The organism is Eubacterium sp. AF17-7, from assembly GCF_003461285.1.
GTDB lineage: Bacteria > Bacillota > Clostridia > Lachnospirales > Lachnospiraceae > Eubacterium_U > Eubacterium_U album.
The window spans coordinates 57,672-115,342 of record NZ_QTWU01000005.1; the positions used below are offsets into that span (position 1 = coordinate 57,672).

The 57,671-nt window shown below is 32.8% G+C and carries 51 protein-coding genes (2 of these 51 cut by a window edge); 50 read left to right on the forward strand and 1 reads right to left on the reverse strand.

Annotated elements, in window-relative coordinates; translation table 11 throughout:
• From rpiA to thiI, 14 genes are all read left to right on the forward strand, one after another.
• On the forward strand, positions 1 to 401 hold the 3' portion of the coding sequence (gene rpiA / locus DWW96_RS06770; RefSeq protein WP_117909892.1) for a ribose 5-phosphate isomerase A. The gene continues 256 nt to the left of window position 1, outside the view; 401 of the gene's 657 nt are visible here — the last part of the coding sequence; its start codon lies beyond the left edge, outside the window; it ends in the stop codon at positions 399 to 401.
• A gap of 62 nt (positions 402 to 463) precedes the next feature.
• A complete protein-coding gene (locus DWW96_RS06775) occupies positions 464 to 1,435 on the forward strand; it encodes a Gfo/Idh/MocA family oxidoreductase (RefSeq protein WP_117909893.1) in 972 nt (323 codons plus the stop codon).
• Between the two features lie 412 nt (positions 1,436 to 1,847).
• On the forward strand, positions 1,848 to 3,662 hold the full coding sequence (gene lepA / locus DWW96_RS06780) for a translation elongation factor 4 (RefSeq protein WP_022089242.1): 1,815 nt from the start codon (positions 1,848 to 1,850) through the stop codon (positions 3,660 to 3,662).
• Between the two features lie 59 nt (positions 3,663 to 3,721).
• Positions 3,722 to 5,080, forward strand: a complete 1,359-nt coding sequence (hemW, locus tag DWW96_RS06785) for a radical SAM family heme chaperone HemW (protein WP_117909894.1) — start codon at positions 3,722 to 3,724, stop codon at positions 5,078 to 5,080.
• 111 nt (positions 5,081 to 5,191) lie between these two features.
• Positions 5,192 to 5,458 carry a hypothetical protein gene (locus DWW96_RS13830; RefSeq protein ID WP_147339815.1) on the forward strand — a complete coding sequence of 89 codons (267 nt, stop codon included), beginning with the start codon at positions 5,192 to 5,194 and terminating at the stop codon, positions 5,456 to 5,458.
• 45 nt (positions 5,459 to 5,503) lie between these two features.
• Positions 5,504 to 6,544 carry a heat-inducible transcriptional repressor HrcA gene (hrcA, locus tag DWW96_RS06790; RefSeq protein WP_022089240.1) on the forward strand — a complete coding sequence of 347 codons (1,041 nt, stop codon included), beginning with the start codon at positions 5,504 to 5,506 and terminating at the stop codon, positions 6,542 to 6,544.
• Between the two features lie 13 nt (positions 6,545 to 6,557).
• Positions 6,558 to 7,199, forward strand: a complete 642-nt coding sequence (grpE, locus tag DWW96_RS06795; protein WP_022089239.1) for a nucleotide exchange factor GrpE — start codon at positions 6,558 to 6,560, stop codon at positions 7,197 to 7,199.
• Between the two features lie 86 nt (positions 7,200 to 7,285).
• Positions 7,286 to 9,169, forward strand: coding sequence for a molecular chaperone DnaK (dnaK, locus tag DWW96_RS06800; RefSeq protein WP_022089238.1), 1,884 nt, complete (start codon positions 7,286 to 7,288; stop codon positions 9,167 to 9,169).
• Between the two features lie 182 nt (positions 9,170 to 9,351).
• Positions 9,352 to 10,503, forward strand: a complete 1,152-nt coding sequence (gene dnaJ, locus DWW96_RS06805; RefSeq protein ID WP_117909895.1) for a molecular chaperone DnaJ — start codon at positions 9,352 to 9,354, stop codon at positions 10,501 to 10,503.
• Positions 10,504 to 10,859: 356 nt separating this feature from the next.
• Positions 10,860 to 11,747, forward strand: a complete 888-nt coding sequence (locus tag DWW96_RS06810) for a fibronectin type III domain-containing protein (RefSeq protein WP_022089236.1) — start codon at positions 10,860 to 10,862, stop codon at positions 11,745 to 11,747.
• A 279-nt stretch (positions 11,748 to 12,026) separates the two neighbouring features.
• Entirely contained in the window at positions 12,027 to 12,989 is a 963-nt protein-coding gene (prmA, locus tag DWW96_RS06815; RefSeq protein ID WP_117909896.1) for a 50S ribosomal protein L11 methyltransferase, read from the forward strand.
• 14 nt (positions 12,990 to 13,003) lie between these two features.
• Positions 13,004 to 13,741 (forward strand): 16S rRNA (uracil(1498)-N(3))-methyltransferase, encoded by a 738-nt coding sequence (locus DWW96_RS06820; RefSeq protein ID WP_117909897.1) that lies wholly within the window; start codon positions 13,004 to 13,006, stop codon positions 13,739 to 13,741.
• Between the two features lie 9 nt (positions 13,742 to 13,750).
• Positions 13,751 to 14,905: a cysteine desulfurase family protein gene (locus DWW96_RS06825; protein ID WP_117909898.1), complete on the forward strand. Its 1,155-nt coding sequence runs from the start codon at positions 13,751 to 13,753 to the stop codon at positions 14,903 to 14,905.
• Positions 14,906 to 14,917: 12 nt separating this feature from the next.
• Positions 14,918 to 16,102, forward strand: coding sequence for a tRNA uracil 4-sulfurtransferase ThiI (gene thiI / locus DWW96_RS06830; RefSeq protein ID WP_117909899.1), 1,185 nt, complete (start codon positions 14,918 to 14,920; stop codon positions 16,100 to 16,102).
• Between the two features lie 62 nt (positions 16,103 to 16,164).
• On the opposite strand, the gene DWW96_RS06835 is transcribed toward thiI, so the two are convergent.
• Positions 16,165 to 16,395 (reverse strand): HPr family phosphocarrier protein, encoded by a 231-nt coding sequence (locus tag DWW96_RS06835; RefSeq protein ID WP_022089231.1) that lies wholly within the window; start codon positions 16,393 to 16,395, stop codon positions 16,165 to 16,167.
• A gap of 116 nt (positions 16,396 to 16,511) precedes the next feature.
• Here DWW96_RS06835 and mtaB point away from each other — a divergent pair, with 116 nt between their 5' ends.
• The 36 genes from mtaB to DWW96_RS07020 all read left to right on the forward strand — a co-directional run.
• Complete coding sequence (mtaB, locus tag DWW96_RS06840) at positions 16,512 to 17,852, forward strand: tRNA (N(6)-L-threonylcarbamoyladenosine(37)-C(2))-methylthiotransferase MtaB (RefSeq protein ID WP_117909900.1); 1,341 nt, start codon at positions 16,512 to 16,514, stop codon at positions 17,850 to 17,852.
• A 59-nt stretch (positions 17,853 to 17,911) separates the two neighbouring features.
• The gene (locus DWW96_RS06845) at positions 17,912 to 18,172 is read left to right on the forward strand and encodes an IreB family regulatory phosphoprotein (RefSeq protein WP_022089229.1); all 261 of its coding nucleotides are present in this window, start codon (positions 17,912 to 17,914) and stop codon (positions 18,170 to 18,172) included.
• Positions 18,173 to 18,527: 355 nt separating this feature from the next.
• Positions 18,528 to 18,947, forward strand: a complete 420-nt coding sequence (ruvX, locus tag DWW96_RS06850; RefSeq protein ID WP_022089228.1) for a Holliday junction resolvase RuvX — start codon at positions 18,528 to 18,530, stop codon at positions 18,945 to 18,947.
• Between the two features lie 338 nt (positions 18,948 to 19,285).
• On the forward strand, positions 19,286 to 19,537 hold the full coding sequence (locus DWW96_RS06855; RefSeq protein ID WP_022089227.1) for a DUF1292 domain-containing protein: 252 nt from the start codon (positions 19,286 to 19,288) through the stop codon (positions 19,535 to 19,537).
• Between the two features lie 38 nt (positions 19,538 to 19,575).
• A complete protein-coding gene (locus DWW96_RS06860) occupies positions 19,576 to 21,237 on the forward strand; it encodes a ribonuclease J (protein WP_022089226.1) in 1,662 nt (553 codons plus the stop codon).
• 14 nt (positions 21,238 to 21,251) lie between these two features.
• Positions 21,252 to 21,644: a hypothetical protein gene (locus tag DWW96_RS06865; RefSeq protein ID WP_117909901.1), complete on the forward strand. Its 393-nt coding sequence runs from the start codon at positions 21,252 to 21,254 to the stop codon at positions 21,642 to 21,644.
• Between the two features lie 11 nt (positions 21,645 to 21,655).
• Positions 21,656 to 22,303, forward strand: coding sequence for an O-methyltransferase (locus DWW96_RS06870; RefSeq protein ID WP_022089224.1), 648 nt, complete (start codon positions 21,656 to 21,658; stop codon positions 22,301 to 22,303).
• Between the two features lie 2 nt (positions 22,304 to 22,305).
• Positions 22,306 to 23,541, forward strand: a complete 1,236-nt coding sequence (locus DWW96_RS06875) for a U32 family peptidase (RefSeq protein WP_117909902.1) — start codon at positions 22,306 to 22,308, stop codon at positions 23,539 to 23,541.
• 76 nt (positions 23,542 to 23,617) lie between these two features.
• Positions 23,618 to 24,250, forward strand: coding sequence for an RNA polymerase sporulation sigma factor SigK (gene sigK, locus DWW96_RS06880; protein WP_117909903.1), 633 nt, complete (start codon positions 23,618 to 23,620; stop codon positions 24,248 to 24,250).
• Positions 24,251 to 24,291: 41 nt separating this feature from the next.
• Positions 24,292 to 25,818 (forward strand): YifB family Mg chelatase-like AAA ATPase, encoded by a 1,527-nt coding sequence (locus DWW96_RS06885; protein WP_117909904.1) that lies wholly within the window; start codon positions 24,292 to 24,294, stop codon positions 25,816 to 25,818.
• Positions 25,819 to 25,837: 19 nt separating this feature from the next.
• Positions 25,838 to 26,929 carry a DNA-processing protein DprA gene (gene dprA / locus DWW96_RS06890; RefSeq protein ID WP_117909905.1) on the forward strand — a complete coding sequence of 364 codons (1,092 nt, stop codon included), beginning with the start codon at positions 25,838 to 25,840 and terminating at the stop codon, positions 26,927 to 26,929.
• A gap of 27 nt (positions 26,930 to 26,956) precedes the next feature.
• The gene (gene topA, locus DWW96_RS06895) at positions 26,957 to 29,041 is read left to right on the forward strand and encodes a type I DNA topoisomerase (RefSeq protein ID WP_117909906.1); all 2,085 of its coding nucleotides are present in this window, start codon (positions 26,957 to 26,959) and stop codon (positions 29,039 to 29,041) included.
• The gene (locus DWW96_RS06900; protein ID WP_117909907.1) at positions 29,042 to 29,410 is read left to right on the forward strand and encodes a VOC family protein; all 369 of its coding nucleotides are present in this window, start codon (positions 29,042 to 29,044) and stop codon (positions 29,408 to 29,410) included.
• A gap of 10 nt (positions 29,411 to 29,420) precedes the next feature.
• Positions 29,421 to 30,113 carry an MBL fold metallo-hydrolase gene (locus DWW96_RS06905; RefSeq protein ID WP_117909908.1) on the forward strand — a complete coding sequence of 231 codons (693 nt, stop codon included), beginning with the start codon at positions 29,421 to 29,423 and terminating at the stop codon, positions 30,111 to 30,113.
• 145 nt (positions 30,114 to 30,258) lie between these two features.
• Complete coding sequence (gene rpsB / locus DWW96_RS06910; protein ID WP_117909909.1) at positions 30,259 to 30,984, forward strand: 30S ribosomal protein S2; 726 nt, start codon at positions 30,259 to 30,261, stop codon at positions 30,982 to 30,984.
• Positions 30,985 to 31,015: 31 nt separating this feature from the next.
• On the forward strand, positions 31,016 to 32,110 hold the full coding sequence (gene tsf / locus DWW96_RS06915) for a translation elongation factor Ts (RefSeq protein ID WP_117909910.1): 1,095 nt from the start codon (positions 31,016 to 31,018) through the stop codon (positions 32,108 to 32,110).
• Positions 32,111 to 32,945: 835 nt separating this feature from the next.
• Complete coding sequence (locus DWW96_RS06920; RefSeq protein ID WP_243003035.1) at positions 32,946 to 33,206, forward strand: hypothetical protein; 261 nt, start codon at positions 32,946 to 32,948, stop codon at positions 33,204 to 33,206.
• Positions 33,207 to 33,253: 47 nt separating this feature from the next.
• Positions 33,254 to 34,183 (forward strand): ParM/StbA family protein, encoded by a 930-nt coding sequence (locus tag DWW96_RS06925; protein WP_117909911.1) that lies wholly within the window; start codon positions 33,254 to 33,256, stop codon positions 34,181 to 34,183.
• Positions 34,184 to 34,597, forward strand: a complete 414-nt coding sequence (locus tag DWW96_RS06930) for a hypothetical protein (protein ID WP_117909912.1) — start codon at positions 34,184 to 34,186, stop codon at positions 34,595 to 34,597.
• Positions 34,598 to 34,604: 7 nt separating this feature from the next.
• Positions 34,605 to 34,784 carry a hypothetical protein gene (locus DWW96_RS06935; RefSeq protein ID WP_117909913.1) on the forward strand — a complete coding sequence of 60 codons (180 nt, stop codon included), beginning with the start codon at positions 34,605 to 34,607 and terminating at the stop codon, positions 34,782 to 34,784.
• Positions 34,785 to 34,949: 165 nt separating this feature from the next.
• Complete coding sequence (locus tag DWW96_RS06940) at positions 34,950 to 35,909, forward strand: CAP domain-containing protein (RefSeq protein WP_117909914.1); 960 nt, start codon at positions 34,950 to 34,952, stop codon at positions 35,907 to 35,909.
• Positions 35,910 to 35,980: 71 nt separating this feature from the next.
• Positions 35,981 to 40,177, forward strand: a complete 4,197-nt coding sequence (locus DWW96_RS06945) for a SpaA isopeptide-forming pilin-related protein (RefSeq protein ID WP_117909915.1) — start codon at positions 35,981 to 35,983, stop codon at positions 40,175 to 40,177.
• Positions 40,167 to 40,880, forward strand: coding sequence for a class B sortase (locus DWW96_RS06950; RefSeq protein WP_117909916.1), 714 nt, complete (start codon positions 40,167 to 40,169; stop codon positions 40,878 to 40,880). Before DWW96_RS06945 ends, DWW96_RS06950 begins: the two co-directional genes overlap by 11 nt.
• 88 nt (positions 40,881 to 40,968) lie before the next feature.
• The gene (locus DWW96_RS06955; RefSeq protein ID WP_117909917.1) at positions 40,969 to 45,066 is read left to right on the forward strand and encodes a hypothetical protein; all 4,098 of its coding nucleotides are present in this window, start codon (positions 40,969 to 40,971) and stop codon (positions 45,064 to 45,066) included.
• A 118-nt stretch (positions 45,067 to 45,184) separates the two neighbouring features.
• The gene (locus DWW96_RS06960) at positions 45,185 to 46,225 is read left to right on the forward strand and encodes a DUF5688 family protein (protein WP_117909918.1); all 1,041 of its coding nucleotides are present in this window, start codon (positions 45,185 to 45,187) and stop codon (positions 46,223 to 46,225) included.
• A gap of 111 nt (positions 46,226 to 46,336) precedes the next feature.
• Positions 46,337 to 46,888 (forward strand): JAB domain-containing protein, encoded by a 552-nt coding sequence (locus tag DWW96_RS06965; RefSeq protein ID WP_117909919.1) that lies wholly within the window; start codon positions 46,337 to 46,339, stop codon positions 46,886 to 46,888.
• Between the two features lies 1 nt (position 46,889).
• Positions 46,890 to 47,858, forward strand: coding sequence for a DUF3991 and TOPRIM domain-containing protein (locus DWW96_RS06970; RefSeq protein ID WP_117909920.1), 969 nt, complete (start codon positions 46,890 to 46,892; stop codon positions 47,856 to 47,858).
• 375 nt (positions 47,859 to 48,233) lie between these two features.
• Positions 48,234 to 48,575 (forward strand): plasmid mobilization relaxosome protein MobC, encoded by a 342-nt coding sequence (gene mobC, locus DWW96_RS06975; protein WP_117909921.1) that lies wholly within the window; start codon positions 48,234 to 48,236, stop codon positions 48,573 to 48,575.
• The gene (locus tag DWW96_RS06980; protein WP_243003036.1) at positions 48,553 to 49,995 is read left to right on the forward strand and encodes a relaxase/mobilization nuclease domain-containing protein; all 1,443 of its coding nucleotides are present in this window, start codon (positions 48,553 to 48,555) and stop codon (positions 49,993 to 49,995) included. The genes mobC and DWW96_RS06980 overlap by 23 nt, the downstream gene beginning before the upstream one ends.
• A gap of 31 nt (positions 49,996 to 50,026) precedes the next feature.
• A complete protein-coding gene (locus DWW96_RS06985) occupies positions 50,027 to 51,088 on the forward strand; it encodes a hypothetical protein (protein WP_117909922.1) in 1,062 nt (353 codons plus the stop codon).
• A gap of 13 nt (positions 51,089 to 51,101) precedes the next feature.
• The gene (locus tag DWW96_RS06990) at positions 51,102 to 52,217 is read left to right on the forward strand and encodes a PcfB family protein (protein WP_117909923.1); all 1,116 of its coding nucleotides are present in this window, start codon (positions 51,102 to 51,104) and stop codon (positions 52,215 to 52,217) included.
• A complete protein-coding gene (locus DWW96_RS06995; protein WP_117909924.1) occupies positions 52,217 to 52,786 on the forward strand; it encodes a type IV secretory system conjugative DNA transfer family protein in 570 nt (189 codons plus the stop codon). The genes DWW96_RS06990 and DWW96_RS06995 overlap by 1 nt, the downstream gene beginning before the upstream one ends.
• 685 nt (positions 52,787 to 53,471) lie before the next feature.
• Positions 53,472 to 55,295: a group II intron reverse transcriptase/maturase gene (gene ltrA, locus DWW96_RS07000; protein ID WP_117909925.1), complete on the forward strand. Its 1,824-nt coding sequence runs from the start codon at positions 53,472 to 53,474 to the stop codon at positions 55,293 to 55,295.
• A gap of 136 nt (positions 55,296 to 55,431) precedes the next feature.
• Positions 55,432 to 57,051: a VirD4-like conjugal transfer protein, CD1115 family gene (locus tag DWW96_RS07010; RefSeq protein WP_117909926.1), complete on the forward strand. Its 1,620-nt coding sequence runs from the start codon at positions 55,432 to 55,434 to the stop codon at positions 57,049 to 57,051.
• Positions 57,041 to 57,427 carry a hypothetical protein gene (locus tag DWW96_RS07015; RefSeq protein ID WP_347496336.1) on the forward strand — a complete coding sequence of 129 codons (387 nt, stop codon included), beginning with the start codon at positions 57,041 to 57,043 and terminating at the stop codon, positions 57,425 to 57,427. Before DWW96_RS07010 ends, DWW96_RS07015 begins: the two co-directional genes overlap by 11 nt.
• 33 nt (positions 57,428 to 57,460) lie before the next feature.
• A protein-coding gene (locus DWW96_RS07020) for a hypothetical protein (RefSeq protein WP_117909927.1) crosses the window boundary here: on the forward strand, positions 57,461 to 57,671 show its 5' end (the start). Its footprint extends 632 nt past the window's final position; only the first 211 of its 843 coding nucleotides appear in the window; the start codon lies at positions 57,461 to 57,463; its stop codon lies beyond the right edge, outside the window.

Genomic DNA, 57,671 nt, shown 5'->3' on the forward strand with positions numbered 1-57,671 from the left:
CGTTAAAGACTGATGGCGGAATTTTTACAAGAGAAAAAATAGTAGCTGTTATGGCAAAAGATTATGTGATATTAGCGGATGAAGAAAAATATTCAGATGAGTTAACATTTGAACATGCAGTTGCAGTGGAAGTAATAAAAAGTGCAAAAGAATATGTTAAATCTAAATTAGAAGAAATGGGAGCAAAAGTAGAAGAACGTTCAACAGAAATGAAAATGGGAACTTTATTAAGTGATGACGGAAACTATCTTATGAATGCGTACTTTGAAAAAGGGCAGGATGTAAAAGCATTAGATGAAAAATTAAAGCACATAACAGGCATAGTAGAAACATCATTATTTTATAATATAGTGTCAAAAGCATTAATTGCAGGAGAAAGTGGCATTCGTGTAATAGATTAAAAGATTGTGGTGTTATACAAAAGCAATTTGAAAAATGTGGATATTAAGTTAGGAGGATAATCATGAGTAATTTAAACTGGGGAATAGTTGGTACAGGATGGATTGGCAGTGAAATGGCAGAGGCTTTGTGGGCAGTACATGGAACTGTTTATGGAGTGTGTGGAAGTTCGCTTGAGAAGGCTGAAAATTTTGCCAAAGAATATAAAATAGAACATGCATATAATGATTTAGATGAAATGCTATCAGATAAGAATATTCATATAGTATACATTGCGACTCCACACAATATGCATTATGAAATGATGCTTAAATCATTAAAGGCAGGAAAGCATGTATTTTGTGAAAAGGCAATTACGGTAAACAGCAGACAGTTAGAAGAATGCGTCAAGGTGGCAAAGAAAAATAATTTAGTTATATGTGATGGCGTGACACTTCTTCACATGCCTTTATATAAGAAGATAAAGAAAATGATAGAAGATGGTGAAATTGGAAAGGTAAAAATGGTGCAGGTTAATTTTGGAAGCTGCAAGGAATATGATGTGAATAACAGATTTTTCTCAAAATCATTAGCAGGTGGGGCATTGCTTGATATAGGAGTATATGCAGTATCATTTGCCAGATATTTTATGGAAAGTAAGCCAAATGTTGTTCTTACCACTGCAAATTATTTTGAAACAGGAGTTGATGAAACAAGTGGAATTATTTTAAAAAATAATGATGGGCAAATGTCTGTTATTGCACTTACAATGAGAGCAAAACAACCAAAAAGAGGTGTTATTTCAGGAGAAAAGGGATATATACAGATAGATGAATATCCAAGAGCTCAAAAAGCAACAATTACATATACTGCTGACGGACATACTGAGGTTATAGACGAAGGTGATACGAAAAAAGCACTTCAATATGAAGTTATGGATATGGAAGAATATATTAATAATAATTCAGGACAGGAAAATCTTCAGATTGTAAGAGATGTAATGGAAACTCTTACTTCAGTTAGAAATCAGTGGGGAATGGTTTACGATTTTGAATAAGTAAAATTATGTAATGCCACAAGTTATAGATTAAAAGCCACTATATGCTTATGATAGTATATTTTTTTAGTAGATATTTGATTATTTACCTTTTCTACGTTAAAGAATACTATTGTTGCATGAGGTGGCTTTTAAATTATTGTAAGGTCTCGACATATAAAATTTATCAGGAATAAAAGTAATCCCGTTGTTCTGAGAAACTAAATGAAGAACAACATATTCGTCATGTGTTTCGTATATATATCTTGACTCAAAATTACCAACCTCATTACATAGTTTATCTGAAAGAACACGATGGAAAATAGTTTTATAATATGCTATAATGAGCGTTAGTGTGGAAAAGTATGCATTATATTTAAAATAGAACATAATTAAACAAGAAACCAATATAAAACAACATGGAGGAACAACAGTGGCTCACATTGATCAGAGTAAAATAAGAAACTTTTGCATTATTGCCCATATTGACCATGGAAAGTCAACTTTGGCAGATAGAATTATTGAAAAAACAGGATTGTTAACAAGCAGAGAAATGCAGGCACAGGTTCTTGATAATATGGAACTAGAGAGAGAACGTGGAATAACGATTAAGTCACAGGCAGTAAGAACGGTATATAAGGCAAAAGATGGAGAAGAATACATTTTTAACCTTATCGATACACCGGGACATGTCGATTTTAACTATGAAGTATCACGAAGCCTTGCAGCATGTGATGGTGCAATCCTTGTTGTCGATGCAGCACAGGGTGTAGAAGCACAGACTTTGGCAAATGTTTATATGGCACTTGATCATGACTTGGAAGTATTCCCTGTTATCAACAAGATAGATTTGCCTAGTGCAGATCCTGAAAGAGTTATAAATGAAATAGAAGATGTAATCGGACTTGAAGCTCATGATGCACCACTTATTTCAGCAAAAACAGGATTAAATATAGAAGAAGTATTAGAACAGATAGTGGAAAAAATACCGGCACCACAGGGAGATGTTGACGCACCACTTCAGGCATTAATATTTGACAGCTTATATGATGCGTATAAGGGAGTTATTGTTTTTTGCCGTTTAAAACATGGTGTTGTAAAAGCAGGTATGAATATAAAAATGATGGCTACGGGAGCAACAGCAAATGTAGTTGAAGTAGGATATTTTGGAGCAGGACAGTTTATTCCATGTGATGAACTTAGTGCAGGCATGGTTGGATATATTACAGCCAGCATCAAAAACGTAAAAGATACGCGAGTAGGTGACACTATTACTAATGCAGATAATCCTTGTGCAGAACCACTTCCCGGATACAAAAAAGTTAATCCTATGGTTTACTGTGGACTTTATCCGGCAGATGGAGCAAAATATCCTGATTTAAGAGATGCTCTTGAAAAATTACAGTTAAATGATGCAGCTTTGCAGTATGAACCTGAAACATCACTTGCATTAGGATTTGGCTTCAGATGCGGATTTTTAGGATTGCTTCATTTGGAAATTGTACAGGAAAGACTTGAGCGTGAGTACAATCTTGATTTAGTTACAACTGCACCTAGTGTTATTTACAAAATATATAAAAATGATGGAAGTGTTATAGAACTTACAAATCCTTCTAATTTGCCTGACCCAAGTGAAATTGAGCATATGGAAGAACCTATTGTTCATGCGGAAATAATGGTAACAACTGAATTTATCGGTGCTATTATGGAATTATGTCAGCAAAGAAGAGGAACATATATAGGAATGGAATATGTAGAAGGTTCAAGAGCATTACTCGAATACGATATTCCGTTAAATGAAATAATATATGATTTCTTTGATGCACTTAAATCCCGCTCAAGAGGATATGCGTCATTTGATTATGAATTGAAAGGATATGAAGCAGCTAAGTTAGTTAAACTTGATATTCTTATTAATAAGGAAGAAGTGGATGCACTTTCATTTATAGTTCCGGATGTTACAGCATATGAACGAGGCAGAAAAATGTGCGAGAAACTTAAAAATGAAATACCACGTCAGTTATTTGAAATTCCAATTCAGGCAGCAGTTGGAAGTAAAGTAATTGCGAGAGAAACAGTTAAGGCAATGCGAAAAGATGTTTTAGCTAAATGTTATGGTGGCGATATTTCACGTAAGAAAAAACTTCTTGAAAAACAGAAAGAAGGAAAGAAGAGAATGCGTCAGGTTGGTAACGTTGAAATACCACAGGAAGCATTTATGGCAGTACTCAAATTGGACGAAGATTAATATAAAAGGTCTCTTTGCAGCAGGCAGAGGGACCTTATTAGTTGAAAAGAGAGGTAAAAATGAGCAAACATTTAGAAATATATATCCATATTCCGTTTTGCGTAAAAAAATGTGATTATTGTGATTTTCTCTCCGACAGGGCAGATTGCAAAACTAAAGAGGAGTATGTGGATGCGTTAATAAAAGAAATTGAATTGTCAAAAAATGTTTTGAATGGATATGAAGTAGATTCAATCTTTTTTGGAGGAGGAACCCCTTCTATATTGGAATCACATTTATTTGAATGCATAATGAATGCAGTAAAAAAATATGCAAATATAAATGAAAATGCAGAAATAACAATAGAATGTAATCCGGGCACTTTGACAAGAGAAAAATTAGAAGTTTACAAGAAAACCGGAGTGAACAGATTAAGCATAGGACTTCAGTCGGCAAATGATGATGAATTAAAAAGCATCGGAAGAATACACACATGGCAGGAGTTTTTGGATAATTATCGAATATCAAGGGAATGTGGATTTGACAATATTAACATTGACTTAATGAGTGCACTTCCGGGACAAACGATTTCATCATATAATGAAACTCTAGAAAAGGTAGTTGCCTTGAATCCAGAGCACATATCGGCGTATAGCCTTATAGTAGAAGAGGGCACGATAATGTATGACAGAGTAAATGAAGCAGCACTGCAGGGAAAGGATATACTTCCTGATGAAGATACTGAGCGTGAAATGTATTACATGACAAAGAATATCTTAGAAGAAAATGGATATCACAGATATGAAATATCAAATTATAGTAAAGAAGGCATGGAATGCAGACATAACGTAGGATATTGGCAGAAAAAAAATTATATTGGCTTTGGAATAGGAGCAGCTTCTTTATTAGAAAATGAACGATATAATAATATTTCAGATTTAAATAAGTACATTGCTTTCATAAATGAAATATACAATTGCGAAGATAATATGGATGAAATGACAGCTTTTCAATATGGAAGTGAAGAAATGATGGATTATTTATTTGAAGATGAAGATGATTATGAATTTGAAAATAATAATCAACAATCAAGAGAAGATGAATCTGTATTCGAAGAAAAAATTTATCGAAAGAAAAGTGATAATGATACAGACTTTGATACTGATTATAATAGATTAGGTTCAATTCATAAAAACATTGAAAGACTCTCTAAAAATGATCAGATGGAAGAATTTATGTTTTTAGGCCTTAGAATGATGGAAGGAGTAAACAAAACTAAATTTGAAACACTTTTTAATAAGAAGATAGAAAACGTATACGGTAATGTCTTAGAAAAACTCACACAGGAGAAATTATTGAAAACCGAAAACGACAATATAAAACTTACCGAAAGAGGAATTGATGTAAGCAATGTAGTATTATCAGAGTTTTTATTATAATATGGAAAATATTCTATTTAATACTAATAAAAATCATAGCACAAACCGGATAAATGTATATAATAACGAAAGAGCATTTGCCACCGTCGGTTCAATGTTACATCATATGGAATGACTAGAACCGAAGGTTCTAATGTCAGACCATATGATGGAACATTAGAACTGCTACGAGTGGCAAGCAGCGAAAGCGTTCTTTCGATATTATATACATTTTTAATTGCAAGCAGCGAAAGCGTTCTTTCGATATTATATACATCCTTAAGGTTTGTGCTATTTTTCTATGTTCACAAATTATTTACAAAAGTTTCTATAATTTTTTTTGCAAAAATGTTGACAAATAATATGGTGGGTGCTATTTTAATTTATGAAAGATGTTAGCACTCAAAACTGACGAGTGCTAATAAAGTAGAAAGGAGATGGAATATGGAACTGACAGAGAGAAAAGTAAAAATATTACAGGCAGTCATTCGTAACTATTTGGAAACAGGCGAGCCCGTTGGTTCAAGAACCATTTCTAAGTATACAGATCTTAACTTAAGTTCAGCAACCATTCGTAATGAGATGGCTGACTTAGAAGAGATGGGATATATAGTTCAGCCTCATACATCAGCAGGACGAATTCCTACAGATAAAGGTTACAGACTTTATGTTGACGATTTAATGAAAGAAAAAGTTCAGGAATTAGACAACAGAGAAAAGAAAGTAACTGAAAGAGAAAACCTTTTATTTGAAAAGGTTGATAAGGTTGAAACCCTTCTTCAGAATATGGCGAAGATGCTTGCAACCAATACTAATTATGCAACAATGATTTCAACATCAAGGGATAACGAAGATAAGATAAAATTCATTCAGTTGTCACTTATGGATGACAATCAGATTTTATGTATTGTTGTTTCGGGAAGAAACAGAGTAGTAAACAAGATTATAAAAGTTAAAGACCAGATTAATGAAGAAATGGTTTTGAGACTTAATGTGGCACTCAATACAAGTCTTGCAGGATTAGCAGTTGAGCAGATTAACATAGCTGTTATTTCAACACTTACATCTAATGCAGGTGAACATAAAGAATTAGTAACAGATGTGTTACAGGCAATTACAGAAGCCATTGCATCAGAAGCACAGATGAAGATTTATACATCAGGTGCAACGAATATTTTGAAGTATCCTGAATTAAGCAGTAACGAGAATGCAAGTTTGTTGCTTTCAACATTTGAAGAAAAGAAGCCATTAACCAATTTGGTAAATGATAATGAAACAGGAATTCAGGTTTATATCGGTGAAGAAACTCCGGTAGAAGGAATGAAGGATTGTAGTGTTGTAACAGCAACTTATGAATTAGAAGATGGCATTAAAGGTACCATCGGAGTTATAGGTCCGAAGCGAATGGATTATGAGAAAGTTGTAGAGACATTAAGAACAGTTAAGGGCCAGTTAAGCGATGCTTTCAAGAAGGAAGACGAATAGAAAGGAAGGTCCAATGGAAAAGAATATTAACGATATGCCTGAAGAAGAAAAGGTAGAAAAATCTGAAACTGAAGAAGAAACAGTAGAAGATACAAATGAAACAGTAGAAACTGAAAAAGAAACAACAGAAGATACTAAAGAAGATAAAGACAAAAAAGAAGCAGAAGATAAAAATTCTTCAGACAAAAAAGAAAAGAAAAAAATATTTGGAAAGAAAGATAAGAAAGACCAGCAGATAGAAGAGTTAACTGATAAACATCAAAGACTTATGGCTGAATTCCAAAACTATAGAAACCGTAGCGAAAAAGAAAAATCAGCAATGTTTGAAGTTGGTGCAAGATCAATTATTGAAAAACTTCTTCCGATTGTAGATAACTTTGAAAGAGGTATCGCAGCATTATCAGAAGAAGAACAGAAATCACCAACAGGTCAGGGAATGAATTTAATATATAAGCAGTTGATGACAGCATTTGAAGAAATGGGAGTTACAGTCATTGAAGCTAAAGGCCAACAGTTTGATCCGGAATTACACAATGCAGTAATGCATGAAGACAATGACGAATTAGAAGAAAATGTTGTTGTTGAGGAATTCCAGAAAGGCTATAAATATAGAGACAGTGTTATAAGACATAGCATGGTTAAGGTAGCTAATTAATTTTACAAATAAGAAATTATTTAACATATATTTGAACTCGGAAAACCGAGAAATAAGAAAATTATCAATTTAGGAGGAAATATATCATGGGAAAGATTATTGGTATTGACTTAGGAACTACAAATTCATGTGTAGCAGTTATGGAAGGTGGAAAACCTACAGTTATTACAAATGCAGAAGGTGTTAGAACAACTCCATCAGTAGTAGCATTTGCAAAATCAGGTGAAAGATTAGTTGGTGAAACAGCTAAACGTCAGGCAGTTACAAACGCTGACAAGACAATCTCTTCAATTAAGAGACATATGGGAACAGATTACAAAGTAGCAATTGATGATAAGAAATATACACCACAGGAAATTTCAGCAATGATTCTTCAGAAGTTAAAAGGTGATGCTGAAGCTTACTTAGGTGAAAAGGTATCAGAAGCTGTTATTACAGTACCTGCTTACTTCAATGATGCACAGAGACAGGCAACAAAAGATGCAGGTAAGATTGCAGGACTTGATGTAAAGAGAATTATCAACGAGCCAACAGCTGCAGCATTAGCTTATGGTCTTGATAATGAAAAAGAACAGAAGATTATGGTATACGATTTAGGTGGTGGTACATTTGATGTATCTATTATTGAAATTGGTGATGGTGTAATCGAAGTATTATCAACTTCAGGTGATAACAGACTTGGTGGTGATGACTTTGATGAAGCAATTACAAATTATATGATTTCTGACTTCAAGACAAAGACAGGTGTAGACCTTACAACAGATAAGATGGCACTTCAGAGAATTAAAGAAGCAGCAGAAAAAGCTAAGAAGGAACTTTCTTCAGCAACACAGACAAACATTAACATCCCTTACATTACAGTAACAGCTGAAGGACCACAGCATTTTGATTTAACTCTTACAAGAGCTAAATTTGATGAATTAACAAGAGCATTAGTTGAAAGAACAGCAGTTCCTGTACAGAATGCATTAAGAGATGCCGGAATTACAGCAGCTGAACTTGGAAAGGTATTATTAGTTGGTGGTTCAACAAGAATCCCTGCAGTACAGGATAAGGTTAAACAACTTACAGGTCATGAACCATCTAAGAGTTTGAATCCTGATGAATGTGTAGCAATCGGTGCATCAATTCAGGGTGGTAAACTTGCAGGTGATGCAGGCGCAGGCGAAATCTTACTTCTTGATGTTACTCCACTTTCATTATCAATTGAAACAATGGGTGGTATCGCAACAAGATTAATTGAAAGAAATACAACAATTCCTACAAAGAAGAGCCAGACATTCTCAACAGCAACAGATAACCAGACAGCCGTTGATATCAACGTAGTACAGGGTGAAAGACAGTTCGCAAGAGATAACAAGAGCCTTGGACAGTTCAGACTTGATGGAATCCCACCAGCAAAGAGAGGTGTTCCACAGATTGAAGTTACATTTGATATTGATGCAAATGGTATCGTAAATGTTTCAGCTAAGGATTTAGGAACAGGAAAAGAACAGCACATTACAATTACAGCAGGTTCAAATATGTCTGATGAAGATATCGATAAGGCTGTAAAAGAAGCTGCTGAATTTGAAGCACAGGATAAGAAACGTAAGGAAGGCATTGATGCTAAGAATGAAGCTGATTCAATGGTATTCCAGACAGAAAATGCTTTGAATGAAGTTGGTGATAAGATTGATGCAAATGATAAGGCAGCAGTTCAGGCTGACATCGATGCATTAAAGGCTGTAATTGCTGAAATTACAGATGACCAGAACATCACAGATGCTCAGATTGAAAGCTTAAAGAATGGAAAAGAAAAATTAATGGAAAGCTCACAGAAAGTATTCTCAAAGATGTATGAACAGGCTCAGGCACAGGCTGGAGCACAGGGAGCAGGTCCTGATATGGGAGCACAGGGAGCTTACCAGGATCCTAATGCAGGAGCTGGAGCAGATGATGTAGTTGATGGTGACTACAAGGAAGTATAATCTGAATACACATATAGCACTGGGTTATAGAATATGATAGAATGTATCCCGTCCGGGTTTAGCCCGGACGGGTTTTACAAGTTATTTATACTAATATAAAAATAATGAAAATAGGACTAGGGTATGACATCCGTGTTTTATTTGCAGATTATTTATTCATACTAATATGAAAGGTGATAAAAATGGCGGAAAAAAGAGATTATTATGAGGTATTAGGCGTTGATAAAAATGCTGACGAAGCCACAATAAAAAGCGCATATAGAAAATTGGCTAAGAAATATCACCCGGACGTAAATCCTGGGGAAGAAGCTGCGGCGAAGTTTAAAGAAGCATCAGAGGCATATGCTGTACTTAGTGATGCTGATAAGAGACGTCAGTATGATCAATTCGGTCATGCAGCATTTGATGGAAGCGCAGGAGCAGGAGCCGGAGGATTTGATTTTAATTCTGCAGACTTTGGAGATATATTTGGAGACATATTCGGAGATATATTTGGCGGAGGCAGACGTAGTTCAAGAAACAGCAATGGTCCTATGAGAGGAGCAGATATTCGTGCTTCAGTCAGAATAACATTTGAAGAAGCTGTATTTGGATGCGAAAAGGAATTAAGTCTTAATCTTAAAGATGAATGTACAACATGTCATGGAACAGGTGCAAAGCCTGGAACACAACCTGAAACATGTAGCCGATGCGGAGGTAGAGGTCAGGTAGTTACAACACAGCAGAGCTTCTTTGGAACAATGCAGAATATTACAACATGTCCTGAATGTAACGGAACAGGTAAGGTTATAAAGGATAAATGTGCAACATGTCACGGCACAGGATATACTTCAAGTCTTAAAAAGATTGCAGTTACAATTCCGGCAGGTATTGATGACGGACAGAGTGTAAGAATCAGAGAAAAAGGTGAACCTGGAAGAAATGGCGGACCAAGAGGAGACTTATTAGTACAGGTTAGAATTATAGGCAATCCAAACTTCCAAAGAAATGGAATGGATTTATATACAAATACATCAATCTCATTTGCACAGGCAGCAATAGGAGGAGATGTAAGAGTTAACACTGTAGATGGAGATGTATTGTTTAACATAAAACCGGGAACACAGACAGGAACAAGAATCAGATTAAAAGGAAAAGGTGTTCCAAGTATTAGAAATAAAGCAGTTCGTGGTGATCAATATACAACTTTGATTGTAAGAGTACCTGAAAAATTGACTCATGAACAAAAAGAGTTAATTAAACAGTTAGACAAAGTATCAGGAAATACACTAAACCAAAGTGAAGATGAAAAGCCAAAGAAAAAGAGCTTTAAAGATAAATTTAAACTAGATTAAGAGATTAGAAAAAAGAAATATTGCGGATATAAAAGTAAAATTGCTTTTATATCCGTATTTTTATATATTAAAAATTTGAAAAAAATTTTATAAGTTAGAAAATATTAAAACAATCATTTAAATAAATAAAGAAGAAATAAGTAATGTATATATTAAATTAAGTAACAATAAAACAAGAAAAAATTGCAAAAAAAAGTTTTTGTGAACAATAAAACCAATGAGAGTAATCACTAATAGTCAAATTGTACAAAAACAAGCAAAAAAATAAGTGGTTTATAATAAAATATGTTGACTTTTGAAACGTTTTTAACTATACTGACTGTATAATAGTTATAAAGTTCAGGAGGAAAATTGAAATGAGAAAGAATTTAAAGAAAATCGCCACATTAGCAATGGCAGCAGCAATGGCTATCGCAGTAGTACCTGCAGTACCAACTCAGGCAGCTAAAACAGAATTAATTAAGAATGAATGGGACAGTTACTTTGGTGCTTCATCAGGATGGGCTGAAGGAGCAGAAGGAGCTTTGACAGAAAATTCTAAGTCATCTTGGACAGCCGATATGGATTCAATTGGCTGGGGTGGAATCTGGGGAGCTCAGATTAAGAATGAAAACCTTAAGTACCAGAAAGGCCAGTCATATACAGTAAGTTGTAAACTTAAAGCAACTAATTTAGATAAATGGGTTCTTGTTAAGGTTGAAGGAGATGATCCTAATGCATACGAACCTGATAAGGCTCCATTAGCATTTAAGTGGGTACAGTTACAGCAGGATAAAGAACAGACAGTAACATTAGATTTTACTTTGGCTAAGAATTATAGTGGACATCTTTCATTATACTTTGGCGTTGGCGGAGAAATGGGTGACAGAGAAGATGAACAGTTAGCAGGTCTTTACAATGGTTTAGTTACATTACCAAAGGATGGAGATCCTACATTTTCATCATCTGTAAAATGTTCTAACATTTCAGTAAAACAGGTTGCTACAACAATTAAGAAAGTAAGAGCTAAGAAAGGCGTAGCTAAGGTTACTATTAACAAGAGTGCAGTAGCAAAGAAATATGTTGTACAGTATTCAACAAAGAGCAGTATGGCTGGTGCAAAGAAAGTTGTTACGGCTAAGACAAATGCAACATTAAAGAATCTTACAAGTGGAAAGAAATACTACGTTAGAGTTGCTGTTGTAAACAAGAATGGAAAGCAGAGCAAAGAATGGAGTGCTAAGAAAGTAGTTAAGGTTAAATAATTAAAGCTACATATATAAACTGTTTGAATTGCAATAATAAATAAACAAGAGAAACCTTATAATTAGGAAGAATTCCTTTTTATAAGGTTTCTTTTATATTGGCGTGCCCGGCGATGTATGTTCCACTTTGTAACATACAGTTTATGGAGAAATAAAAAGTGAAAAGGCTAAAAGGGATATTTATAAAAGGCTGAAATGGATATTTATGAAAGGTTGCATTAAAAAGTTTTAGCGTTTATAATAAAATGATGTTTTGTGGTTTAAGAGAGGATTTTATTTATGAAATGGAATAAATATACGTTAAAAACAACAACAGAAGCTATAGATTATATAAGTGGTTTGATGATTGAACTTGGGATAGATGGAATACAGATAGAAGACAATGTGCCTTTATCAGAAGAGGACAAGAAGGCAATGTTTATAGATTATCTTCCAACACTTCCTAAAGATGATGGAACAGCATATATAAGTTTTTATACAGAGGAAGATAATGACGATGAAGCATTACTTCATAAAGTTAGAGAAAAATTAAAAGAAGCATCATTATTTATAAATGTTGGAGAGGGAACAATAGAAAAAGATATAACAGAAGACATTGACTGGGTTAATAATTGGAAACAGTTTTTTAAAGCTTTTACTGTAGGAGAATTTTATATTAAACCTACATGGGAAGAAATTGATGAAGCTCATAAAGATATGAAGATGATTGAAATTGATCCCGGGACTGCGTTTGGAACAGGAAAACATGAAACAACTCAACTTTGCATCAATCAGCTAATAAAATATGTAAAACATGGTGATACAGTCCTTGATTTAGGATGTGGAAGCGGTATTTTATCTATAGTTGCAAAAAAATTAGAGGCAGGTAAAATGGCAATGACTGACATTGATCCGGCTGCAATTACTGCATCAAAAGAAAATTTCCAGGTAAATCATATTGCGATGGATGACATTGATTTGTATGATGGAAATATTATAGATGATGAAGAATTACAGAAAAAAGTCGGATTTAATAAATATGATGTAGTTGTTGCAAATATATTAGCAGATGTAATTATTCCAATATCAGCAATCGTAGATAAATTCTTAAAGAAAGGTGGAATATTTATTTCATCAGGGATTATTTACATGAAAGAAGAAGATGTAGTTGATGCCATAAAGAAAAATCACAAATTAAAATTTATGGAAACAGTAAATCAAGGTGACTGGCGTGCAATTATGGCACAGAAGATTTTAGATTAAAAGAGTGGTATAGAATGTATAGATTTTTTGTTAATGCCGAAAATATATTAGAAGATACTATTTTAGTTACAGGTAGTGATGTTAATCATATAAAAAATGTTCTTCGTATGAAAATCGGAGAAGAAATCCTTATTAGCGATGGAAATGATAAGGAATATGTCTGCAGCATTTTAAATATGGATGATGAAAAAGTTGAAGCAAAAATATTAGATATAAACGGACCGGGAAGAGAATTGCCTATAAAAGTATATTTGTTTCAGGGATTGCCTAAAGGCGATAAAATGGAAACAGTAATACAGAAAATGGTAGAACTTGGAGTTTATGGAATTGTGCCGGTAAGTACAAAAAGGTCAATAGTAAAGTTAGATGCAAAAAAGGCAGCCAATAAAGTGAAAAGATGGAATGCCATTTCAGAAAGTGCAGCAAAACAAAGTAAAAGAGGAATAATTCCTAGAGTAAATGATGTCTGCACATTTAAACAGGCAATCGATATGGCTAAAGAATTAGACATGATTATAATGCCGTATGAAGAAGCAGATGATATGGAAAAGACAAGAAATATCATTAGAGGCTTAAAAAAAGACACATCTGTTGGAATTTTCATAGGACCTGAGGGAGGATTTGCTAAAGAGGAAGTAAATGCCGTTATGGAGAAAAATGGAACTCCAATAACTTTGGGGAAAAGAATTTTAAGAACTGAAACGGCAGGCATGGCTATTATGTCAGTAATTATGTTTATGATGGAAGAATAAGGAGCAAAAATGGAAGCGTATTTTGATAATTCAGCCACAACAGTAGTGACAGAAAATGTAAAAGATATAGTTGTAAAAGTTATGACGCAGGATTATGGAAATCCATCATCTATGCATATGGTAGGTGTAAATGCTGAAAAATATATTAAGCAGGCCAAGGAAAATATATCAAAAATATTAAAAACAGACCCGAAAGAAATATATTTTACATCAGGTGGCACAGAGTCGAATAACCTTGCAATAATAGGAAGCGCTAATGCAAATAAAAGAGCAGGAAATAGAATAATAACTACAAAAATTGAACATTCTTCTGTTGAGGCAACGATGAAATACTTAGAAGAACAGGGATTTGAGATTGTATATCTACCTGTAGATAACAAAGGCATTGTAGCTATGGAAAGCCTTAAAAATGCTATGAATGAAAATACAATTCTTGTTTCTGTTATGTTTGTAAATAATGAAGTAGGTGCAATAGAACCTATTGAAGAAATTGGAAAATATATTAAGTCAGTAAAAAAAGATGTTGTATTCCATGTTGATGCTATTCAGGCATTTGGAAAGTTAGACATAAAACCTAAAAAGCTAAATATAGATATTCTTACTGTAAGCGGACACAAAATTCATGGACCAAAAGGTTCAGGATTTATATATATAAAAGACAAAACAAAAATATCGCCAATTATATTTGGTGGCGGACAGCAAAAAGGAATGCGTTCAGGTACAGAGAATGTGCCTGGTATTGCAGGAATTGGTGAAGCGGCAAGAGCAGCTTATGAAAATTTTGATGAAAAGGTGGACAAACTTATTTCCTTAAAAGACAGACTTATTGATATTTTAAATGAAATGGAAGATGTTACTGTAAACAGTCAGAAAGGGAAAAAAGGTGCACCGCATATTGTAAGTGCAAGTTTTAGAGGCGTAAGAAGTGAAGTACTTCTTCATGCGTTAGAAGAAAGAGGTATTTATATATCAGCCGGCTCAGCATGCTCATCTAACAGACCGGCAGTAAGTGCTACTTTAAAAGCTATGAATATAGATAAAGATTTGTTAGAATCAACTGTAAGATTTAGTTTTAGCACATTAAACACTATTGAAGAAATAGAATATTGTGGGGAACAGTTAAACAGCTTGTTACCTATGCTAAGAAAATACGTTAGAAGATAGAAGGAGAGTAAAATGACACAATCACTTTTGATTAAATATGCCGAGATTGGTATAAAGGGAAAAAACAGATATTTGTTTGAAAATGCCCTTGTTAAACAGGCAAAGATTGCATTGAAACGTGTAGATGGAGAGTTTGTTGTAACAAAAGAAGCAGGAAGAATTTATGTTACTACAGAATCTGACTGCGATATGGATGAAGCAATTGAAGCATTACAATATGTGTTTGGTATTGTAGGCATTTGCCCAATGATGCAGATAGAGGACAATGGATTTGAAGATTTAGCTAAACATGTAATAAAACATATCGAAGATAACTATGAAGATAAAAATCTTACATTTAAGGTTGCAGCCAGAAGAAGCAGAAAGAATTATCCAATGGATTCCATGGAAATTAACATGGAAATGGGAGGCGTAATTTTAGATGCATTCCCTGAAATGAAGGTGGATGTTCATAATCCTGATATTGTAATTAATATCGAGATAAGAAATAAAATTAATATTTATTCAAAGATAATTCCGGGACCGGGTGGAATGCCTGTTGGAACAGCCGGAAATGGTATGCTTTTATTATCAGGAGGAATTGATAGCCCTGTTGCAGGATATATGGTTGCAAAACGTGGAGTGCATATTGATGCAGTATATTTCCATGCACCACCATACACATCTGAAAGAGCAAAACAGAAAGTTGTCGATTTGGCAAAAATCATATCAAAGTATACAGGACCAATGAATTTATATGTAGTTAATTTTACAGATATACAGATGTATATTTATGACAAATGTCCACATGATGAGTTAACTATCATTATGAGAAGATATATGATGAGAATTGCAGAGTATTTTGCAAATAAAGAAGGCTCATTAGGACTTGTAACAGGAGAAAGTATAGGACAGGTTGCAAGTCAGACAATGCAAAGCCTTGCAGCTACAAATGAAGTATGTACTATGCCGGTATTCAGACCTGTAATTGCATTTGATAAGCAGGAAATAGTAGATATTTCATTAAAGATTGGAACATATGAAACATCTATCCTTCCATATGAGGATTGTTGTACAACATTTGTTGCTAAACATCCGGTTACTAAACCAAATATAAATATTATTAAAAGATCAGAAACACATTTGGAAGAAGAAATTGACAGAATGTTTAAGGAAGCAGTTGAAACTGCAGAATTAATCGAGATAAGAAGAGACTAATTAAATAAAAAAGAGGGTAATAAAAAAGCAGGCAAACCTGCCTGCTTTTTTAGCAACATCAATTATACAAGATATGGCTTTAAAACATCTAAAATAGCGTTAACGTCATCTTCGCTATGGATGTTTAAGTCAATTGGTTTAGAAAGATCAAGACTGAAAATTCCCATAATTGACTTTGCATCAATTACATAACGACCTGATACTAAATCAAAATCAGAATCAAATTTTGTTATGTCATTTACGAAAGCTTTTACTTTATCAATTGAATTTAAGCTGATTGTAACTGTTTTCATAATAAATACCTCTCTTAAATATATTTTTATACGTCAATATTAACACGAGGCTGATAATAGGGCAATGATAAAAGTATACAAAATTTAATCAAAAAAATTGTTTGGAGTTTGTAAAAATGTTAAAAGTAGCATTACATAATTTAGGATGTAAAGTAAATGCATATGAGACTGAGGCAATGGCACAAAAGCTGGAAGATGCCGGTTACGAAATTGTACCATTTAATGAAAAGGCCGATGTGTATATTATAAATACATGTTCAGTTACAAATATGGCAGATAGAAAATCGAGACAAATGCTTCATAAAGCTAAGAAAATGAATGAAGATGCAGTAGTAGTTGCAGCAGGATGTTATGTTCAGACAGCAACAGAAAAATTGTTAGAAGATTTGTCTGTTGACATTCTTATTGGAAATAATAAGAAAAAAGATATAGTTGAAGAACTTCAAAAATATTTTGATGATAACAAATATAATAAAAATGTAATTGATATAAATGCTACAAATGAATATGAAGAGTTAGAGCTGGCAACCGTAACAGAACACACCAGAGCTTATATAAAAATTCAGGATGGATGTAATCAGTTCTGTTCATATTGTATAATTCCTTATGCAAGAGGAAGAATCAGAAGTAGGGAATTTGACAATATAAAACAGGAAGTTACAGAACTTGCACAAAAAGGATTTAAAGAAATCGTACTTACAGGTATTCATTTAAGTTCATATGGCAATAATGAAAATAAATTAATAGATGTTGTTGAAATGATTGCCGGAATTGAAGGTGTTGAAAGAATAAGATTAGGTTCTCTTGAGCCAAATATCGTGACTGAGGATTTTGCAAAACGATTAGCAAAAGTTGATAAAATATGTCCGCATTTTCATTTGTCAATGCAGAGTGGATGTGATAATACATTAAAAAGAATGAATAGACATTATACATCTGACGAATATTTTGAAAAATGCGAACTTTTAAGAAAATATTTTGACAATCCGGCATTTACAACGGATGTAATCGTTGGATTTCCAGGTGAAACGCAGGAAGATTATGAAATCTCAAGAGAATTTGTAAAAAAAGTAAGATTTTCAGAATTGCATGTATTTAAATATTCAAAACGAGATGGTACTGTTGCTGCAAAAATGGAAAATCAGATTCCAGAGCCTGTAAAGACAGAAAGAAGCGAGGATTTGATTAAAGTTGGCGAAAAGCTTACAATGGAATATAGAAGAAAATTTATAGGAAAAAAGGTAAGCGTATTGTTTGAAGAAATAATTAATGTAGCAGGAGAAAATTATTGGGTAGGTCACACAAAAGAATATATTAAGGTTATAATGAAGAGTGACAAAGACATATCAGGAGACGTTAAAAACGTTTCATTAATTGGATTTGTAAATGAGTGTTTAAATTGTGAAAATATTGAAAAAAAAGGTGTGGGCAAGGAAATAATGCTTGCCACAATATAAGTTTTATATTAGTATAAAGGTACATGGAAAATGCCAAAAGGGCAAAAGGACGGGATAAGATGAGTAATTTAGGAAACACACAATACTTCAAAGTTCCACAGGAACAGAAGTTAGGCGTTGAAGAGATTTTAGAAAGAGTATATCAGGCGTTAGCAGAAAAAGGATACAATCCGGTTAACCAGATTGTAGGTTATATTATGTCCGGAGATCCTACATACATTACAAGTCATAATAATGCCAGAAGCCTTATTATGAAAGTAGAACGCGATGAATTAATTGAAGAAACAGTTAAGTATTATATCAACAACAAATTAAAATAAGCAACGGCTATACAAATGGGAGTTTCATTGAAGAAACTCTTTTTTGTAGCAAAAGCCCGGAAATGCGACTGCGCTTGCGCAGAGCCGCATGAGCCGGGCGCAAGAACAGCGAGAAACAAATGTTTCGAGCTGGCGAAAGCGTAAGCGGCGAAGCCGATTAGCAAAAGCCCGGAAATGCGACTGCGCTTGCGCAGAGTCGCATGAGCCGGGCGCAAGAACAGCGAGAAACAAATGTTTCGAGCTGGCGAAAGCGTAAGCGGCGAAGCCGATTAGCAAAAGCCCCAAAATGCGACTGCGCTTGCGAGCCCACGGTTTGGCAGGGCTTATTCTGTATGCTTAAAGGAGAAATGTTATAATGAGAATATTAGGACTTGATTTTGGCTCAAAGACAGTAGGAGTTGCAATTACAGATCCGTTAGGGATGACTGCACAGGGCATGGAAATAGTGAGAAGGGAATCACCTAATAAATTAAGAAAGACTCTTTCAAGAATAGAGACAATTATTAAAGAAAATGATGTTGAATTAATAGTATTAGGATTACCTGTAAATATGGATGGAAGTTCAGGTGAAAGAGTTGAAAAGACAAAAGAATTTGCAGATATGCTTACACGTAGAAGCGGAGTGGAGATTATTTTTCAGGACGAACGATTAACAACGGTTGAAGCATATGAAATAATGAATGAAGCAGGAATAAAAAGGGAAGACAGATACAAATATGTTGACCAGATTGCTGCCACAATTATTCTAGAGGATTATCTTAATTCGCATCGTTAAAAGTTATATGGTAGGAATATGACTTTTCATAACAGACTATGTATAGATATTTTTATTAACTGTCAGGAAAAATCATTAATTTGATGGAATGTACGCAGATAAATAGTTAGATTAATTAAAAAATGAAGGTATTATTTCGTGAAGGATAGGAATGTTTATAATTATAAATAATAATTATAAATGCCTAATTAAGTACTTTGCAGATACCAAAGTTAGTATAGAAAAGTAATAGGAGGAAACAAAATGAACGAAGTTCATTTTCTATAAATGTTTCCGACGAATAGCCGCCGACCGAAGGGCGGGGGTATTACATATTTTTCAGGAGGAGATATAGTCAAATGGATGGAAAGATAATTTTCAAAAATGAGCAGGGTGAAAATGAAGAATTCACAGTTTTATTAGAAACAAAAGTAAATAATATAAAATATATTCTTGTTGAAAAAGAAGATGAAGAGATAGCATATATTTTTAAGGACACATCAGATGATAGTAGTGAAGAAGCTGTTTATGAAGTAGTTTTAGATGAAGATGAAGTAGGATATATCGGAAAGATTTTTTCAGAACTATTAGAAGATGTAGATTTAGTATAATACGAATATGAACGGAGAAATATAGGAGGGAAATATTAATGAGCGAGACTGGAAAGTTGAAAATAATTCCATTAGGCGGTTTAGAGCAGATTGGAATGAATATGACAGCTTTTGAATATGAAGATGGCATAATAGTAGTCGATTGCGGATTGTCATTTCCGGATGATGATATGCTTGGAATAGATTTAGTAATACCGGACATTACTTATTTAAGAGAAAATAAGGACAAGATAAAAGGATTTTTTATAACACATGGACATGAAGATCATATTGGTGCGTTACCATATGTTTTAAAAGAAATCAGTGCACCATTGTATGCAACAAAACTTACAATGGGAATTATAGAAGGAAAGCTTGAAGAACATCAGATCAAAGATATAGTTAAAAGAAAAGTAGTTAAATATGGTCAGAACATAAATGCAGGTAAATTCAGAGTTGAATTTATTAAGACAAACCATAGTATAGCTGATGCGGCAGCATTTGCCATTCATACACCTGTTGGTGTTATTGTTCATACAGGTGACTTTAAGGTAGATTATACACCTGTATTTGGTGATGCAATTGATTTAGCAAGATTTAGTGAATTAGGAAAAAAAGGCGTATTGGCAGTTATGTGTGACAGTACAAACGTATTAAGACCTGGATTTACACCTTCAGAAAGTACGGTTGGTGCAACATTTGACCACATTTTTTCAGAACATCCTAAGACAAGAATTATTATTGCTACATTTGCATCAAATGTAGACAGAGTTCAGCAGATTATCAATTCAGCTGACAAATACAACAGAAAAGTTGTAGTAGAAGGAAGAAGTATGGTTAATATTATTTCAGTTGCAAAAGAATTGGAATATTTAAAGATACCTGATAATACATTGATTAATATTGAAGAAATGAAAAATTATACTGATGACCAGTTGGTACTTATTACAACAGGAAGTCAGGGAGAATCAATGGCAGCCCTTTCAAGAATGGCAGCATCACTTCATAGAAAAGTAAGTATTAAACCGGGAGATACTATTGTGTTTAGTTCAACACCTATCCCTGGAAATGAAAAAGCTGTAAGTAAAGTAATTAATGAATTATATATGAAGGGGGCAGAGGTTATTTTCCAGGATACACATGTTTCAGGGCATGCGTGTCAGGAAGAAATTAAATTAATATATTCTCTGTTAAAACCTAAATATGCAATACCTGTACATGGTGAATACAGACATTTAATGGTTCATGGACAGTTAGTTCAGAAATTAGGAATTCCTAAAGAAAATGTATTTATTATGAAATCAGGGGATGTTTTAAGTATTGATGAAAATGATGCAAAGATTACAGGAAAAGTCCCTGCAGGTTCCGTATTAGTTGATGGTCTTGGAGTAGGTGATGTAGGTAACATCGTTCTTAGAGACAGACAGAATCTTGCTGAAAACGGAATTATAATTGTGGTACTTACTTTGCAAAAATATACAAATCAGTTACTTGCAGGACCTGATATTGTAACAAGAGGTTTCGTATATGTAAGAGAGTCAGAAAATCTTATTGACGAAGCAAAGGAAGTTGTGGCAGAAGCATTAGACAACTGTTTAAGTAAAAACTCAGTTGACTGGGGTAAAATTAAAATGGTTGTAAAAGATAGTTTAGGTGAATATTTATGGAAGAAGATGAAGAGAAATCCAATGATTCTTCCAATAATCATGGAAGTTGAATAATCCGGGAGGAGCTTATGGTTAGGCGAAAAACATCAGAAGGCTTTGCAAGAGTTATGAGTAAAGTATTAAAATATTTGGTGATGTTTGTTGTCATTTACTATTTTGCAGCAGCAGCTTTTGTATTTGGCAGACAGTTATTCACAGACAAGGGAGCAGCACCTGCACCTGGGATGGATATGACAATTGAAGTAACTAAGAACACATCGATAAAAGATTTTGCAAAGACATTAGAAGAATACGGAATTATAAATGATGATAAAGTATTATGGGTTCAGTCATTTATATATGAAGTAAAGGTTGTAAAGCCAGGAACATATACTTTCAATACTTCTGATAATGGTGAAAAAATATTAAAAGTTATCAAAAGTGAAGGTAAAACTGATGAAGAAGAGACAACAACGGAATAAGAGAGGTTGATATGATAGTAAATGAAAGAATTGTATCATATATGCATTCGTTGGAAAAAAATAATAGTCAGGTTTTAGAGCAGATAGAAATAGAGGCTCATAAGGACAATGTGCCGATTATCAGAAAAGAAATGGAAAGTTTCTTAAGAGTTATTCTGGCAATAAAAAAACCTAAAAGAATATTAGAGCTGGGTACCGCAGTTGGGTACTCAGCCATTTTAATTAGTGAATGTTTAGATGAAGATGGAAAAATTACTACAATAGAAAATTATGAAAAAAGAATTCCTATCGCAAAAGAAAATATAAAAAAAGCAGGAAAAGAAAATGTGATTACTCTTTTAGAAGGAGATGCGTTGGAAATTATGCCTACACTAAAAGATGATAGCTTTGACTTTGTATTTATGGATGCGGCAAAGGCTCAGTATATTAATTTTCTTCCGCATGTTTTAAGATTAATGAAAACAGGAGGAGTACTAATTACTGACAATGTTCTTCAGGAAGGTGATTTGATAGAATCTAAATATGTTGTAAGAAGAAGAGACAGAACAATTCATAAACGAATGCGGGAATATATGTATGAAGTAAAGAACAATGAACAGTTAGAAACATCCATCGTTCCAATTGGAGATGGAATAACAATAAGTGTAAAGAAGAGATAAATATGAGAAATGTAGAATTATTAATTCCGGCAAGCAGTCTGGAAGTTTTAAAAACAGCAGTAAAATATGGGGCAGATGCCGTATATATTGGTGGAGAAGTATTTGGACTTAGAGCAAAAGCGAAAAACTTTTCATTAGAAGAAATGCGGGAAGGTGTAAAATTTGCACATGAACATAATGTGAAAGTATATGTTACTGCAAATATACTTGCCCACAATGCAGATTTAGAGCCTGTAAGAGCTTATTTTGAAGATTTAAAAACAGTAAATATGGATGCACTTATAATCGCTGACCCTGCAATATTTACAATTGCCAAAGAAATGCTTCCGGATACTGAAATTCATATCAGCACTCAGGCTAATAATACAAATTATGGAACATATAATTTCTGGTACAATCTTGGAGCTAAGAGAGTTGTAACTGCAAGAGAATTATCAATGAAGGAAATAAAAGAAATAAGAGAACATATTCCTGATGACATGGAAATCGAAACATTTGTTCATGGCGCAATGTGTATTTCTTATTCAGGAAGATGTCTTTTATCAAGTTTTATGGCAGGGCGTGATGCAAATAAAGGCGCATGTACTCATCCGTGCAGATGGAAATATGCCGTTATGGAAGAATCAAGACAGGGACAGTATATGCCTGTTTATGAAAATGAACGTGGAACATATATTTTTAACTCAAAGGATTTGTGTATGATAGAGCATATTCCTGAACTTATAGATGCCGGGATTGACAGCTTTAAAATTGAAGGAAGAATGAAAACAGCACTTTATGTTGGAACAGTTGCAAGAACATACAGAATGGCAATCGATGATTATTTAGAAAGCCCTGATAAGTATTATGCAAACCTTGATAAGTACAGGGAGTTAATTTCACAGTGTACATTCAGACAGTATACAACCGGATTTTTCTTTGGAAAACCGGACGAGACAACGCAGATATATGATAAAAATGTATATGAAAGAAATTATGTTTATTTAGGACTTGTTGGTGAAAAAGTTGGAGAACATAAATATACAATAACTCAAAAAAATAAATTCTGTGTTGGAGATACAATCGAGGTTATGAAAAAGGATGGAAGGGACATTGAAGTTAAAGTTATTTCAATTCAGGATGAAGAAGGAAATGAAATGGAAAGTTGTCCACATCCACAACAAAAATTATTTATTGATTTAGGAATTGATTTAGAACTTGGAGATATTCTTAGAAAAAAAGATGTTGTAACTGCGTAAAATAAATAAGAAATGACAGGCACCCGTTATATGATTTGTGCATAAAATGTATAAAGCATGTGACGAGGTGCCTTTTTTGAAGACATTTAAAGAGCCTTTGACACCAAAGGAAGAGAAAAAATATCTGGAAAGATATGCACAGGGAGATAAGCTGGCGAAGGATATATTAATAGAGAGTAATTTACGCCTTGTTGCACATGTAGCAAAAAAATATTCGGGTGAGAGAGATAATGAAGATTTAATTTCCATTGGAATAATAGGCCTTATAAAGGCAATAAATTCATATGATATAAATAAGGGAAACCGTTTAGGAACCTATGCGGCAAAATGCATTGAAAATGAAATGCTAATGATGTTTAGAAATGAGAAAAAAAGAAGCAGGGACGTATCGCTAAATGAACCAATAGGAACAGATAAAGAAGGAAATACAATATGTCTTATAGATGTTGTTGAGTCAGATAATGAGGACGTAATAAGTAATATGGAAAGACAGGAAAATGTAGAAATGATTAGGGATATTGTAGAAAATAAACTGACCAAACGAGAAAGAGAAATAATAGAGCGGCGGTATGGAATGAACGGGAGGGAGAGCGAGACGCAGAAAATAATTGGTAAGGATTTAAACATTTCAAGGAGCTATGTAAGTCGTATTGAAAAGAGAGCATTAGAAAAAATAAAATCGGCAATTGACTATTCATATAAAATGTGATAACTTATAACCTAAATAATAACGGAATGTTTGGAGGGTATATGGTTAGTAAAGTTAATTGTTGTGCAATTACGGGAACGGAAGTTTTACCGATTTGTGTTGAAACAGATGTATGTAGTGGCTTGCCATCATTTGATATGGTAGGCCTTTTATCGTCAGAAATAAAAGAGTCAAGAGAGAGGGTAAGAACCGCAATAAAGAATTCGGGATTTATGATTCCGCCAAGAAGAATAACGATAAATTTGGCTCCTGCGGATATAAGAAAATCAGGAACTTATTTTGATTTGCCAATATCTGCGTCGATTCTTAAAGCACTTGATATAGTAAAACAGGATGTCAGTAAATTTATGATTGCGGGAGAATTAAGTTTAAATGGAGATGTGATAAAGGTTAATGGAATATTACCTATGGTTTTAATGGCAGTTTCAAGGAAAATTAAAGTATGCATCATTCCTGAAGAAAATTATGGAGAGTGTGTAGCCATTGAAGGGATAGAGATAATAGGAGTGAAAAATCTTGCAGAATTAGTGTATGTGTTAGATATGAATCCTGATGAATTGAGCGAGGAAATATTAAGGCAGAAAGCTAATTTTGAAGAAAAGAAGATTCAGGAAGAAATAGAGGAAAGTTATGATTTTGCAGACATTTGTGGACAGGAGCAGGGAAAAATAGGAGCGATGATTGCAGCAGCAGGAAGACACAATATGCTTATGGTTGGACCACCGGGCGCCGGAAAAACTGTAATAGCAAGGACTATTCCTACAATACTTCCTGATATGACATTTGAAGAGAGAATACAAATATCAAAGATTCATAGTATAGCAGGGAAATTAGATGGAAGACTAGTGGATAAAAGACCATTTTGCAGTCCGCATCATACTACAACGGTAACGGGAATGACGGGCGGCGGAATGAAACCAAAAGTAGGACAGGTTACCCTTGCTCATGGTGGAGTATTATATTTAGACGAATTTCCTGAATTTTCGAGAAATGTTATTGAAGCATTAAGGCAACCATTAGAGGACAAAAAAATTGTGCTTTCAAGAAATAGTGGAAGCTATGAATTTCCTGCAGATGTGATACTTATAGCATCAATGAATCCGTGTAAGTGTGGATATTATCCTGATAGAAACAGATGTAGCTGTACACAAAGGGAGGTTAATAAGTATTTGTCAAAAATAAGTGGACCTATATTAGATAGATTTGATTTATGTGTGTATTTAAACAGAGTAGAGTATAAGGATATTAAAAAAAGTGAAAAAACTTCAGAAAAGATGAAAGAAAGGGTTATTGCAGCAGCACAAATTCAAAGGGAAAGATATAAGAATGAAACAGTGTCTTACAATGGACAGTTAGATGGCAGAAATATTAAAGAATTTTGTAAATTAAATAAGCCTGAAGAAGAACTTATGGAACAGATTTTTAATAAATTTAAATTGAGCATGAGGGCGTATGGAAAGGTATTAAAAGTAGCAAGAACGATAGCAGATTTGGACGAGAGAAAAAATGTTTCAAAGGGCGATATATCAAAGGCTTTGACATTTAGAACTCCGGCTTGGATGAAGTAAAAAGGGGGATACTATATATATGGAAGAAAGAGATTATTTTGCATGGATTTCAACTGTAAAAGATATACAATATACGAAGTTAAACAGACTGTTAAAAGGTGTAAATGGAATAGAAGAATTGTATCATTCAAGTGAGAAAAAATTACTAAATATGACAGATATTACAAAGAAAGATGTTGAGACAATTCTTAAGGCAAAGACTGAATTTGACAAAAACAGATTTTATGATGAATTAGAGAAGAATAATATAAAATTTGTCACAATTAAAGACGACGAATTTCCAGATAAATTAAGGATATTTGACCATAAGCCATATTTCCTTTTTTACAAAGGGAGTCTACCTGATAATGATAAAAAATCAGTTGCAATGGTTGGGGCAAGAGCGTGCAGTAATTATGGAAGAAATATGGCGAAAAGTATAGCTAAAGAACTGAGTGAAAATGGAGTGCAGATAATTAGTGGAATGGCAAGAGGAATTGATACATACAGTCAATTAGGAGCAATTGAAGGAGGAGAAAAAACTTTTGCAATTGTTGGATGTGGAGTTGATATTGTGTATCCGATAGAAAATATTGAACTTTATGAAAATATTATAGAATATGGTGGGATAATTTCAGAATATCCACCGGGAAGCAAACCTCTTAATTGGCATTTTCCGCAGAGAAACAGAATAATAAGTGGATTGGCGGATATAGTAGCAGTAATCGAGGCAAAAGAAAAAAGCGGTTCGCTAATAACTGTGGAATGGGCATTAGAACAGGGCAAAGATATTTACGCACTTCCGGGGAGAGTTGGAGACGCTTTAAGTGGCGGTTGTAATAGGCTTTTAAAGGTTGGTGCAGGGGTATTAACATCGGCAAAAGATATACTTGAAGAATTGCATATAGAAGAAAAAAATAGGGCTTCAAAAATAACGTCCCAAGAAAATTTACTTGAAAAAGATTTTTCCTTGGTGTATATTGAGTTAGGTTTACAGCCGATTAACATCTCAGAATTGATAGAGAAAACCGGCATTGAATATGAACGTTTATCAGAAATATTGTTACAGTTACAACTAGATGGAATGGTAGAACAACCAATGGAAAATTATTATGCAAGGGTTGTAGTGTGACATAAATAAAAATATAAAGGGGTAATTATGGCGAAGTATTTAGTTATAGTGGAATCACCGGCGAAAGTTAAAACAATTAAAAAATTTTTAGGAGCTAATTATGAAGTAGTAGCTTCAAATGGTCATATTAGAGATTTACCTAAAAGTACGCTCGGAATAGATATCGAACACGATTATGAACCAAAATATATAACCATCAGAGGTAAAGGTGGAAAACTTGCAGAATTAAGAAGACAGGTTAAAAAAGCAGATAAAGTATATCTTGCAACTGACCCTGACCGTGAAGGAGAGGCAATTTCATGGCATTTGGCAACAGCATTGAAACTTGACATGAAAAAAACAGCAAGAATAACATTTAATGAAATTACAAAGCCGGCAGTAAAGGCATCTTTAAAACAGCCTAGAGATATTGATATGAATCGTGTTGACGCACAGCAGGCAAGAAGAGTTTTAGACAGAATGGTAGGATATATGATTAGTCCGCTATTATGGGCTAAGATAAAAAGAGGATTAAGTGCAGGTAGAGTTCAGTCTGTTGCACTTCGTATGTTATGTGACAGAGAAGAAGAAATAAATTCATTTATACCTAAAGAATATTGGGATATGAATGCAACTTTAAATGTAAAAGGTGAAAAGAAACCATTAACAGTTGAATTTTACGGAGATAGAAATGGAAAAATGGAAATTAGCGGAAAAGAACAGCTTGATGGTATTGTGAAAGAATTGCAGAATGCTGAATTTACAGTAAAGGATGTAAAGAAGGGAAGCCGTTCAAGAAAGAGTCCGGTTCCGTTCATAACAAGTACATTGCAGCAGGAAGCTTCAAAAACTTTGAATTTTTCAACTCAAAAAACCATGAGACTTGCACAACAGTTGTATGAAGGTGTGGATATTAAGGGAAGAGGAACAATAGGTTTGATTACTTACCTTCGTACTGATTCTACAAGAATTTCAGATACAGCAGAAACTCAGGTTAGAGAATTTATAGACAAGACATATGGTGCTGAAAATATAACAAAAGAAGTTAATACAGGTAAATCTAATAAAAAGATACAGGATGCTCACGAGGCAATAAGACCTACAGATGTAAATATTACACCTGCTGAGGTTAAAGAACAGCTTAGCAGAGACTTATTCAGATTGTATCAGTTAATATGGAAGAGATTTGTAGCAAGTAGAATGGCAAGTGCCGTATATGAGACTACATCAGTAAAAGTTGCAGCAGACAAATACATTTTTAATGCTTCAACTTCAAAGCTTAACTTCCAGGGATTTATGCAGGTTTATACAGATAGTGACAGCGAAAAAGTAACAACGGATAATGTAATTGCAAAACTTACAAAAGAATCAGAATTGTCATTAGTTGAATTTAATGAAAATCAACATTTTACACAGCCACCTGCTCATTTTACAGAAGCTGTACTTGTTAAGGCATTAGAAGAACAGGGAATTGGACGTCCAAGTACTTATGCTCCAACAATTACAACAATTATTGCAAGAAGATATGTTACAAAGGAAAAGAAGAATCTTTATGTAACAGAACTTGGAGAAGCGGTTAACAATGTAATGAAGACAGCATTTAGCGCAATTGTAGATTTGAACTTTACTGCAAATGTTGAATCACTTTTAGATATGGTGGAAGAAGGAAAAGTAGAATGGAAGACAGTTATAAGAAACTTCTATCCTGATTTAGATGCCGCTGTAAAGAGTGCTGAAAAGAAATTAGAAAAGATTACAATTGCTGATGAAGAATCAGATGAAATATGCGAAGAATGTGGAAGAAGAATGGTTATCAAATACGGACCGCACGGTAAGTTCCTTGCATGTCCGGGATTTCCAGAGTGTAGAAATACAAAACCATATCTTGAAAAGACAGGAATCCCTTGTCCTAAATGTGGAAAGGAAATTATTCTTAAAAAAACACAGAAGGGAAGAAGATACTATGGATGTATCGACAATCCTGAATGTGATTTTATGTCATGGCAGAAACCTTCTACAGAAAAATGTCCTGAGTGCGGTGGATATATGCTTGAAAAAGGAAACAAGTTAGTATGCGCAGACGCGACATGTGGATATGTTACAGATTTGAAGAAAAAAGAGGAAGTAAAATAGATGAAATTTAAAATGGTTCATGAAAACTACAATGTAGTTGACTTAGATAAATCAATGGAATTTTATTCAAAAGCTTTAGGATTAAAAGAATCACGCAGAAAAGAAGCAAAAGACGGCTCATATATAATTGTCTATATGTCAAACGAAGAAGCAGATTTTGAATTGGAATTAACATGGTTAAAAGAGTGGGAAGGAAATTATAATCTTGGAGATTGTGAATTCCATCTTGCATTTGAAACAGATGATATGGAAGCAGCTCATAAACTTCATGAAGAAATGGAATGCATTTGTTTTGAAAATAAAGAAATGGGAATTTATTTTATTGAAGACCCTGATGGATATTGGTTAGAAATTGTTCCAGCAAAATAGAGGTAAATGAATGAAGGTTACGTATTTAAAACATAGTGGTTTTATGGTTGAAAGCAGAAATTATATATATTTGTTTGACTATATTGGTGGAAACATAGATAAAGCCATAAAATCGGACAAGAAAATTTACGTAATGGTAAGCCATATTCATGATGATCATTTTAGTAAAATAATATTTGATATAGCAACTAAGCATGATAATGTAACATATATTTTATCTTACGATGTTGTTAAGAAAATAAAGAAAAATGCTATATTATCAAAAATGACTGAGCAACTTAATATAATAAGAGTTCAGGCTCATGAAAAATACAAGATAGATGATATAGTTGTTGAAACATTGAAATCAACAGATGAGGGCGTGGCTTTTATAGTAAGTGAAAAAGATGGAACAATATATCATGCAGGTGATTTGAACTGGTGGCACTGGGAAGGAGAACCAAAATCCTGGAACCGAAATATGGAAGTTAATTTTAAAAGAGAGATTGATAGCATGAAGGGAAGAAAGATAGATATTGCTTTCGTACCGCTTGATCCAAGACAGGAAGAAGCCTATTATATGGGAATGGACTATTTTATAAAAAATGTTGGAGCAAATGAAATTTATCCTATGCATTTTTGGGGAGAACCTGAAATAATAGACAGATATAAAAATGAGTATGGTGGAGAAAACATAGTGAGTAAGGCAGTTTTTTGTAAATAAAAAGTGCTTGAATTATAAAATGACTTATGATAAGATGTCTAAGTTAGAGTAAACACGTTTGATGAAATCGGACCGGTGCCCATGCTCGGGGTTGTCCGATGAATTGGATTCAGACGGAAGATTAAAACCAAATGGAGGTAAAAAAATGAGCGTTATTTCAATGAAACAGTTATTAGAAGCAGGTGTTCATTTCGGACATCAGACAAGAAGATGGAACCCTAAGATGGCTCCATACATTTACACAGAAAGAAATGGTATCTACATTATCGATTTACAGAAGTCAGTAGGTAAAGTTGATGAAGCTTATAAGGCTATGGCTGATATCGCAGCTGATGGTGGTACAATTCTTTTTGTTGGTACAAAGAAACAGGCTCAGGAAGCTGTTAAGACAGAAGCTGAACGTTGTGGAATGTACTATGTAAATGAAAGATGGTTAGGCGGAATGCTTACTAACTTCAAGACAATTCAGTCAAGAATTAAGAGATTAAAAGACATCGAACAGATGGCAGAAGATGGAACATTTGATGTTCTTCCTAAGAAAGAAGTTATCGAAATTAAGAAAGAATGGGATAAGCTTGAAAAGAACCTTGGCGGTATCAAGGATATGAAGAGAATCCCAGACGCTATTTTCGTAGTAGATCCTAAGAAGGAAAGAATTTGTATTCAGGAAGCTCATGCACTTGGAATCAAATTAATCGGTATCGCTGATACAAACTGCGATCCTGAAGAATTAGATTACGTTATTCCAGGTAATGACGATGCTATCAGAGCTGTTAAACTCATCGTTGCTAAGATGGCAGATGCTGTTATCGAAGCTAACCAGGGTGAAGAAATGGTAGCTGAAGAAGTAGCTGAAACAGAAGCAGAATAATTAAATTTTTTCTAAATAGGAGGATATAGTAATGGATATTACAGCAGCAATGGTAAAAGAGTTAAGAGAATTAACAGGCGCTGGAATTATGGCTTGTAAGAAAGCTTTAGTTGAAACTGATGGTAATCAGGAAGCAGCTATCGAAGTATTAAGAAAGAAAGGCGAAGCTACTGCAGTAAAGAAATCAGGTAGAATCGCAGCTGAAGGTGTTGTTGCAACATTAGTTGAAGATGGAAAAGCAGCAATCGTAGAAGTAAACTCAGAAACTGACTTCGTAGCTAAAAACGAAAAGTTCCAGACATTCGTAGCTAACGTAGTTAAGCAGATCGTTAACTCAGATGCAGCTGACGTTGAAGCTTTATACGCTGAACCATGGGCTCTTGACACATCAAAGACTGTAAAAGACGAATTAACATCACAGATTGCTGTTATTGGTGAAAACATGAACATCAGAAGATTTAAGAAAATCGTATCTGACGGTGTTGTTGTATCATACATCCACGCTGGTGGAAAGATTGGTGTATTAGTAGAAGCTGATGCACAGGCTAACGAAACTGTTGAAGCATCAATGAAGACTATCGCTATGCAGATCGCAGCTATGAGTCCACAGTATATTAGCAGAGAAGACATCTCAGATGATGAACTTGCTAAGATGAGAGAAATCACAATTGATAGTGCTTTAAATGATGTAGCATCACTTCCAAAGCCAATTCAGAAAGATATCTTTGCTGAAGCATTAAGCACAGATGCATTAAGCGCTGAAGACAAAGCAATCTTAGAAGAAAAACAGAACGACAAGTACTTATTCAACTTCCTTTCAAAAGAAGCTATTGCTTCATTAGCAGCTATTTCAATGAGCAAGAAGGAAGAAATCTGTGCTAACAAGATCTTCAACGGTTTAGTTGAAGGACGTATTTCTAAGCAGTTAAAAGAAGTATGTCTTCTTGATCAGACATACGTTATGGCTGCAGATGGAAAGCAGACAGTAAAAGCATACTTAGCAGAAGTTTCAAAAGAAGTTGGTGCTCCAGTTGCACTTAAGAGCTTCATCAGATTTGAAACAGGCGAAGGTATCGAAAAGAAAGAAGAAGATTTTGCAGCTGAAGTAGCAAAACAGATGAAATAAATCTAGGTAGAATAATAAGATAAGAGAAAACCCTTTAAGCGTAGGTAAGTTACTATGTTTAAAGGGTTTTTTTGCGTCCAATGAGAACACACAACTTATCGCATAGTATCATAACTAATCACAAAAGTTGGACCGAATTTGGTCCAAAGTTGGTCCGGATAAAATGGACCAACTTTAAAAGAAGAGTTTGCTTAATTCTTCGTTAATAACTAAATTGGATTGCTATGAAATATTTATTAAATATTAAAATAATGAAATAAAAATGTATGCGAATAAGAGAACAACGTTCTATTAATAAAATATTTTATAGCAGTTCAAAATATGGAACTAAAAAGATTAATACACCATAAAAAGGTGTAAAGAAACAAAAATGCACCACTACAGTTAATGGTTAAATATTAAAGTTAGAATTATGATAATGGTGCTGGAAGCAATTGGCTTCCTAAAAATACAATTGAATAACAATTACAAATTTATGAAAGAATTTCATATCTTACACAGAATAATTAGTGTAAGGAGTAAAATTCCGGTGCACCTGTCTGGATAATCATTCATAGCAATGCGAAGAGAACCGAAGGATTGAAAAATGAAGGTGGAGCGAGCAGGACAGATTAAATGTAGCGGAAGGATAATAAAACACAGAGGAGTGAAAGAAACTCCTTATCCTCGAAATGGCGGCAGAGGAGATAGTTTCTTAAGGAAGCGTCGTGAACGCATAAGTGGCTTGTTTGTAATTCCCAGGTGTACGGGCGATGAGGGCTTAAAGATAAGCACAGTGCACATACATAGTTAATAACCCACAGTACTATGAATGAATATGAAAGGAGCAGAATAGTTGGGAATTAACACAAAAAAACAAAAGCCGGGAAAAAATAGCAAAGAAAACAATGCTAAAGAAAAATTGGAAAGAGATTTAAGAAGCTGTATGAAATGCAAATATTTTTGGGGAAATGATAACAGATGTATTAATAATGAAAAATGTGGAGCAGGAAAGCAAAAAACAGAAAAGCAGCAGGAGAGTAAATGTGTAGGATGTCCATATGGAAAAAACAGCAGATATTGTTTTCCGTGCATGAGAGATTTATTAGGAAAGTAAGAAAGAAGGATACATAGATGACTAAAAAGGCAAGGAGGCACAGACAGATGGAAAAGAGATTAGAAATAATTGCAATTGACCATGGATGGTCAAATATAAAAACAGTTAATACAGTTTTTTCTACAGCAGTTAATCAAATAGCAAATGAACCGGGGATATTTGATAATATTCTTCAGTATGAAGGAAAATTTTATTCAGTCGGAGGAAAAAGATTAGAGGTAAAAGATAACAAGGTTACTGACGAAAGTTTTTATCTTCTTACGCTTGCAGCTATGGCGAAGGAGTTGAAGATAAGAGGAAAGAATAGTGCAGATGTCTTTTTATCCGTAGGACTTCCGTTAACCAGATTCGGAGCAGAAAAGGATAATTTTATTAAATATCTGTCTAAAAAAAGAGAGTTGGAGTTTAAATTTGAAAATAGAACATATAGAGTAAATATTATTAAGGTGTCTGTATTTCCACAGTGTTATGCAGCGGTGGCAGATAAAATGCCACAGTATGATAGAAAGCATATTGTAGTGGATATAGGATCATGGACAATGGATTTGATGACAATAAAAAATATGAAACCAGAGTTATCGGAGTGTGATACAAGACCAATGGGGTTAATTACATGCATGCATGCAATTAATAAGGAATGTGTAGCCAAGTTTAATTGTGAAATTGATGAATCAGAACTTGAATATGTTATGAAAACAGGAATGTGTGATATGGAAGAGAGATTTGCACAGGTAGTTGAGGAAGAAATAAGAAAATTTACAAATAAGGTATTTAATACATTAAGAGAATTTAGCATCAGTCTCAATATTACACCAATAACATTTGTAGGTGGAGGTGCAGCGGTAATGAAACACTATGGAGAAATAGAGAGTAAAAACATTAGTTATATAGAGGATGTCAAAGCAAATGCAAAAGGGTTTGAATATTTGGCAAAAGCATTTATGATTTCAAAATCAAGGCAGAGGGGAGGAATTTAAATGGCTAAAAATGATGATGGATTTTACCATACATTAAGACTAAGTAGAAGAAATCCAAATCATATAAGAATGCATCAGATATTGGTTGATTTAGACAAGTCAGTATATAAATCTCAAAATCAATTTATTGTGGATGCTGTTGAGTTCTATATTAACGCTTTAGAAGAGGATGTGATTACAAATAGCGGAAAACAAAAAAGACAAGAAAGTTTTGCAACAAAAGAGGAGTTACAAGAAGTAAAAGAAAGTATGAGAGCGGAAATGATAACTGAGGTAAACAAACAGATATTGTCCGTAATTGGAACTTTTACAGGTAATCTCATAAAGGGAACAAACATAAATGATACATCAAAGAATGATGGATTTAATGCAGATGATACAGTAATGGGACTTGCAGAAATGTGGGGAGAATAGGAGGAATATGGCAGGAAATATTTTATATGGAATAAAAAAGTTTGGTATAAGTGTGGTTACAATAATTGCAAGAGTTGTTATAACATTAATTCAGTTATTAGTTGAAGTTGGTAGTTTGGCAGTTAGTATCACAGGAATAGTATTAAAAATATTTCTTGCTATATTATTAATTGGAAAAAGAAAGTAAATGAAATGATTTGTAAATTATTGTATAATCAAGGAGGTCAAAATGAACAGAATACGGGATGAAACAAAACCTTATCCCGAGTTATAACAGAATAAATTCGCAACAGTAGGAGCGGATGGGGTATAACACGGATAGCCTGCCACTCTTACAGAGAAAGGTAGGCAAATGAAGAAATTAGGTTTATTTATAATTGTAGGATTATTGTCAATGACAATTCCACAAATGAATGCAAATACATTTACAGTGCAGGCTGCAACTATTAAAAAGGTTACAGGTATAAAAAAGAATAGAGTAAAAGATGGTTCATATTTTTACTCAAAGAAAAAGTATTATGATGGATGCTATCGTAAAATTAGTTGGAAAAAAATAAAGAAAGTAAGTGGATATCAGGTTTATAGATATGATTACTATTTAAAAAAGTGGAATAGAGTATTAACCACCAAAAATAATTATTTTAAAATAACTGATACGTGTGAAGGAGAAAAATTAAAGTTAAAGGTCAGAGCATATAAAAAGAAAAAAGGAAAGACAATCTATGGACGTTTTTCAAAGGCTTTAATATATACTGAAAACACTCTTTTATATTATACTAAGAATGATAAGTTAGTAAAAAAGGGATGTTATGTTTCAGGTTTGAACGGATACCACAAAAATTGCGAGCAACAAGCATTTACACTTCAAAATGAATATAGAAAAAAAGTGGGTGTTAAACAATTAGAATGGTCTGAAGTGTTGTATGAAATATGTAAGTCAAGAGCAAAGGAAATAGTGAATGATTTCTCACACAATAAGTTGGATTCAACTGCTCAAAAAGTATTAAAAGACAAGTATAATTATGACAAATGGATGTTACGAGGTAAGGTTGGTACAAAGGAATATGGACTGACAATTGTTAGTGGTGAAAATATTTTTGGAGGAAGTACTTCACCTAAACAGGCGATGACTTCATGGAAGAACAGTCCGGGACATTATCATAATATGATACATTCAGACTATCGTTACGGAGCAATGGCTTCTTATGAGGGAAGATGGGTTGCAATTTTTAGTATGGTAGATGTAGATGAAATTGTTTTGAATAATAACATGGAAAGTCTGGAGTCTGCATTGCAAATTTTAGATAGATAGTAAAATATATGAATGGTAAAAGATCGTCAGTTTTGGCGGTCTTTTTCTTTTGGAAAGGAGAGTTTCAGTTAATGAATAAAATAAAGAGAATTGTGGCAATGATGCTAGCAATAGTTATGTCGATAACTGTGTTGCCACAATCGACAAAAAAGGTACAGGCTGCAACAGGTAAGGCATCTTTAGTAAATATAGGTCGGCTTGGAACAGTTAATATTGGTGAAAAAAGTGAAAGTGGCACATGGCTTAAAACAATGGTAAACGGTAAACCAGTTTTTTGCCAGGATTTAGGAAAAGCTTGTCATACAGGAGATGTATATGTATCATCAAATGACGAAATTTCAAGCGATAATTCAAACAAAAAAATATCAGTTGAGGCAAAAACAGGATATTGGTATGCATATGTAAAAAAGAAGGCAAATAAAGCATGGGTGTATGCTCAATGTCTCATATGGAGTGCAGAAGAAGGAAGAACAAGTGAAAGTCAGCTTAAAGATGTGATTAAACAGGTAAGAAATAATACCGGATATTATAATGATAAAACAGTAAATGAAATATACAATCAGATTTTTAATATAGATCATACTGTTATATGTTCTATTTCAAAGTGGACATCATCTGCTTATTCAAGACAGGTGCTTATGGAAATAAATTCAACTGACGAGGAAGAAGACTATAAATACTACCCATTAAATGATACGTTAAGATACAGACAACGTATAACATTAACAAAGAAAGATGAAGATAATAAAGCATTACCAAAAGTAAAATTCTTATTAACAGCAAAAAATGTTAAAGAATTATATTCCTTTAAATTTAATGGCTGGGGTGATGCAGAAAGTGGTGATGTTGACGAAGATCAAAGTAGATTTGAAATTGAAGCTTTGACAGATTCAAATGGAAAAATAACATATAAATTTGATTATCAAATTCAATCAGAAGATTATTACTATTGTAAAGCTGATGATTTAAAAGAAATGACGGATTCAGCAAAAAAGGAAATTAAAAATAAATTGGATGATGAGGGATATAAGTATGCAAGTGATTTATCAAAAAGTGGTGCAGAAAAATTAATTCAGTCAGATTTAGATAAGCAGATGAAAGCAATAAATAATAAATATGTTGTAAAGGAATTAGACACAGGAAATGCAAACATCATTACACAGGGAAGTATTGCGAAAGGAGTTACAATTACAATTCAGTCGGATAAGAGCTGGGTTAAGGAAAATGGCGTATGGCCAGATACTTCATCTGGAAAATATGGTTCTTACGAGAAGGCATATCAATTTAATGTAGTAAATAATTATAAAAAGGTAAAGCTTATTGCAATCAAAAAGGACAATGAAACAGGTGAAGTGGCTCAGGGAGATGCAACACTAGCAGGAGCAGTATATGGTATGTATGAGGATTATGGATGTACAAAATTATTGAAAAAATATACTACAGACAGCAGAAATCAGTTCAAAACAGATTATGTAAGATGTGGAAGTGATTATTACCTAAAGGAGATTGTTCCGCCTGTAGGATATTTGAAAAATGATAAAGTATATAAAATACATGAAGATGGTCAGGAATATACGGCTGAATATAATAGTGCAAAATCAAAATTAGAATTGGGAGAAGATGTTGTTAAAGGAAAGGTTTCTATAATTAAGGGAAAAGGAAATGGAAATGCAGGTATTGTTTCACCAGAGGTAAATGCACAGTTTCAGGTTTATATTGCATCAAGTGGATCATACGATAAGGCAAAGGATACAGAAAAAGATTTACTGAAAACCAATAGTGAAGGATATGCAATAACAAAAGAATTACCATATGGTACATATATTGTTCATCAGATTAGTGGTGATGACGAGACAGAGTATTGTCCTGATTTTTATGTTGATATAAAAGAGCAGGGAAAGACATATAAGTATCTTTTAAATAATCCTGAATTTACAGCATATTTAAAAATTGTTAAAAAGGATGCCCAGACTAAAAAGACAGTATTAAAACCAAACACAACATATCAGATTTATAAAGTGAATGATGATGGAACAGAAACGATTGTAAAACAGTCATATAATAATGGAAACAAAATTGTTACAGTGGACAGATTTATTTCAGATGATACAGGAGAAATAATTACCTATGAAAAATTAAAGGCTGGTAAATATCGAGTTTACGAGGTACAGGGACCGGAAGGATTTAAGAACAACAAGTCATTTATTAACATTGAAATTACAAATAAATCTTATAAAACAGTGACAGATAAGGATGGAAATGAGTATCTATATGCAGAGTATGAATACTACAATGATGAAACATATGGAAAGTTTACAATTAAAAAGACGGGACCAGGTTTAAAAGGATTTGAATATGAAACAATTATGAAAACATCAAATATTGACAGTTTTATTTATACAAATGCAATGAATGTTTCTTTACAGCAAAATCCATTTAAATATGAAGATGTAATGCTTAATGATGTGGTATTCGAACTTTATGCGAAAGAGGATATTGTAACACAGGATGGTCAGAATACAACATGGTTTAAAGCAGGTGAGTTAGTGGCGACCATTACAACTGGTTCAGGTGCAGAGTTTACGTCAGATTGTAATGGAATATGCAAAGCAAAGTTAGAAGAAGACGGAGCGGTAACGTTGGATGTCCCTCTTGGAGAATATGAAATAAAGGAAGTAAAGACAACATACGGTCACGTATTACCAAGTACTAATTCATGGAATTTAAAATTTGTGTGGAACAGTCAGGATGAGGAATATGTTTCTGATATTTCAGATAACACACAAGATGATGTTTTAGATATTAGGAATGAGTTGGTATCAACAGAAGTCAGGGTTACAAAAAAAGATGCAAGGACATCTAAACCTGTTCCAGATACAACTTTTGGATTTTATACAAAAGACAATATTTATGATAAAGATGGTAATGTGATTCTTAAGGCAGGCTCTAAGATTACAGAAGTAAAGACAGATAAAGACGGAAAAGCAATTATACCATTTTCTGTTCCGGTAATGGGAGAAGGATATGGAGATAAAGATTTACCTATTAATTCAGGTGATTACTATTTCTTAGAAGAAAATATTTCGGACAGTTACTATATTTCAGAAGAACCTATATTTGTTCATCTTGAATATAAAAATCAGGAAACACCAATAGTAACAGCAGAAGCAAAAGTTGTTAATGAACAGACAGAGGTTGAAGTTGATAAATTGATGATTGCCAGTAGTGTAGAAATTCCAAATTGTCATCTTAAGATTTCAGATGAAAATGGAAATGAAATTGTAAGTTGGATAACAGGAGATAAAGATTCAATTATTGTAAATGAAAAGTTAGAAGAAATGGGATATTTTAACTTTGAAGCTAAGATGAATGAAAACGGAAATATAAAAATAAATGGATTGTTGCATGATAAGGAATACGTCTTGACAGAGACAAAGCCGGCAGATGGATTTGTCTCAGCGACAGATATTTCATTTATGTTAAAACTGAAGATTGAAAAAGCAGATTATTTAACACAGATTTTTATTAAAGAAAATGAAAAATTTGTTCCTTCAATTTCAAATAAACTGGTAATGTATGATGATACAACAAAAATTGAATTTTCAAAGACAGAAATCACAGGAGAAAAGGAAATTCCGGGATGTGAACTTGAAGTAACAGATAAAGAGACAGGACAGGTAATGGATAAATGGATTTCAAGTAAAGATAAGCATATAGTTGAAGGGAAATATGTAGTAGGAAAGACATATATGTTTACAGAAAAAAGACCGGCAAGTGGCTTCGCAACTGCTGAAAGTGTCGAATTTAAAATTTCTGACACGGGAAATATTCAGCAAGTATCTATGAAAGATGATACCATAAAAATTCAGTTTTCAAAGATAGCATCTGATACTAAAAAGTTATTACCGGGAGCAAAGTATAAGGTATTAGACAGTAAGGGAAAGAAAGTATGTGAATTTACAACAAAGAAAAAGGAAACTGTACTTAATGGCATTTTATGTGCAGGGGAAACCTATACGTTTGTTGAACAGCAGGCACCTGAACATTATAAAAAAGCAAAGAATGTAAAGATTACAGTTAAGGATACGGGTAAAATACAGAAAATTAAGGTTGTGGATGAATGTATTCCAGAAGTGCCGGATACACCACAGACAGGTCATAATAAAAGTATATATTTATATGTGCTGGCATTATTATTTGGAACAGGTGTGTTGGCAAAATGTCTAAATGTAAAAAATAGATATAGAAAGAAACAAGATGAAGAATAAAAAGAAATTTCTTAGGACAAGTATTTCTGCATTAGTTGTAGTAGCTACAGTTTTAATAGCTGTAGTGGCTACAATTAAATATAAAGAGGATTATGATGAAGAGAAGAGATTTAATGATATAAGGGAAAATGTTGAAAAAAGCTCAGAAGAAAAAATACTCTATAACTTGAAGAAAAAAAACAAAGACATTGTAGGGTATATTGAAATACCTAATACAACAATAAGTTATCCAGTATTACAAACAACAGATGAGCCGGATTTCTATCTTAATCATGATATTAATAGGAATTATAGTTTTTATGGGACACCATATCTGTCAGCTTATTGTAATTTAGAAAAGTCAGATAATTTAATCATATATGGTCATAACATAAATGGAACAAAAATGTTTGGAGAATTAACAAAATATCGAGAGGAAAATTTTTTCAAGAAACATAGAAATGTTTATTTTACAACAGATAGAAAAAAGAAATATAAAATATTTTCTGTTATTAGTGTGAATAAGAAAGCATTTCCATATTGGAAATTTGTTATGGCACAGGATAAACTTGATTATGATGAGTTTATAAATAAAGTAAAAAAATATAGTTTCTATGATGTTGGAATTACGCCCCAATATGGAGATAAAATTATAACACTTTCTACATGTGATAATGAAAGAGGAAAGGATTATAGGTTTGTTGTGTTTGCTGTTAGTGTGTAGATAAAGGGTTCATTTTATAGTATTATAATAGAATAGACTGTTTGCTGTGAACATTTATAATATGTAATATACGTTGGAAGGAAATAATATGATAGATATAAATTGGAAAGTGTTTGAAATAAAAAATCAAAATGTTACGGAATCATTTGAAAGTATGTGTTACTTTTTATTTTGCAGAAGACATAAATTAAAAGAGGGGATTGTGACGGATTTTAATCAAGTAGGATTGGAAACGGAACCAGTTAAAAATTTAAATGGAGAATATTGTGGATTTCAATCCAAATTTTTTTTAAAAAAAGTAAACTATAATGATATTTATGATTCGGTTAAAAGAGCGTGTGATAATTATCCAAATCTAAAACATATAACTATTTACTTAAATTTACCAGCAAAGATATCTTGTGAAAGTGCTAAAAACATACAAAAAATTTGTAAAGAAAAAAAAGTAGAGATTGAATGGTTTACACAAGAACAGTTTAAAGTTATATTAAATCAACCAGAAAATCTGGATTTAGCAGAATTTTATTTTGGAAAAATAGATATTTTAAATATGCTATCAGATAGTAAAAACCTGAGAATTAATACATTGCTTTCATCAATGGAATATATGGAGTTAAATTTGCAAAATGAAAACTCTATTATAACAATTACAGAATATTGTAGAAGAATATTAGAATCTAACAACAAATTACATCTTTTCACAGGAGCAGCAGGAACAGGGAAAAGTGTATGTATGAGAAAAATATTAAATATATATGGTGCATTTGATGAAAAAAATAAGACAGAACAAATAAGAAAAATAGAGAATTTGGGGGCAATATGTATATTTATTAATTTAAACAATACATTACTTGATTCGTTGGAAGAGGTGATTTCCTCTTACAAAAATATATATTATGCAGACTGTTCTAATAACAAATTTATCTATTTATTGGATGGATTTGATGAAATACCTAAAGAGAATGTAGATTCTACATTACTACACATTGAGCAACTATTAGAAAAGGATGAAACTAAGAAAATTGTAATATCATCTAGACTTTCAAGTAACAATAAGTTTAGATTAAAGGCAACATTTAAAGAAATAGAAGAATATACAATTGTAGATTTGACTAATGAACAAATACATGATTATTTTGATAAAAAAGGAGATATAAAAAAGATTAATAAATTTAATGAATACTGTAAAGAAAAAGAATTCTGGGAAGAAAATATTAAGGATATCTTAACACTATCTCTTTTATGGAAATATATAGATGACATTAATTCTGAAAGTGTTTTTACAGATTTAATGAAAATAAACATATCCACAGTATTAAACGATATTCATTATAGAAAATATTTAGAAAAGTTGAATTTACCAAATCCTAAAGCAGAAAGTATTATTAATATAAATAAAAGGTTAGCATTATATTTAATGGAAAACAAAAAATTTTCTATCACAAATGCAGAAATTCAAGAGATAGTGGGTAACATTTATCAGAAGTGTGATTATACATCAATAAATGAAATAGTTTCTTTTTTGGCGGATGTATTTTTTGATGTTGCTATAACAGAAAATACAAGAGTATTTTCATATCAACATAGACGTTTTTTAGAGTATTTTACATTGTTGGATGTAGAAGAAAGGGTACAGAAAGATATAAGATATCTTAGAAAAAGTGATATTATTATTAATAAAGATTTATTTGAAGATATGCTTATTCCATACTTTAAAGAAAAAGCTATACGAAATAAAGATATTTCTTTAGCGTTTGAAGTTGGGATGTTTAATGTGTATTTGGGTAAGGATAAAGCATGGGGGGTGGATAATACATTTTATTATTGGTCTAGACAGATAATATATTCAATATCAGCACTACCGATAGATATTTTACAGAAAGCAATACATGACAGAGCATTACCTTTGGAAAAATTTTTCAATGAAATTCCTGAAAAAATCATAAAAATATTGTCTGAAAATGAAAATTTGAACTTAAAAGATGATTTAAAGCAATATTACATTAATTTTGTTTTGCTAATTGTGTTATTACATAAAGAAGGAAAAGAAAAATTGGTGTTAGAATTATTGCCTCAATATGAAAAGATTAAAAAAACATGTAGAGATAATGAATATTACTTTTATTCAATAAATTACAAAGAAAATTATCTATTTTGGCGCTGTATCTTGTACATAGAATTTGTCATTTATGATAATACGGATCAAATCATAAATAACAGTTATCAAATAAGTATGGAAGAAAAAATAGATGATTTATTGGATGGACATCTTAGAATTGATTATTTAGTGTTAAATTCGTTGTATTATAACTTAATACGATATTATCCTGAAAAATGTGAACAACTTATAAAGAATATGGATGTGAGTCAATTAAGTATTTTTGCACTTGCTGCAGTGAATGCAGAATGTTTAAATATAATTGTACAGAATAATCGTGTAATAAATGAATTGAAAACTATTCTTAGAGAAGAAATTAAAGAAGGGGGAATAAGGGGAATAATTTGTATTTCACTGAAAAAATTTTTAGGAGAAACAATAACAGAAAATGAAGAAAGTATTGTCATAGAGTATTTAAGATGTAATCCTTTTAGAGCACATTCAATGTTTTGGAAAAAATATTATGATGTAGTAGGATTTGTTATTATGTTATTTAAGACGGAAATAGATATGCAAAAGTTAGATGTGTCAGTTAATAGATATGTTTATGCTTATGAAAAATATTGCGAATTATTGCGAGAAAAATGCACGATTACAAAGTTTGTTAGCAATATAAAAGAAGATATAAACGGTAGTTTGGAATCAGTTTATTATATTCGAATTTTATTGGGAAAAGCTTTATCACTATGCAAAAGTGACAAGTTAGTCAAAAGTACAATAGAGTATATCAGTGAAATATTATTAAATGGAGGAGTGCTGGTAGTATATCAAACGATGAAAAGATATAATCGTAACAGATTTTTAAAAGCAGTAAATACATCGTTAGTTAATAAATTGAATCATTCATATATATACAAGGACGTAGACTATATGAGCACAAGTGATTTACTTTTTATGCTTTCTTTCATTAGTGCTGATTATAATGGAATTAAAAGTTATGATTTTCTACTCAAGGGACTAAGTAATGGTGTGATGAGGATGGATGAAAGTAAAGATACAATAGGAGACTATAAATTACTGGAAAGTTTGGAAGTGATTTTAAATAAAAATTGGCTTTCAACGAAACAAATAAAATTATATTTGGATAGAATAATTTTAATAGCATCAATCATGAATAACTATCATATTTCAAATGATGTCCATGGAAAAACCATGGAAATTCTACAAGAATATGATTTTGAATTAGCTGAATATTATTATAATAAAATATCGAATTTAAAAGAAACTTATAATAAAATTCATTATGAATTTGCAATGGAATTAATAAGAAGAGGGAGAAAAATTGATAGTATTGAAAATTGTTTAAATAATATAGAGGAAATAATTGATAGATACTATCAAAAAATTGAATGGCATAGTTTGTATTATAAAATTACAGCATATTTAGAAATAGCTTCTTGTGATTATTATACTAGTGCCCAGCAAGAGAAAGGTTTTAAGAGGGCATGTGACGAAATACAAAGAATGGAGGATGCTGGATGGAATAGAGAATTAGAAAAAAGAGAATATGGCATTTACGAAAGTTTATGTGAGATAAGACATAAGAAAGTTGATGTAAAAGAATCTAAAGAGAATAATATAAGCAATAATTTTCAAAAAGATTGTAATGATGAAAATAATTTGTTAAATATTATAAAATGCATAAAATCTGAGAAAGATTTAAGAGCATTTATTAATAAGATGGAGACAGAGTATATTCTTGACAATTTAAATGTTAATGAACAATTATTAAAAAAATGTATAGAAATTACAGGAAATATAAACCTAATTATTAGTTTACTAGAAAATAAGCATTATCCAAGTAGCACTATATATTCATGTAATAGTGGTAATTTTTGGATGCTTATTGTTGCTGCATTGAACAACCCAAAATCTAAAAGTAGTATTTTTGAGTATTTAATTGAAAGTGGAGGAGGGCATGATGGCTTTAGTGAGTTAATTAAAATTTATTCATTTATGGATAAGAGAGATGTGTGTATGAAAGCTTTTGAAACATTGCTTAATATAGTGGAGTTTTTAGTGTGTTAATTAACATATATATTACGAATAAAAGATTTGGATATATGTTGATAATAGAAAACAAAGAAGAAGGAAGATGATAGCCTTATGACTACATCTTCTTTTTTGATTTTAGGAGGAATTTAAAATGATGAATTACGAAATATTTAAAGAAGTATTAAAGAAAAAAATAAAAGAGTATATGCCTAGTGAATTTAAAAATTACAAGGTAGTAGAAAGAAAAGTTCACAAGGTAAATTGTGACAGGGACGCAATTAATGTTGTTTCTGCTGAGAAGAATAAGGGCATAAGTGGTTCACCGACTATATACATAGATAGTCTTTATGAAATGTATAAGCAGGGAGAAAGTATGGGAGAAATTATTAGAGATGCAGCAGATATGATAACAGAAGGATATAACAAAATGCCGGAAATAATGAAAGACGAAAAGCTAGATATGGATAAGTTAAAAGAGAAATTAATTGTAACGTTAGTAAACACAGCTCAGAATGAAAATTATTTAAAAGGTGTTCCACATAGAGAGTTTTTAGATCTTTCAGTAGTATATAGATGTTTAATAAATACTGATAAAAATGGAACAAGTTCAATAGTTGTAACCAATGATTTAGCAGAAACAATGGGAATGAATGAAGCACAGCTTTATGAACAGGCAATGGCAAATACACCTAAATTACTACCGGTAAGTATTAGACCAATGGATGAGATTATTTGTGAAATAATCTTAAAAGAAATGGGAGAAGCTCAAGATATTGTAAGTAGGGAAGAAACAATGAGTGTGATTGATGAAGTAAAGGGAAGTTCAAAAGGTATGGATTTGTATGTTATGACAAACTCTGAAAAATTTAATGGAGCATCGGAACTTTTATTTCCTGAAAATCTTGATGAATTGTCAAAAAAATTTGACTCTGACATTTATATTATTCCTTCATCAACGCATGAAATAATTGCAATATCATCAATAGGAAAGGATGTAAATGAACTTCAGGAGATGGTAAATGAAGTAAATATGAATGAGGTATTAATAGAAGACAGACTTTCCAATGAAGTGTATCATTATGACAAAAACAAAAAGGAATTGACCGTAGCATCTGATGCACCAAACAAAAGCCTTGATGACAATATAGTAGCAGAGCCGTTAAGTTATGATAGAACAGGAAAAACATTATAGGTGTTGTAATGGAGAAAAAAGAAGAAATTGGAACAATGGAAGATATGGTGAAAATTATAAATTCAGAAAAAGAAGAATTTATTTTTATATTGGAATGGAAGGATGAAAAAGATGGAGATGAATAACGACTTTAAACTGGATGTTGTGTCAGTAAAGCTGGTAAAAGAAGCTCCAATCTTTTCTGATGTGAAGATCACAACTCCAGAGATTGCAACATGGCTTATTGGGAAATATTTATGCGAAATGGATAGAGAGGTTTTGTGTGTAGTCAATTTGAAAAGTGATAATACGCCAATCAACTGCACTATGGCAAGTGTAGGTTCGCTTAATCAATCGCTTGTGAGTCCAAGAGAAATATTTAAAACAAGTATTCTTTCAAATGCTGCAAATATGTTACTAATACACAATCATCCTTCGGGCTCGTTAAATCCATCAAAAGAGGATATTGAAATAACAGACAGGCTTATTCAGTTGACGGATTTAATGGGAATCCCTCTACTTGATCATATAATTGTGGGAGGAAATAATATAGAATATTTCAGTATGAGAGAAAAAGGGCTTATGTTTCATAAAAGGGAAAGATATGAGCAGGATTATAATAATCTTAAATTTTACGGAAATGAAAGCACTTTAGTTGCTGAAAAAGAGAGAACTAGGAGATAAAATGGAAGATAGCTTTACTAAAAAAGAATTAGAACTTGCAAAATCTGTTGATTTATGTGAGGTGGCTTCATCACTCGGATATACGGTGAAAAAGATAGGAAAGTATCATACTTTAAAAGAGATGGATTCAATACGAATATATGGCAAAACTAATTGGTATCGTTGGTCAAGGCAGAATGAAAAAGGAAGTAATGGAGGTTCACAGATAGATTTTTTAAGAGTATTTGCAGGAATGGATATTAAGGAAGCAGTATTTTGGCTGCTTGACTTTGCAGGATACAAAAGAACGGAAAGTTATAGTACAGATTTAACATTAAAACATAGCGTGAAAAAGATTGCTCCAGAAAAAAATAATATAAAATTTGTACTTCCACAACAGTCAGAAAACAATAATTTTTTATATTCATATTTGCAAAGCAAAAGAAAAATAAGTAAAAAATGTATAGATTTCTTTGTGGACAAAAATCTGATTTATGAATCTAAAGGGTATCATAATATAGTCTTTAAGGGAAAGGATGAAAATGGAATAACAAGGTTTGCTAGTATGAGAGGAGTTTTTGATAAGAACGGTTATGTTTTCAAGTGTGATGTAAAAGGTAACGATAAAAACTATGGCTTTAATTTTGTAAATGATAAATCCGATGAATTAGAAGTGTTTGAGGGAGCAATTGATTTGCTAAGTTATTGCGATATTTATGATGATTATAAGACTAATAAATTGGCACTTGGAATGATTGCAGATGCACCATTAGAAACTTTTCTAAAAGAAAATCAAAATATAAGAATAATTAGATTATGTCTTGATAATGATGGACCGGGAAGAGTGGCATCATCTGTATTGAAGGATAAATATGAAAGCAGAGGATATAAGGTTATAGATTTACCACCGCCAAAGGAATATAAAGATTATAATGATTGGATTAAGAGCTTAAGAAGTAAAAAGACAATTACCATGGAAAAGTACAGGTAGTTATTGGGAAATTTTGAGTAAATTATAAAAAGTACAGGAAAAAATATCATGGAATAAATAAAAGGGAAAAAACATTAATGTAAATACTCACAGAAAAATGTGAGAAGTCAGGTAAAAAAGTTGAGGGGATTTTTAATTTCCAATATATTTCTATGTAAATATATAACATTTGTAAAAAACAGGGGTATTAGGGGATGTTCCCCTAACAAGAAATGGCATTTGTATCACAAAATGCGTATCTTGCGAACGACAGGTTGTTATATAAGCCATAACTGGGAAATTCTTAAAGGATACGGATAAGGAAAATCATAATTAGACTTTATGACAAAGTGTGATATTTAAATAATGGATTACGATAAAGAGAGGGTGGTATAAATGGAAAATGGAAGACATAGAGTAGTTAAACATTTCAGATTTACGGAAACGGAAGCAGCAAAATTGAGAAAACTTGCTAAAGAATTCAATATGACAGAATCAGAATACATACGTCTGTTACTAAATAATAAACCTTCTGATTATCCAGAAATAAGAATTATGCTGTCAAATCTTATTAATGAAGTAAATCATGTCGGAAACAATATTAATCAGATTGCAAGAAAAAATAATGCTGGATTTTATAGCCGTAATGATATGGAAAGCCTAAGAGCATATATGAGAAAACTTATAATGTCTACAAGAGAAGTGGAGAAATGTATTGGCAGTTACGAAGGTTATTAATATAGGTGATTGTGGAAATGGTTATCATGGGAAACATTTAAAAGCTGCGATTGATTACATAAAAAATGAAGAAAAAACAGATGGAGGAAGACTTGTAGGAGGGATTAATTGTCAGCCGGATTTTGCATATGACAAAATGAAAAATACCAAGGTTAAATTTGGCAAAATAGATAAAAGACAAGCTTATCATTTTATTATATCTTTTGAAGAAAACAACATAGATGATGACACTGCTTTTAAAATAACAGAAAGATTTGCAAAAGAGTATATTGGGGATGATTACGAAGTTATATTTTCAGTTCATAATAATACCAAACATAAGCATGGGCACATTATATTCAATAGCGTAAATATAAAGAATGGAAAAAAGTATCGTTACGAAAAAGGTGATTGGGCAAAATATATTCAGCCACTTACAAATAGTCTTTGTAAGGAATATGGTCTTTCGACAATAGATATAAATTATGACAAAAAAGAGAAAGATGAAAGGTACAAAGAATGGAATACATATCGTGATGGTAAATTTGTTTGGAAAGACATGGTAATAAGAGATGTTGATTCATGTATTCTTCAAGCTTCAACATATGATATTTTTTTAGAAATGCTTAAAGAGAAGGGATACAAAATTAAGCAGGGAAAATATATGGCAGTATTAATGCCGGGAATGAAGAAGTATATTAGGCTTGATAAAATAGGGGATGAATATACAAGAGAAAACATTATCAAAAGAATTATTAACGAAAGCATTGCCGATTATAAAAGCGATAAAGTTAATTCCGAGCCTAAGATTATATATTGCAGATTTAAAAGATATCGAAGAGCAAAACTTACAGGAATTCAGAAAAAATATTTTGCAAAATTGTATAGAACCGGTAAATTGAAAAAAAGAGCGTATTCACAGGCATGGAAATATCGTGGTGAAATTAGAAAAATGCATAAACTACACGAACAGTTTAGTTTGCTTTCGAAATATGGAATTACGAGTATAACTGAATTGACTGAAGCAAGAAATGTTTTAGATGATAGAAGAAAAAGTATAAATAGGAAAATTAGTGCAGTAAGACGTGCTGAGAAAGCAGCCGAAAATCTGTTTGAGACTGTAGATGTGATAAAGGAATTAGCAGAAAGTGAAAACTGTTATGTAAGAGGAGATGAATTTTTCAAGGAAGAACATGAAAAATATACGCAGCTTATATCGGAAATTAGCAGTCAGGGATACACGGTTGAAGAAGTAATAAATTTAAAAGAATATTATAAAAGTCAATATGTAAAGTTAAGAAACAAATTAAAGGATGTAAGAAAGGAATTAAGAATTGCAGATAATTTAATAAAGGAAGAAAATGAAAAACCAATAAGACAAGTGGAGGACAAAAAAGAAGAAAGAGGAATAGATAATAGAGATAGACAGCCGAAAAAATAGGCTGTTTTTTTATTTTAACAGGAGGTTAAAATTGGGCAGTGACACTAGAGACAAAAATATGATTATACAAGGTTTTAGAAACAGAGGAGTAAGTAAAGAGGTGTTAGAGCTGATAAGTGATGATGCAGATTATGGGCTTACAAGAGAACAGATAGCAAGATATGCCGATAAAAATATGGATTTTGCTCATATGAAAATATGTTCAAAATGCTTGAGAAACAATTATGATGATGAGGTTATTAAGGTAATTGTAGCTGACGGACTTAGTATTTCACAGATGGAAATGGCATTGGAATTTTATGAAAAGGGTGTACCAATAGAAGCAGTGAAAAAAATTACTCAAAGTGGCGAAAAGGCAGTAACGATGAAAAAGCTCTATGAAGATAGTCTTGCTGAAGGAAATAAGTTTGAACACGATAGGGAACCTGAATATGTAACAAAAATTATAAAATATTTGGAGCAAATGAATGTAAATTTATCAAATGCGGATAAAAGATTTACTGAAGTTGAAGATGTGTTGAGAACTTTATTAGATAACAATGAAGGGCAGCAGGATTTCGATAGGATACTAAAAGAAAATCAGGAAAAAGATGTTTTACTATCTGAAAAGCAAGATGAAATAAATAAAGCATATTCGCAGGCAACAGAAAATAGCAGAGAAAGAGAGGTTCTTAGAAAAGAAAATAAAAAGTTAAGAGAAAAAATAAGTGAATTAGAAGAAAAATATAGTAAAAAAAAGAAATCAGACACAGAAGTTATTGAATTTTCAAAGAAAGAATCATCAGAAGTAGATAATTTGAATCGACATATAAGAATAGACAGTAACAGCATTGAAAGAAAAACGCCAGTAAATAGTCGTGGAGCAATAAGTATTTTTACAAAATTAGCGATAAAAACAAAGAGTAGAAGAAATTTGGTAAAGCTTGTAATTGAAGGTGAATTGGACAAAAATCAGCTCATTCAAATAAAAAGTGCAATAGAGAAGGGACTTACAGAAAGTCAATTGGAAGAAATCATTAATGGTAGGATTTCAGCAGAAAGAATGAAGGAAATAATAGAGATTGCAGAACTTGAAAATAGTATGAATGGATAGAAAGGAGGAGATAATGGCAGATGAATTGGCAGAGGCAGTGCAGATAATCAGAGTTGCCTATGACGGTATAGAGATTGCAATGAAAGTTGGAAGTGATGGTATTGAAGCAATGAAAAAAGTATTGGCTGTTCTAAAGGGGATGCTTGATTATGAAAAAAATCTTGGAAGAACATCTATGAGAAAACTGCTTATGAGAGGTGGAGACCTTCAGGTACTTGAGTTTAGTAATTCTGAAATGCGAAAAGTTAAACGACTTGCAAAAAAATACGGAATACTTTATTCGATGATGCCAAATATAAACAAGGGACAAACAGAGATTATATTTCATTCGGAGGCAACACCAAGAATTAATGTAATGTTACAAAAATTGAAATCGTGTCAGATAAGTACATTTGATGACTATGTAAAGAAAAGTGACAATGATGGAAAAAACAAACTCATTGACTACTTTCAAAAACAGAAAGACGGAAATGAAAGGTTTCATTCACAGGAGGCAGAAAAAACAGGAGAAATAATGCAGGGGCTAATTGAAAAAGTAGGACTATATGCTGTTGATAATAAAAGCATAAGCGCTGATTCCATAGAGGAAAAATTTCACATAGAAAAGAATACAGCGAAAGAAATAATAGGAAAACTTGTTACAATGGGGGCATTGGAAAAATCAGAAATAGAAAATAAATATGATGTCATTATGAACAAGGAGACACTGACAAAAAGAATTAACAGCTACAGAAACATAGTTGAACGAATTAGGGCAGTATCAATGTCAAAGAACAGAAATCTTGAGGATATCACAGTATCAAAGATATTGATAAAAGAAGAAAATTCTAGGGCAGTTAAAACAAGAGTTCCCGGCACATGGGGAGAAAAAGTACGTTATGTGTGGATAAAAAAAGAAAATATAATGGAAATACATAACGGAAAGACAATGCTTACATTTCTTGATATGGAAAAGGAATATAAGCTATACGACAAAAATAATAAAGTCGTTCAGATGATAAAGGGCAGTGAATTATATGAAGGACACTATGATAGTGTAGGAGTTGCTGTAAGAAAAAGATATGAAAAGATGTCTCCAAAGCAGAAGATAACAAATAAAACAGAAGAAATTGGAAAGGGAAAACGATAATGATTTACAAGAAGAAAAGCCCTTCCATCATTATCGTTATTGTTGGAGCAGTGTTTGCGGCTTATGCGGGATATCTGGTAAATGGTGCATGGACAACGGGGATAAATATAAATGATTTTATTAATAAATTAAATCAGATTTTAGCACAGCCATTTAATAATTATTATAAAGGATATACAACAGTAAAAGCTGTTTTAAGTGCTTTGTTAATATATGCAGTAGCATTAACGCTGTACTACACAAGTAAAAGAAATATGATGCCCGGTAAAGAGTATGGTACTGCACAATTTGCAGACATATCAAAGGTGAACAATAGGCTAAGAGATAAGAATGAACATAGAAACAGAATTTTAAGTCAGAATGTTAGAATGAGTCTTAATACAAGGATGACGAAACTTAATAATAATATCCTTATTATTGGAGGTTCAGGAGCAGGCAAGACTTTTTACGAGGTAAAACCTAATCTTATGCAGATGCCGGATGATTGTTCATTTATATTGACCGATCCCAAAGGAGGTGCGAAACGTTCCATAGTGAAAAGCTATGGCACGATTGCAACTAATAATTGAATAAAAAAAATAGTAGTAAATCGGAGAACTAAACACACGATATGTCGAATGATGGGGTAACGTCCTGAAAGGCAACCCTAATCCTCCGACTTGCACCTAAGTTAGTAGAAACTAAAGTGTAAGAAGCTCGGTGAAGTCGGCAGAGAGATACCGAAACAGATTAGATGTCGAAAGCATTTCAGAGGTGAGATGTGTATCCTATATGCCGGGGGTCTATAAACTATCTATGGTGAGAATGAAGAGAGTTAAGCTCTTCTGACGAAACTTCGAATGTACGGGTCTATATCGGGACTATGTAGAAATGCATAGTGGCACAAATAGTGTCGTTACTGTGGGCGAGTAAGACTCCGCCTTTATGAAAGTCCATACATTGTTACAGGTAGTGTCAAGGTAACAGGCTCATAGAAGGAACCTAAGGATAGATGTAAAGATAGTGTGTTTGGAACGTTGGAAGCTGACAGCGTGGAGAATCTACTTTCTACGAAACGTATCAAACGGGAAAATCACAATAGTGATATAAGTGAGATTATGTCAGTGAAAGCGGAGGTATAGTACCGAAGAAACCGTGATAATAAGCGGTGGAGGGAAGACCTCTAGTCATACAGTTAAGCAAATTAAAGTCGAATGGTATGGGTTCGAGTAAGACTAAGAGATGTAATCACTCCCAGATAGGAGGTTACAGACCATGCTAAAGAAAACCAAATTGAGATACAACGAATATTATGATATGCAAAGAGTATATGATTCATTGTATTCAGCAAGTAAAAACGGTAACAACTTTTATAAGTTACTGGAGATTATTGGTTCAGAAGAAAATATCAGGTTAGCATATAGAAACCTAAAGAGTAATAAAGGTAGTAATACCAAGGGAACTGATGGAAAGACAATAGACGATATTAAAGAACTAACAGATGAAACTGTGATTAATACAGTGAGAGAGATGTTAGCTGACTACAAACCTAAGTCTGTCAGAAGAGTGTACATTCCAAAACCAGGAAGTGACAAGAAAAGACCATTGGGTATTCCGTGTATATGGGACAGATTGGTTCAGCAGTGCATATTGCAGGTCCTTGAACCAATCTGTGAACCTAAGTTTCACAACCATTCATATGGTTTTAGACCAAACAGAGACACACATCACGCAATTAGTAGAACAGTTAGTATGATAAATATGTACAAGCATTACTACTGTGTTGATGTTGACATAAAAGGGTTTTTCGACAATGTCGACCACGGAAAACTTTTGAAACAGATATGGACACTTGGAATAAGAGACAAGCGTTTAATAAGTATCATAAGTAAGATACTTAAGTCAGAAATAAAGGGAGAAGGAATACCGACAAAAGGTACACCACAAGGTGGAATAATAAGTCCACTACTATCCCTAATAGTCTTAAATGAATTAGATTGGTGGATAAGTAATCAATGGGAAACATTCAAACCAAACAGAATGTCTAATGTTGCAGCATTTCGAACATATGCGAAGAAATACACCAATCTGAAAGATGGATTTCTAATAAGATATGCAGATGATTTCAAAATAATGTGTGGAAGTTATAACGAAGCACAGAGATGGTATCACGCAACAGTGGATTTCTTAAAAACAAGATTGAAATTGGACATAAGTGAAGGAAAATCAAAAGTCATAAATCTTAAGAAAAACTCATCAACATATTTAGGTTTTAAAATAAAAGTCGTTCCAAAGGGGAAGACCAGATATGGTTATATAGCAAAGACTGATATGAGTGACAAGGCAATTAAGAATGCAAAAAGCAATCTAAAAGCCAAAATAATTAACATTCGAAAAGACAACCCAACAGTGGCAATTAAAAACTATAATTCAGCCATTAGAGGAATACAAAATTATTATTGCATAGCAACAAATATTTACAACAATTTAACGGATGTGAATTACGCTCTCTTACCAACCATAAGAATACGTCTTAGAGACATTAGCAAAACAATTCCATTTAAGGAAACAGACATTAATTTTCAAAAACAAACAATGGGCATTCAGAAAGAAACAAAAATTGTAACCATAGGAGATATGTGTTTACTCCCATTAACGGGAGTTCACCATAGGAGTCCTATGAATTTCTCTCAGGAAATAAGTAATTATACTTCAAAAGGTCGAGAGAAAATACACAAGAATTTAATGCTTATTACACAAAGAGAATTTGAAGCCATAGCTAAAATGAGAGACCCAACAGAAACAATAGAATTTAATGACAATAGTTTATCAGCATATGTCATTCAGCAAGGAAATTGTTACATAACGGGTAAGAAGTTAGATGTTAGCCATATGAAGTGCATTAGAAAGAAACCTTTAAAAAAGAGGGGAACTAATAATCACGGAAATATAATCTTTATAAATTCAGATGTGTACAAGGCAATATTTACGAGAAAGATGGTTGAAGCCCAAGGTTTATTAAGAAAATTTAAGTTGAATGAAGAACAATGGAAAAAAGTTAATTATATAAGGCAAAATTATGATTACCAAAAGGTTTAGACAATAAATAATTTGCAAAAGTATGATGGCACGCCGTATGAGGCGAAAGTCTCACGTACGGTGTAGAGCAGGGGAAAAGGTGGAGATAATATCAAATCCTTACCTATTGCTATAAATCCTTAGAAGCTGCGGGCAGATGTTAAAAAATAACGGATATAACCTGAAAGTCATTAATCTGTTAGAGATGGATAAATCAGACTGTTACAATCCATTTTCCTATATCAGAGAGGAAACAGATGTGGTCAAGCTGATTACAAACCTTATCAGCAATACGACACCAAAGGGAGCGACACCAAGTGATCCGTTCTGGGAAAAGGCGGAAGGATTGTTCTTACAGGCTATCTTTTATTATGTGTGGCTGGAGGTACAGCCGGCAAAGAGAAACTTTGAGACAGTACTTAAACTTCTTGGAGAAGCAGAGGTTACAGAGCAGGGGAAGGCATCAAAGCTGGATGTGCGTATGAAGTTTTTAGAGGAAAGTTCCCCACTTGGAGCCAATCATCCGGCAGTCAAGCAGTACAACAAATGTATGAGAGGTGCAGGAGATACCGTCCGTTCCATTATCATAAGTGCCAACTCAAGACTTGCATTTCTTGAGAATAAGCAGGTTTTACGACTACTCTCAAAAGATGAGCTTAATCTGTCCGATATCGGTATTGGAGTAAATGGGGATGGTGAGACAAAGACAGCACTGTTTTGTGTAATCCCGGATAGTGATAAATCCTATAACTTTATTATCGGTATGTTATACACGCAGATATTTCAGGAATTGTACTATCAGGCAGACTTTAATTGTGGTGGAAGGCTGCCAATCCATGTGACATTTATGTTAGATGAATTTGCGAATGTCGCATTGCCAGATGACTTCTGTTCACTGTTATCGACAATGCGAAGCCGTGAGATTTCAAGTATTATCATTATTCAGAACTTTGCCCAGTTAAAAGCACTTTTTAAAGATACCTGGGAGACAATTCCCGGCAACTGCGATACGTTCATCTATCTCGGTGGAAACGAGCAGAGTACGCATAAGTATGTGTCAGAGCTGCTTGGAAAAGGTACGATTGATAAGAAGTCAAGTGGAGAAACAAAGGGCAGACAGGGAAGCTCTTCAAGAAATTATGATGTACTTGGTAGAGAACTTATGACACCTGACGAAGCGAGAAAATTTGATAATAAAAAATGTCTAATATTCATAAGAGGTTTTGATCCCATTGTAGATAATAAGTTCAATCCATTTACTCATCCGGCATTCAATCAGATGGCAGATGGAAAAGGAAAATCATATGAACATATACCAAGGGAGGATTCGGTTATTATCGGACCTCCCTTTGAAATATTAAATAGAAAGTCATTGGAGTACTACGAAAGATTAAAAGAGAAAGGAAAAAACGTGTACATAGACAAGCTTACAATGGCGGAATTTATGCTTCTAAAAAATGAAACAGTGATAAAAAGGTTAAAAAAGATTGAACCTCAAAAAGAAAACTCAAAAGTAGATATGGAAATATCAGGAGAGCTTGAATATCAGGAAGATATGGAAAGTGCTAATGACACAAATGAAATTAAAAGGTGGAAAAAATTAAAGGAGGATACAGTTACAAATCGAATGATTTTTTGGAAGTTCTCAAAAGAACAGTGCGATGAAGTGAAGAAGGAAATGAGGGAAGGTGTTCCTGTTAATGTGATATTAAATTATTTTTACCCAGATGTTTCTGTGGAAAAAATGAGGAAGGAAAGACAAAAATATGGAAGTTAAGAAGATAGGAGAAACTATGACGAGAAATTTATTGGAAGAAGTGAGGAAACAAAAAGATATGAAAGGTATTGGTAAAAAAATAAAAAAAGAATTATTTCCTGTTTTATCAGGTTCGGTAGCAATGATGGAAAAGTTATGTACAAGAGTAATGGCAGCAGATACAAGTTCTGTTACAAAACCTCTTGATAATCTGAAAACGCTGGTTATTGCAATTATTGGAGCGATTGGTGTAATTATTCTTGCTAAAAATGTAATGGAGTTTGCCCAGGCTTATCAGCAACAGGATTCATCCACAATGAATTCAGCATTAAAAGGAATAGTGGCTGGAGTAATGATGGCAGGTATATCATCAGTTCTTGGAATCCTTGGATTTTAGTCTTAAATCATGGAAGAAAAGAGGTGATGATATTTGGATATATTTAAACTAGGACAACAGATTCTGGATTTACTGGAGATGGTATTTGGATTTTGGAATAATCAAATATCACTTGTGTTTGCACTTTTAGGACAATCTCCTGAGTCATTTAAAGATGGAGGACCTTGGGGTGTAGTTCAAAGTATTGAACCTATCTTTGTTGGAGTAGGTTCATCTTTAGTTGTCTTGTTTTTTGTAATAGGCT

Excerpts from the sequence above, each read along its gene's own strand:
- mobC (WP_117909921.1), top strand. The coding sequence starts at position 48,234 with ATGGAAAATGGAAGACATAGAGTAGTTAAACATTTCAGATTTACGGAA.
- DWW96_RS06865 (WP_117909901.1), top strand. The coding sequence starts at position 21,252 with ATGGTTAGGCGAAAAACATCAGAAGGCTTTGCAAGAGTTATGAGTAAA.
- prmA (WP_117909896.1), top strand. The coding sequence starts at position 12,027 with ATGAAATGGAATAAATATACGTTAAAAACAACAACAGAAGCTATAGAT.
- dnaJ (WP_117909895.1), top strand. The coding sequence starts at position 9,352 with ATGGCGGAAAAAAGAGATTATTATGAGGTATTAGGCGTTGATAAAAAT.
- DWW96_RS06965 (WP_117909919.1), top strand. The coding sequence starts at position 46,337 with ATGGAGATGAATAACGACTTTAAACTGGATGTTGTGTCAGTAAAGCTG.
- hrcA (WP_022089240.1), top strand. The coding sequence starts at position 5,504 with ATGGAACTGACAGAGAGAAAAGTAAAAATATTACAGGCAGTCATTCGT.
- DWW96_RS13830 (WP_147339815.1), top strand. The coding sequence starts at position 5,192 with ATGACTAGAACCGAAGGTTCTAATGTCAGACCATATGATGGAACATTA.
- rpsB (WP_117909909.1), top strand. The coding sequence starts at position 30,259 with ATGAGCGTTATTTCAATGAAACAGTTATTAGAAGCAGGTGTTCATTTC.
- DWW96_RS06885 (WP_117909904.1), top strand. The coding sequence starts at position 24,292 with ATGGTTAGTAAAGTTAATTGTTGTGCAATTACGGGAACGGAAGTTTTA.
- ltrA (WP_117909925.1), top strand. The coding sequence starts at position 53,472 with ATGCTAAAGAAAACCAAATTGAGATACAACGAATATTATGATATGCAA.
- DWW96_RS06825 (WP_117909898.1), top strand. The coding sequence starts at position 13,751 with ATGGAAGCGTATTTTGATAATTCAGCCACAACAGTAGTGACAGAAAAT.
- DWW96_RS07010 (WP_117909926.1), top strand. The coding sequence starts at position 55,432 with ATGTTAAAAAATAACGGATATAACCTGAAAGTCATTAATCTGTTAGAG.
- DWW96_RS06925 (WP_117909911.1), top strand. The coding sequence starts at position 33,254 with ATGGAAAAGAGATTAGAAATAATTGCAATTGACCATGGATGGTCAAAT.
- DWW96_RS06970 (WP_117909920.1), top strand. The coding sequence starts at position 46,890 with ATGGAAGATAGCTTTACTAAAAAAGAATTAGAACTTGCAAAATCTGTT.
- DWW96_RS06960 (WP_117909918.1), top strand. The coding sequence starts at position 45,185 with ATGATGAATTACGAAATATTTAAAGAAGTATTAAAGAAAAAAATAAAA.
- DWW96_RS06990 (WP_117909923.1), top strand. The coding sequence starts at position 51,102 with ATGGCAGATGAATTGGCAGAGGCAGTGCAGATAATCAGAGTTGCCTAT.
- DWW96_RS06860 (WP_022089226.1), top strand. The coding sequence starts at position 19,576 with ATGAGCGAGACTGGAAAGTTGAAAATAATTCCATTAGGCGGTTTAGAG.
- ruvX (WP_022089228.1), top strand. The coding sequence starts at position 18,528 with ATGAGAATATTAGGACTTGATTTTGGCTCAAAGACAGTAGGAGTTGCA.
- DWW96_RS06905 (WP_117909908.1), top strand. The coding sequence starts at position 29,421 with ATGAAGGTTACGTATTTAAAACATAGTGGTTTTATGGTTGAAAGCAGA.
- DWW96_RS06855 (WP_022089227.1), top strand. The coding sequence starts at position 19,286 with ATGGATGGAAAGATAATTTTCAAAAATGAGCAGGGTGAAAATGAAGAA.
- DWW96_RS06995 (WP_117909924.1), top strand. The coding sequence starts at position 52,217 with ATGATTTACAAGAAGAAAAGCCCTTCCATCATTATCGTTATTGTTGGA.
- DWW96_RS07015 (WP_347496336.1), top strand. The coding sequence starts at position 57,041 with ATGGAAGTTAAGAAGATAGGAGAAACTATGACGAGAAATTTATTGGAA.
- DWW96_RS06955 (WP_117909917.1), top strand. The coding sequence starts at position 40,969 with ATGATAGATATAAATTGGAAAGTGTTTGAAATAAAAAATCAAAATGTT.
- DWW96_RS06935 (WP_117909913.1), top strand. The coding sequence starts at position 34,605 with ATGGCAGGAAATATTTTATATGGAATAAAAAAGTTTGGTATAAGTGTG.
- thiI (WP_117909899.1), top strand. The coding sequence starts at position 14,918 with ATGACACAATCACTTTTGATTAAATATGCCGAGATTGGTATAAAGGGA.
- DWW96_RS06775 (WP_117909893.1), top strand. The coding sequence starts at position 464 with ATGAGTAATTTAAACTGGGGAATAGTTGGTACAGGATGGATTGGCAGT.
- DWW96_RS06940 (WP_117909914.1), top strand. The coding sequence starts at position 34,950 with ATGAAGAAATTAGGTTTATTTATAATTGTAGGATTATTGTCAATGACA.
- dnaK (WP_022089238.1), top strand. The coding sequence starts at position 7,286 with ATGGGAAAGATTATTGGTATTGACTTAGGAACTACAAATTCATGTGTA.
- topA (WP_117909906.1), top strand. The coding sequence starts at position 26,957 with ATGGCGAAGTATTTAGTTATAGTGGAATCACCGGCGAAAGTTAAAACA.
- DWW96_RS06835 (WP_022089231.1), bottom strand. The coding sequence starts at position 16,395 with ATGAAAACAGTTACAATCAGCTTAAATTCAATTGATAAAGTAAAAGCT.
- DWW96_RS06930 (WP_117909912.1), top strand. The coding sequence starts at position 34,184 with ATGGCTAAAAATGATGATGGATTTTACCATACATTAAGACTAAGTAGA.
- dprA (WP_117909905.1), top strand. The coding sequence starts at position 25,838 with ATGGAAGAAAGAGATTATTTTGCATGGATTTCAACTGTAAAAGATATA.
- hemW (WP_117909894.1), top strand. The coding sequence starts at position 3,722 with ATGAGCAAACATTTAGAAATATATATCCATATTCCGTTTTGCGTAAAA.
- DWW96_RS06810 (WP_022089236.1), top strand. The coding sequence starts at position 10,860 with ATGAGAAAGAATTTAAAGAAAATCGCCACATTAGCAATGGCAGCAGCA.
- DWW96_RS06950 (WP_117909916.1), top strand. The coding sequence starts at position 40,167 with ATGAAGAATAAAAAGAAATTTCTTAGGACAAGTATTTCTGCATTAGTT.
- tsf (WP_117909910.1), top strand. The coding sequence starts at position 31,016 with ATGGATATTACAGCAGCAATGGTAAAAGAGTTAAGAGAATTAACAGGC.
- DWW96_RS06845 (WP_022089229.1), top strand. The coding sequence starts at position 17,912 with ATGAGTAATTTAGGAAACACACAATACTTCAAAGTTCCACAGGAACAG.
- DWW96_RS06820 (WP_117909897.1), top strand. The coding sequence starts at position 13,004 with ATGTATAGATTTTTTGTTAATGCCGAAAATATATTAGAAGATACTATT.
- DWW96_RS06875 (WP_117909902.1), top strand. The coding sequence starts at position 22,306 with ATGAGAAATGTAGAATTATTAATTCCGGCAAGCAGTCTGGAAGTTTTA.
- mtaB (WP_117909900.1), top strand. The coding sequence starts at position 16,512 with ATGTTAAAAGTAGCATTACATAATTTAGGATGTAAAGTAAATGCATAT.
- grpE (WP_022089239.1), top strand. The coding sequence starts at position 6,558 with ATGGAAAAGAATATTAACGATATGCCTGAAGAAGAAAAGGTAGAAAAA.
- DWW96_RS06900 (WP_117909907.1), top strand. The coding sequence starts at position 29,042 with ATGAAATTTAAAATGGTTCATGAAAACTACAATGTAGTTGACTTAGAT.
- DWW96_RS06870 (WP_022089224.1), top strand. The coding sequence starts at position 21,656 with ATGATAGTAAATGAAAGAATTGTATCATATATGCATTCGTTGGAAAAA.
- DWW96_RS06945 (WP_117909915.1), top strand. The coding sequence starts at position 35,981 with ATGAATAAAATAAAGAGAATTGTGGCAATGATGCTAGCAATAGTTATG.